This is a genomic window from Pseudomonas luteola NBRC 103146, from assembly GCF_002091675.1.
GTDB classification, from domain to species: domain Bacteria; phylum Pseudomonadota; class Gammaproteobacteria; order Pseudomonadales; family Pseudomonadaceae; genus Chryseomonas; species Chryseomonas luteola.
Map to the genome: position 1 here is coordinate 1 of NZ_BDAE01000028.1, position 53064 is coordinate 53064.

Annotated in this window: 47 protein-coding genes and 1 pseudogene; 16 read left to right on the forward strand and 32 right to left on the reverse strand. The window is 56.1% G+C overall.

Translation table 11 applies throughout. The features are described from left to right. From PLU01S_RS21445 to PLU01S_RS21465, 5 genes are all read left to right on the forward strand, one after another. On the forward strand, positions 1 to 443 hold a 443-nt coding region (locus PLU01S_RS21445), incomplete at its 5' end, for a dihydrodipicolinate synthase family protein (RefSeq protein ID WP_174588325.1). A gap of 130 nt (positions 444 to 573) precedes the next feature. Further along, the gene (locus PLU01S_RS21450; RefSeq protein ID WP_074826321.1) at positions 574 to 1917 is read left to right on the forward strand and encodes an MFS transporter; all 1344 of its coding nucleotides are present in this window, start codon (positions 574 to 576) and stop codon (positions 1915 to 1917) included. A 100-nt stretch (positions 1918 to 2017) separates the two neighbouring features. Beyond that, positions 2018 to 3373, forward strand: a complete 1356-nt coding sequence (gene gudD / locus PLU01S_RS21455; protein WP_074826318.1) for a glucarate dehydratase — start codon at positions 2018 to 2020, stop codon at positions 3371 to 3373. Positions 3374 to 3625: 252 nt separating this feature from the next. Then, on the forward strand, positions 3626 to 4579 hold the full coding sequence (locus tag PLU01S_RS21460; RefSeq protein WP_074826315.1) for a 2-hydroxyacid dehydrogenase: 954 nt from the start codon (positions 3626 to 3628) through the stop codon (positions 4577 to 4579). 202 nt (positions 4580 to 4781) lie between these two features. Next, on the forward strand, positions 4782 to 6080 hold the full coding sequence (locus tag PLU01S_RS21465; RefSeq protein WP_074826312.1) for an Nramp family divalent metal transporter: 1299 nt from the start codon (positions 4782 to 4784) through the stop codon (positions 6078 to 6080). Positions 6081 to 6210: 130 nt separating this feature from the next. Here the strand turns inward: PLU01S_RS21465 and PLU01S_RS21470 are convergent, their stop codons facing one another. Beyond that, positions 6211 to 6819: a DUF1826 domain-containing protein gene (locus PLU01S_RS21470; RefSeq protein WP_074826771.1), complete on the reverse strand. Its 609-nt coding sequence runs from the start codon at positions 6817 to 6819 to the stop codon at positions 6211 to 6213. A gap of 337 nt (positions 6820 to 7156) precedes the next feature. On the opposite strand from PLU01S_RS21470, the gene PLU01S_RS21475 reads away from it, so the two are divergent. Further along, positions 7157 to 7699, forward strand: coding sequence for a tetratricopeptide repeat protein (locus tag PLU01S_RS21475; protein WP_074826310.1), 543 nt, complete (start codon positions 7157 to 7159; stop codon positions 7697 to 7699). 38 nt (positions 7700 to 7737) lie between these two features. On the opposite strand, the gene PLU01S_RS21480 is transcribed toward PLU01S_RS21475, so the two are convergent. From PLU01S_RS21480 to PLU01S_RS21510, 7 genes are all read right to left on the reverse strand, one after another. Beyond that, on the reverse strand, positions 7738 to 8511 hold the full coding sequence (locus tag PLU01S_RS21480) for an enoyl-CoA hydratase (protein WP_074826307.1): 774 nt from the start codon (positions 8509 to 8511) through the stop codon (positions 7738 to 7740). 4 nt (positions 8512 to 8515) lie between these two features. After that, on the reverse strand, positions 8516 to 9649 hold the full coding sequence (locus PLU01S_RS21485; protein ID WP_074826304.1) for an acyl-CoA dehydrogenase family protein: 1134 nt from the start codon (positions 9647 to 9649) through the stop codon (positions 8516 to 8518). 15 nt (positions 9650 to 9664) lie between these two features. Next, a complete protein-coding gene (locus tag PLU01S_RS21490) occupies positions 9665 to 10852 on the reverse strand; it encodes an acetyl-CoA C-acyltransferase (protein ID WP_083397919.1) in 1188 nt (395 codons plus the stop codon). Positions 10853 to 10863: 11 nt separating this feature from the next. Next, positions 10864 to 11631, reverse strand: coding sequence for an SDR family NAD(P)-dependent oxidoreductase (locus PLU01S_RS21495; protein WP_074826298.1), 768 nt, complete (start codon positions 11629 to 11631; stop codon positions 10864 to 10866). A gap of 10 nt (positions 11632 to 11641) precedes the next feature. Further along, positions 11642 to 13300 carry an AMP-binding protein gene (locus tag PLU01S_RS21500; protein ID WP_074826295.1) on the reverse strand — a complete coding sequence of 553 codons (1659 nt, stop codon included), beginning with the start codon at positions 13298 to 13300 and terminating at the stop codon, positions 11642 to 11644. A 116-nt stretch (positions 13301 to 13416) separates the two neighbouring features. Beyond that, the gene (locus PLU01S_RS21505; RefSeq protein WP_083397927.1) at positions 13417 to 14370 is read right to left on the reverse strand and encodes an AraC family transcriptional regulator; all 954 of its coding nucleotides are present in this window, start codon (positions 14368 to 14370) and stop codon (positions 13417 to 13419) included. 84 nt (positions 14371 to 14454) lie between these two features. Continuing rightward, positions 14455 to 15573 (reverse strand): enoyl-CoA hydratase/isomerase family protein, encoded by a 1119-nt coding sequence (locus tag PLU01S_RS21510; RefSeq protein ID WP_074826289.1) that lies wholly within the window; start codon positions 15571 to 15573, stop codon positions 14455 to 14457. A gap of 213 nt (positions 15574 to 15786) precedes the next feature. On the opposite strand from PLU01S_RS21510, the gene PLU01S_RS21515 reads away from it, so the two are divergent. Further along, positions 15787 to 16011, forward strand: coding sequence for a hypothetical protein (locus PLU01S_RS21515; RefSeq protein ID WP_010798231.1), 225 nt, complete (start codon positions 15787 to 15789; stop codon positions 16009 to 16011). A 129-nt stretch (positions 16012 to 16140) separates the two neighbouring features. Here PLU01S_RS21515 and PLU01S_RS26710 read toward each other — a convergent pair whose 3' ends face one another. The 3 genes and pseudogenes from PLU01S_RS26710 to PLU01S_RS21525 all read right to left on the reverse strand — a co-directional run bounded on the left by PLU01S_RS26710 (position 16141) and on the right by PLU01S_RS21525 (position 19726). Then, positions 16141 to 16983, reverse strand: coding sequence for a methyl-accepting chemotaxis protein (locus PLU01S_RS26710; protein WP_372238917.1), 843 nt, complete (start codon positions 16981 to 16983; stop codon positions 16141 to 16143). A gap of 12 nt (positions 16984 to 16995) precedes the next feature. Then, positions 16996 to 18264, reverse strand: a pseudogene (locus PLU01S_RS26715) (methyl-accepting chemotaxis protein); the annotation flags it as partial. Positions 18265 to 18406: 142 nt separating this feature from the next. Further along, positions 18407 to 19726 (reverse strand): MFS transporter, encoded by a 1320-nt coding sequence (locus PLU01S_RS21525; RefSeq protein ID WP_074826282.1) that lies wholly within the window; start codon positions 19724 to 19726, stop codon positions 18407 to 18409. 198 nt (positions 19727 to 19924) lie between these two features. Between PLU01S_RS21525 and PLU01S_RS21530 the strand changes: the two genes are divergently transcribed. From PLU01S_RS21530 to PLU01S_RS21540, 3 genes are all read left to right on the forward strand, one after another. Beyond that, positions 19925 to 20737 (forward strand): hypothetical protein, encoded by an 813-nt coding sequence (locus PLU01S_RS21530; protein ID WP_074826279.1) that lies wholly within the window; start codon positions 19925 to 19927, stop codon positions 20735 to 20737. Between the two features lie 97 nt (positions 20738 to 20834). Further along, positions 20835 to 23501: an excinuclease ABC subunit UvrA gene (gene uvrA, locus PLU01S_RS21535; RefSeq protein ID WP_074826275.1), complete on the forward strand. Its 2667-nt coding sequence runs from the start codon at positions 20835 to 20837 to the stop codon at positions 23499 to 23501. A gap of 83 nt (positions 23502 to 23584) precedes the next feature. After that, positions 23585 to 24406: a shikimate 5-dehydrogenase gene (locus PLU01S_RS21540; RefSeq protein WP_074826271.1), complete on the forward strand. Its 822-nt coding sequence runs from the start codon at positions 23585 to 23587 to the stop codon at positions 24404 to 24406. Positions 24407 to 24499: 93 nt separating this feature from the next. On the opposite strand, the gene PLU01S_RS21545 is transcribed toward PLU01S_RS21540, so the two are convergent. Together PLU01S_RS21545 and PLU01S_RS21550 are read right to left on the reverse strand one after the other, a co-directional pair. After that, on the reverse strand, positions 24500 to 25114 hold the full coding sequence (locus PLU01S_RS21545) for an O-methyltransferase (protein ID WP_074826269.1): 615 nt from the start codon (positions 25112 to 25114) through the stop codon (positions 24500 to 24502). Positions 25115 to 25178: 64 nt separating this feature from the next. Then, positions 25179 to 26966, reverse strand: coding sequence for a tannase/feruloyl esterase family alpha/beta hydrolase (locus tag PLU01S_RS21550; protein WP_074826266.1), 1788 nt, complete (start codon positions 26964 to 26966; stop codon positions 25179 to 25181). A gap of 290 nt (positions 26967 to 27256) precedes the next feature. Here PLU01S_RS21550 and baeS point away from each other — a divergent pair, with 290 nt between their 5' ends. The 3 genes from baeS to PLU01S_RS21565 all read left to right on the forward strand — a co-directional run bounded on the left by baeS (position 27257) and on the right by PLU01S_RS21565 (position 30829). After that, complete coding sequence (gene baeS / locus PLU01S_RS21555; RefSeq protein WP_074826264.1) at positions 27257 to 28660, forward strand: sensor histidine kinase efflux regulator BaeS; 1404 nt, start codon at positions 27257 to 27259, stop codon at positions 28658 to 28660. Between the two features lie 2 nt (positions 28661 to 28662). Further along, positions 28663 to 29355 (forward strand): response regulator, encoded by a 693-nt coding sequence (locus PLU01S_RS21560; RefSeq protein ID WP_074826260.1) that lies wholly within the window; start codon positions 28663 to 28665, stop codon positions 29353 to 29355. A 403-nt stretch (positions 29356 to 29758) separates the two neighbouring features. Then, on the forward strand, positions 29759 to 30829 hold the full coding sequence (locus tag PLU01S_RS21565) for a glycoside hydrolase family 5 protein (protein ID WP_353681963.1): 1071 nt from the start codon (positions 29759 to 29761) through the stop codon (positions 30827 to 30829). Positions 30830 to 30957: 128 nt separating this feature from the next. Here the strand turns inward: PLU01S_RS21565 and PLU01S_RS21570 are convergent, their stop codons facing one another. The 7 genes from PLU01S_RS21570 to galB form a co-directional block, all read right to left on the reverse strand. Then, positions 30958 to 32184 carry an OprD family porin gene (locus PLU01S_RS21570; protein ID WP_074826257.1) on the reverse strand — a complete coding sequence of 409 codons (1227 nt, stop codon included), beginning with the start codon at positions 32182 to 32184 and terminating at the stop codon, positions 30958 to 30960. A 70-nt stretch (positions 32185 to 32254) separates the two neighbouring features. Then, positions 32255 to 33571 carry a dicarboxylate/amino acid:cation symporter gene (locus PLU01S_RS21575; RefSeq protein WP_074826254.1) on the reverse strand — a complete coding sequence of 439 codons (1317 nt, stop codon included), beginning with the start codon at positions 33569 to 33571 and terminating at the stop codon, positions 32255 to 32257. 55 nt (positions 33572 to 33626) lie between these two features. Continuing rightward, on the reverse strand, positions 33627 to 34490 hold the full coding sequence (locus PLU01S_RS21580; RefSeq protein ID WP_074826251.1) for an amidohydrolase family protein: 864 nt from the start codon (positions 34488 to 34490) through the stop codon (positions 33627 to 33629). 114 nt (positions 34491 to 34604) lie between these two features. Then, entirely contained in the window at positions 34605 to 35489 is an 885-nt protein-coding gene (locus PLU01S_RS21585) for a LysR family transcriptional regulator (RefSeq protein WP_010798217.1), read from the reverse strand. 68 nt (positions 35490 to 35557) lie between these two features. Continuing rightward, on the reverse strand, positions 35558 to 36640 hold the full coding sequence (locus PLU01S_RS21590; protein WP_074826248.1) for a 4-oxalomesaconate tautomerase: 1083 nt from the start codon (positions 36638 to 36640) through the stop codon (positions 35558 to 35560). Positions 36641 to 36643: 3 nt separating this feature from the next. After that, positions 36644 to 37360, reverse strand: a complete 717-nt coding sequence (locus tag PLU01S_RS21595) for a 4-carboxy-4-hydroxy-2-oxoadipate aldolase/oxaloacetate decarboxylase (RefSeq protein WP_074826245.1) — start codon at positions 37358 to 37360, stop codon at positions 36644 to 36646. Next, positions 37357 to 38094, reverse strand: a complete 738-nt coding sequence (gene galB / locus PLU01S_RS21600) for a 4-oxalmesaconate hydratase (RefSeq protein WP_074826241.1) — start codon at positions 38092 to 38094, stop codon at positions 37357 to 37359. Before galB ends, PLU01S_RS21595 begins: the two co-directional genes overlap by 4 nt. A 139-nt stretch (positions 38095 to 38233) precedes the next feature. On the opposite strand from galB, the gene PLU01S_RS21605 reads away from it, so the two are divergent. Further along, positions 38234 to 39439: a LysR family transcriptional regulator gene (locus tag PLU01S_RS21605; protein ID WP_074826238.1), complete on the forward strand. Its 1206-nt coding sequence runs from the start codon at positions 38234 to 38236 to the stop codon at positions 39437 to 39439. 33 nt (positions 39440 to 39472) lie between these two features. Here the strand turns inward: PLU01S_RS21605 and PLU01S_RS21610 are convergent, their stop codons facing one another. The 10 genes from PLU01S_RS21610 to PLU01S_RS21650 all read right to left on the reverse strand — a co-directional run bounded on the left by PLU01S_RS21610 (position 39473) and on the right by PLU01S_RS21650 (position 50105). Next, positions 39473 to 39694: a DUF7740 domain-containing protein gene (locus tag PLU01S_RS21610; protein ID WP_010798212.1), complete on the reverse strand. Its 222-nt coding sequence runs from the start codon at positions 39692 to 39694 to the stop codon at positions 39473 to 39475. A 74-nt stretch (positions 39695 to 39768) separates the two neighbouring features. After that, positions 39769 to 41025, reverse strand: a complete 1257-nt coding sequence (locus PLU01S_RS21615; protein WP_074826233.1) for a gallate dioxygenase — start codon at positions 41023 to 41025, stop codon at positions 39769 to 39771. Between the two features lie 22 nt (positions 41026 to 41047). Further along, positions 41048 to 42388 carry an MFS transporter gene (locus tag PLU01S_RS21620; RefSeq protein WP_010798210.1) on the reverse strand — a complete coding sequence of 447 codons (1341 nt, stop codon included), beginning with the start codon at positions 42386 to 42388 and terminating at the stop codon, positions 41048 to 41050. 246 nt (positions 42389 to 42634) lie between these two features. After that, on the reverse strand, positions 42635 to 44119 hold the full coding sequence (gene prpD, locus PLU01S_RS21625) for a 2-methylcitrate dehydratase (protein WP_074826231.1): 1485 nt from the start codon (positions 44117 to 44119) through the stop codon (positions 42635 to 42637). 61 nt (positions 44120 to 44180) lie between these two features. Then, positions 44181 to 45314: a bifunctional 2-methylcitrate synthase/citrate synthase gene (gene prpC / locus PLU01S_RS21630; RefSeq protein ID WP_074826228.1), complete on the reverse strand. Its 1134-nt coding sequence runs from the start codon at positions 45312 to 45314 to the stop codon at positions 44181 to 44183. 75 nt (positions 45315 to 45389) lie between these two features. Beyond that, positions 45390 to 46286, reverse strand: a complete 897-nt coding sequence (prpB, locus tag PLU01S_RS21635) for a methylisocitrate lyase (protein WP_074826226.1) — start codon at positions 46284 to 46286, stop codon at positions 45390 to 45392. Beyond that, positions 46283 to 47032 (reverse strand): GntR family transcriptional regulator, encoded by a 750-nt coding sequence (locus PLU01S_RS21640; protein ID WP_074826223.1) that lies wholly within the window; start codon positions 47030 to 47032, stop codon positions 46283 to 46285. The genes prpB and PLU01S_RS21640 overlap by 4 nt, the downstream gene beginning before the upstream one ends. Before the next feature lie 284 nt (positions 47033 to 47316). Continuing rightward, positions 47317 to 47508: a hypothetical protein gene (locus PLU01S_RS26720; protein WP_376748372.1), complete on the reverse strand. Its 192-nt coding sequence runs from the start codon at positions 47506 to 47508 to the stop codon at positions 47317 to 47319. 294 nt (positions 47509 to 47802) lie between these two features. Then, entirely contained in the window at positions 47803 to 49428 is a 1626-nt protein-coding gene (locus PLU01S_RS21645; RefSeq protein WP_074826221.1) for a hybrid sensor histidine kinase/response regulator, read from the reverse strand. Positions 49429 to 49469: 41 nt separating this feature from the next. Beyond that, positions 49470 to 50105, reverse strand: coding sequence for an MEDS domain-containing protein (locus PLU01S_RS21650; protein WP_074826218.1), 636 nt, complete (start codon positions 50103 to 50105; stop codon positions 49470 to 49472). 702 nt (positions 50106 to 50807) lie between these two features. Between PLU01S_RS21650 and PLU01S_RS26020 the strand changes: the two genes are divergently transcribed. Continuing rightward, positions 50808 to 50960: a macro domain-containing protein gene (locus PLU01S_RS26020; RefSeq protein WP_216822611.1), complete on the forward strand. Its 153-nt coding sequence runs from the start codon at positions 50808 to 50810 to the stop codon at positions 50958 to 50960. 68 nt (positions 50961 to 51028) lie between these two features. Here the strand turns inward: PLU01S_RS26020 and PLU01S_RS26355 are convergent, their stop codons facing one another. Then, on the reverse strand, positions 51029 to 51163 hold the full coding sequence (locus PLU01S_RS26355) for a hypothetical protein (RefSeq protein WP_010798202.1): 135 nt from the start codon (positions 51161 to 51163) through the stop codon (positions 51029 to 51031). Positions 51164 to 51403: 240 nt separating this feature from the next. Between PLU01S_RS26355 and rnk the strand changes: the two genes are divergently transcribed. Further along, entirely contained in the window at positions 51404 to 51817 is a 414-nt protein-coding gene (rnk, locus tag PLU01S_RS21660; protein WP_074826216.1) for a nucleoside diphosphate kinase regulator, read from the forward strand. 40 nt (positions 51818 to 51857) lie between these two features. On the opposite strand, the gene PLU01S_RS21665 is transcribed toward rnk, so the two are convergent. Beyond that, positions 51858 to 52913, reverse strand: a complete 1056-nt coding sequence (locus PLU01S_RS21665; protein ID WP_074826213.1) for an Ldh family oxidoreductase — start codon at positions 52911 to 52913, stop codon at positions 51858 to 51860. Positions 52914 to 53064: the final 151 nt, after the last annotated feature.

The following is a 53064-nucleotide window of genomic DNA, read 5'->3' on the forward strand; positions in this document are numbered from 1 at the left end:
CCGAGCGTTGCCCGAATCTGATCGGCTTCAAGGATGGCATGGGCGATATCGAGCTGATGGTCTCCATCCGTCGTCGTCTGGGTGATCGCTTCACCTACCTGGGTGGCCTACCGACCGCTGAAGTCTATGCCGCGGCCTACAAGGCCCTGGGCGTACCGGTGTACTCCTCGGCGGTGTTCAACTTTGTTCCCAAGACGGCCATGGACTTCTACAAAGCCATCGCTGCGGATGACCACGAGACCGTGGGCAAGCTGATCGATGATTTCTTCCTGCCGTACCTGGACATCCGTAACCGCTGCGCAGGTTATGCGGTAAGCATCGTCAAGGCGGGTGCGAAGATCGCAGGTTACGATGCCGGTCCGGTACGCGCACCGTTGACCGACCTCAAGCCTGACGAGTACGAGCGTCTGGCTGCGCTGATGGACAAGCTCGGTCCGCAGTAAGCATTTGGGCCGGTTGCGTGCCCCCTACGCAGCGTATTGCAACCGAGCCTGTTTTACAGCCAAGGGCGGTCCGCCCCGCCCTTTTTGACAATGCAGTACCCGCCACAACAATAAAAGTGGGAGAGCATTCATGAGCCACACCGCTCAATCGGCTGTATCAGCCGACGTTCTGGCGAGCGCAGTCGCCAAGGTCAAGCGACATGTCCTACCGCTGTTCATCATCATGTTCATTGTCAATTACATTGATCGCGTGAACATCGGGTTTGTCAAAAACCATCTTCAAACTGATTTGGGCATTGGTGTAGCTGCCTATGGTCTGGGCGCTGGTCTGTTCTTTGTCGGCTATGCGCTATTTGAGGTCCCCTCCAATATCCTGCTGCAACGGGTTGGCGCACGCGCCTGGCTGACGCGCATCATGGCGACCTGGGGCATCGTGGCTGCCATGATGGCCTTTATCCAGAACGAAACGCACTTTTACATCCTGCGCTTTCTGCTCGGTGTGGCCGAAGCGGGCTTCTTTCCAGGTGTCATCTACTACTTTACTCGCTGGCTACCCGGTGCCGAGCGCGGCAAGGCCATTGCGCTATTCCTTTCCGGATCGGCTATCGCCTCGATCATTTCCGGCCCGGTAACAGGCGCCCTGCTGCAAATCGAGGGGCTGGGCCTGCACGGTTGGCAATGGATGTTTTTGATCGAGGGGCTTTTCTCCGTTGCGCTGTGCGGCTTTGTCTGGTTTTGGCTGGACTCACTGCCCCATGATGCCAAATGGCTAAAGCGCGAAGAGCAGGATGCTCTGGTGGCTACCATTGAGAATGAGCAACGTCAGCGGGAACAGGCACAGACGGTTAAACCGACTCTGATGCAACTGCTTAAAGACTCCCAGATCATGCTGTTCTGCGTGATTTACTTTGCCATCCAGCTGACCATCTATGCCGCCACGTTCTGGTTGCCCAGCATCATCAAGAAAATGGGCAACATCAGCGACTTTGAGGTCGGGTTGTTCAACTCCGTACCCTGGCTGATCTCCATTGTGGCCATGTATGCCTTCGCCTCGCTTTCGGCACGCTGGAAATTCCAGCAGGCCTGGGTTGCCGTTGCCCTCCTGGCAGCGGCGGCAGGCATGTTCATGTCGACCACAGGCGGCCCCATCTTTGCCTACGTTGCCATCTGCTTCGCCGCCATCGGCTTCAAGTCCGCATCCTCATGCTTCTGGCCGATTCCGCAGGCGTACCTGGATGCTCGCATCGCAGCAGCCGTATTGGCCCTCATCAACTCGCTGGGCAACCTGGGTGGCTTCGTTGCACCGACTGTCTTCGGCATCCTTGAAGAGCGGACCGGTTCAATCCAAGGCGGCCTTTATGGCTTGGCGGCTACGTCCATCCTGGCGGCCATCGTGGTGTTCTTTGCCCGGACCAAGCCCAAAGGACAGAAACCAGACGCCGGCAGCACAGGCCTGGAACCCAAGCCCGTTTAACTCCCACTACGCCCGGCTTTATTGCTGGGCGTTACCTAAACAAGCGTACCGGCAGTACTCCACTGCCCGCCACAAGAATAAAGCGTGAAGAGGAATAGGTATGAACGTACAGGTCACTCATGAGGCTCTCACACAAGCGCCCGTCATCACCGACATGCAGGTCGTTCCGGTTGCAGGACACGATGGCATGCTGCTCAACCTCAGCGGCGCACACGGTCCGTTCTTTACTCGCAATATCGTTATCCTGAAAGACAATGCAGGTCATGTTGGCGTGGGTGAGGTACCCGGCGGCGAAAAGATCCGGCAGACCCTTGAAGATGCTCGTGCACTCATCGTTGGACAGACCATTGGTACCTTCAACAACATCCTTAATCAGATGCGCCGTACGTTCGCGGATCGTGATGCTGCCGGTCGAGGCCTACAGACATTTGACCTGCGCATCACCATTCATGCCGTAACAGCTGTAGAAGCCGCCCTATTGGACCTGCTCGGTCAGCACCTGGGCGTTCCGGTTGCCGCCCTGCTGGGCGAAGGTCAGCAGCGCGACGCTGTAGAAATGCTGGGTTATTTGTTCTACGTAGGTGACCGCAACAAGACTAATCTTCCCTACCGCAGCGAGCCAGAGGCCGATAATGACTGGTTCCGTGTGCGCCATGAGGAAGCCCTGACCCCGGAAGCTGTGGTGCGCCTGGCCGAAGCAGCCCATGCCCGCTACGGCTTCAACGACTTCAAACTCAAGGGCGGCGTGCTGCGCGGTGAAGAAGAAATGGAAGCGGTGACGGCTCTGGCTGAACGTTTCCCCGAAGCGCGGATCACGCTGGACCCAAATGGTGCCTGGTCACTCAAGGAGGCGATCGCCCTTTGCCGTGACAAGCATGACGTACTGGCCTATGCCGAAGACCCCTGTGGAGCTGAGGATGGCTACTCCGGCCGTGAGGTGATGGCTGAGTTCCGCCGCGCCACAGGCCTTCCGACTGCTACCAACATGATTGCAACCGACTGGCGCCAGATGGGTCATGCTATCCAGCTGCAGTCCGTGGATATCCCGCTGGCCGACCCGCATTTCTGGACGATGCAAGGTTCAGTTCGTGTTGCGCAAATGTGCAATGACTGGGGCCTGACCTGGGGTTCGCACTCCAACAATCACTTTGATATTTCCCTGGCCATGTTCACCCACGTCGCTGCGGCCGCGCCAGGAAAAATCACAGCCATCGATACACACTGGATCTGGCAGGACGGCCAGCGCCTGACCAAGGAGCCCTTCCAGATCAAGGGCGGTCTGGTCGCTGTTCCGCAAAAGCCGGGACTGGGCGTCGAGATCGACATGGATCAGGTTGCCAAGGCCCACGAGCTGTACAAAGGCATGGGACTGGGTGCGCGGGATGATGCTGTCGCCATGCAGTTCCTCGTGCCGAACTGGACATTCAATAACAAACGTCCCTGCATGGTGCGTTAATTAAATACGCTACGCTATACCTGGGCGTGAGAAGTCACGTCCAGGCCCGTTATAACAACAACTTTCGGGGCGCATTCATGAATTCGAACTTCTACTCTAGTGGCTCCGTTTCATTTGCCGGACCGGCATGCAATGCAGTGCATTGTCTTCACAATTGCTTAAACGGTTCTTACTTTCTCTGCTAACACGATAAGGCCGTACCCCCTGCGAGCGAACGCAGCGTATCGCACTGGCTTCTTCCTGGAGAAAATCATGAGCGAGACCACGACTCAAGCACCTAACCTGTTATTGATCGGCCCTCTGTTGCCGGCCTTACAACAAGAAATCGAATCCAGCTACACCATCCATAAGCTTTGGGAGGCAGAGGACCCGCAAGCCTTCTTGAATACCCATAGCGACGCCATTGACGGTATCGTCACCAGCGGAATTCATGGCTGCAAAGGCGAGGTAATACGGGCGCTTTCCAACCTGAAAGTTATCGTTAGTTTCGGCGTGGGTTATGACGCAATTGACATTGCTACTGCACGAGACCGAGGGGTAGCGGTCAGCAATACACCAGGCGTACTGGACGACTGCGTGGCCGACACTGCATTTGCCCTGCTGATCGACGTAGCTCGCGGCATCAGCGCGGCAGACCGCTTCGTTCGCAATGGCCGCTGGCTCAAGGAAAAGTTTCCCCTGGGACGCAAGCTCGGCGGCAAGACCTGCGGTATTGTGGGGTTGGGCAACATTGGCAAAGCCATAGCCAAGCGGGTTTCCGCCTTTGACATGAATGTTGCTTATTATGGTCGCCATCAACAAGCAGATGTGCCCTACCGCTACGAGCCGGACCTGAAGGCGCTGGCCAGCCAGTCCGACTTTCTGGTGCTGGCGGTCCCCGGTGGTAACGCGACCCATCACCTTATCGGTACAGACGTACTACAGGCATTGGGCAAGGATGGCTTCCTGATCAACATTGCCCGTGGTTCGGTGGTAGATGAAGCCGCGCTAGTGAGTGCACTGCAACAAGGCGTTATTGCAGGCGCCGGGCTTGATGTATTCGCCCATGAACCCGAAGTGCCTCAGCCATTACTGGAAATGGATAACGTTGTCCTGACACCCCATCTGGGCAGCGGGACGCATGAGACACGTCAGGCCATGGCCGATCTTGTGCTTGAAAATCTCAATCTGTATTTCACGAGCGGAAAACTCAAGACCCCCGTGTAATCCACCGAGCCTCCAACGGTTTCACCGGAGGCTTAACGTTCCCTTCTCAACAGGAGATACGACCACCTTCAGATCGCTTACATACCAACGAGGCGGGCTTGTCCGAACCCCGTTCCATGGCCTGCAGTAGGTCTGCCGACATTGGACTGCAAAACGCTCTTGATAGTGACAAGAACAATCAACCTATTCAGAGAGTTACGTCATGGCACATACCGAATCGGTTTCCAAAAAGGCAGTCAGTACTTCCCGTTATTCCCTTTCCAACCTCGCCAAGGTGCTCGGCCCTGGCATTATCGCAGTGCTCTCCTGGCTAGGCGCGGGCGACCTGATCACCTCATCGGTCGCCGGCTCGAATTATGGCTATGCCATGATGTGGGTATTGGCCGTATCCCTTTTGCTCCGCTTCTTGATCGTCAACATCATTGCCCGCTTCCAGCTGTGCAACAACCAGGGTATGAGCATCCTGCAAGGCTATGCCCAACTTCACCCGCTCTTCGCCTACTTCATGTTTGGCTATGCGCTGATCATGGCACACCTGACCAATGCCTACATGATCAAGGGGGCCGGCGAGGCGCTTTCGACATTACTGCACATTAACCAGCCCTTATTGTGCTCGGTGGCGGTCGTGCTGGCCGTGTGGATGCTGGTGGGGCGAAACTTCTATGCGATGATCGAAGGCGTCATGAAGTTGCTACTTGCCATCATGACACTGGCCTTCCTGACCCTGGCGATCATGGCTACGCCGGATATGGGCGGCATCTTGCGTGGAACCATCGGTTTCAGCATACCGCCCGATGAAGGCGTTCACGGCGCGCTGCTGGTAGCGGTATCTGTCATCGGTGCCGTGGCGGGTTCGTTTTCCAATTTCGTTCATCCCTATGTGATGAAGGAAAAAGGCTGGACAGGGCCTGAGCACAAACGCATCCAGCGTAACGACCTTCTGTTTGCGGTGATTGTCGGCATTATCATCAACCTGGCCATCTGGGTCGTAGGCGCCGAAATCCTGCGGCCCAACGGTATTCAGGTCAATACGCTGGATGATCTGGGCGCTGCGCTGGAGCTGTATTTTGGCCAAGGGGGATGGCTGATCTTCTTTGTGGGCGTGTTCGCAACGCTGTTTGCCAGCATTTCAGGCAAGACAACCGCCCTGCCCATGTTGATTACCGATGCTTTCCAGTACATCCGACCCGGTCGCCGTGAGCGCTACGGCAAGGTCCTGCACCATGATCCGATGCATAAGTGGTTCATGCTGTTCATCCTGGTTACGCCATTGGTATGGTCGCTTCCGGGAATGCCTAACTTCGTTACCCTGACGATCGCAGTCAATGCCTTGAACATCATTGGTCTGCCGGTGATCTCCCTTGGGCTGCTGATCATGTCCAACCAGAAATCACTATTGGGTAAATACCGGAACAACTGGTTCGAGAATATCGCGCTGGGGTTCGCAACGGCTTTGGCCGTATGGATTGCTTTCCAACTGGGTATCAATCTGTTCAGCTGATCCACATGGCCTGAGGGTTTCGTCCCTCAGGCCTTCCTCGAAGTCAACCGTTCCAACCAGACGCCGGCTCTTTCTTCCATATCTAATCAATACAACGTAGGTTTTAATGAGTGATAGGCTTTTGACCTCTCTAAGCCAGCCAGTCCAGTGACAGAAACAGGCGCTTCTCGCCCGCCGCCAAGGCAGGCGAACAATGCACGATGCCTGCCCCTTCGTTGCCCTCCCACTTCTCACCCTTGAGCAGCGCCACTGCACCTGGCGCGAGTTGATGGGCTTCGTCCAGAGAGATAGTGGTCAGCTGGCTTTTGCCTGACCAGAGACTGCCCGGCCCGGAATAGGTCGTCACTAGCCGAAGCGGCACGTGGTCAACGTGAAAGCGTGGGCACATTGCCTTGTCCAGCAAGCGCAAACGCACCCCGACTCGGCGGGCATTGAGCAAATAGGCGAAGGCTTTGACCAGCCAGGTGACGTCTGCAACAAACCCTTCGTGGCCCTCCAGATCCTTATGGGTGCCGGCCAGCTGACTCAGATTGGGTTCGGCCTCCGCATCCTCCAGTTGCACCACCAGAGACTGGGCAAATGGCTCGGCCACGCCGGTCAACATCCGGGCGAACTGTTCAATGTGCAAAGGAAGGCAGCGGTTCCAGATGGCGAGGTTGATACCCTCATGGAGTACGTCGGCCAAAACGGCAGGGGTATCGCCTGCTACCTGCCGGGGTGTAACGCTAGGTTCTGCCATGTTCATCAGACTCACTTTTTAAAGCGTCAGGCACAGGCTTGCTTCCCCACCTAACAAACAAGAGGTCAGTATGTTGAGTGTAAATGCGTATTGACACAGCACGGGCAGGGCCTGTCGGATATAGACTCAAACACAAGACACTCGATTAAGTTATAACATAACATAAGTTAGCTTTTGAGAATGCCTTCTCTATCCTGTGATCACCTTTGATATCTCTTGGATAGTAGTCATGTGCGCCAAGACAATGTTCTTGAAGCGATGCGTTGCGGCGTGTTGAATCTTTCGTTTATGTACAAGCCTAAGGGCCAGACCCGGACGTTATTATCAAGGAGAACGAATGCTCATTAGAAAACTGGCAGGTCCACTGCTTGGCCTTATGCTGTTGAGTGGCTGCGCCCATCAAGAAGCGGATACGCCAGAAACAACCGACCAACCCACCCAAGGCACTGCGGCCAGTCCGACCACTCAGGCGCCCATGGACTTCAATACCGCCAAAGCGATGGCTGAGCGTGGCGATATCGACGCGCAGATCCAACTGGGCAGCTTCTATTTCATGGGCAAGCCAACCAAGGATTTGAGACAGGCCGAGCGCTGGTGGAAGCTGGCCGCTGACCGCGGTCATCCCGAGGCAGCCGTGAACCTGGCATTTCTGTATTCAGGACAAGCTGATCCGGCCCTGGCCAACGAGGCCGATATGATCAGATACCTTAATCAGTCGGCAGCCGGTGGCAATCCCATGGCTCAGCACATGCTGGGTAACTTTTATATGGAAGGCATGCATGGCCTGCCCAAGGATACCTTTCTGGCCAAGCAGCTCTACAAGAGCGCCTGCGACAAGAAGTTCGAGAGCAGCTGCCAGCGGCTGTCTACGCTTCCCTGAAACAATGGCTGGGTCCTCCATCAGACCCAGCCTCGGTATTACTGGTGCTTAAAGTTTGCGTCCCGCTTTTCAACAAAGGCCTTCATGCCCTCTTTCTGATCCGCCGTGGCGAAGACGGCATGGAAAATACGTCGTTCGAACCGCACACCTTCACTCAGGCTCGTTTCAAAGACCCGGTTGATGCTCTCCTTGGCCATCAGCGTTGCCGTCAATGACTTGTTGGCGATCTCATGAGCAACCTTCAGGGTTTCGCTCACAAGGCTGTCCACAGGGAAAATGCGGGCTACCAGCCCTGCCCGCTCGGCTTCCGGGGCCTCCATCATGCGGCCGGTCAGGCACATTTCCATGGCCTTGGCCTTGCCCAGCGCCCGCGTCAGCCGCTGAGTACCTCCCATGCCCGGCAAGACGCCAAGCTTGATTTCCGGCAGGCCAAACTTGGCATTGTCCGCGGCGTAGATGAAGTCGCATAGCAACGCCAGTTCACACCCACCTCCCAGGGCATATCCGGCTACGGCTGCAATCATCGGCTTGCGCCGGCTGGCGACACGATCCACAGCAGAGAAAAAATCATCCAGATAAATGTCAGGAAAGGTCAGGTCGGCCATTTCCTTGATATCCGCACCTGCCGCAAAGGCCTTGGACGATCCGGTCAGCACGATGCAGCCAATGGTGCTGTCCCGCTCCAGCCCGTCCAACGCCTGATTGAGCTCGTCGATCAATTGCGTGTTCAGGGCATTCAGGGCCTGAGGACGGTTGAGCGTGATCAGCGCGACACGCTCCTGTATTTCGATCACCAGGGTTTCATAGGACATAAAGTTACTCTCCTAGATGGCGGGCAATGACAAGCCGCTGAATATCACTGGTGCCCTCGTAAATCTGGCAGATCCGGGCGTCGCGATAGATGCGCTCCAGCGGATAGTCGTTGAGGTAGCCATAGCCACCCAGGGTTTGCAAGGCAGCGGAGCAGACGCGCTCCGTCATCTCGGAGGCAAACAGCTTGGCCATGGAGGCCTCGACCAATGCAGGCCTGCCGGCATCCCTGAGCGCGGCGGCATGCAGCACCATCTGCCGAGCCACGGCGATTTCGGTTGCCATGTCCGCCAGGCGGAAAGACACAGCCTGATGCTCGACGATAGGCTTGCCAAAGGTCTGCCGGTCACGGGCGTAATCGCGTGCATATTCGAATGCCGCGCGAGCCATGCCCACTGCTTGCGCTGCAATACCGATGCGTCCGCCCTCAAGGTTGGCCAGGGCGATCTTGTAGCCTTGCCCTTCCTCGCCCAGCCGATAAGCCGCCGGGATACGCACGTTGTCCAGTTGGATTTGACAGGTGTCGGAGGCATGAATGCCCAATTTGTGCTCTACACGAACGACCGAATAGCCGGGTGTTGAGGTTGGCACCAGAAAGGCGGTGATGCCTCGTTTACCAGCGGATGGATCCGTCACGGCAAAGACAATCACAACGCCTGCATTACTGCCGGAGGTAATGAACTGCTTGGCCCCGTTGATTACGTACTCATCACCTTCCCGCCGTGCCTTGGTCCGTAGATCACTGGCGTCCGAGCCAGCCTGAGGTTCGGTGAGTGCAAAGGCACCAATCATTTCACCCGTAGCCAGCGGTATCAGAAACTGGGTTTTCTGCTCATCGGTGCCGAAGTGATGAATCGGGACGCAGCCTACCGAGTTATGCACGCTCATGATGGTGGAACAGGCTCCGTCACCGGCGGCAATTTCCTCAAGGGCCAGTGCATAGGCAACATAACCTGTCTCGCAGCCGCCCCAGGTATCAGGCACCAGCATGCCCATGAAACCCAGCTCAGCCATCTCCCGTAACGCTTCTCGAGGAAAGGTATGCTCGCGGTCCCATTCTGCCGAGAACGGACGCAGCCGCTCCTGAGCAAACTGACGGGCCATGTCGACAATGCTTTGTTGTTCTTCGGTAATCAGCATGATCTTGTCCTCACATCAATACAGGCATTCCACGGCCATCGCGGTTGCCTCGCCGCCGCCAATGCAAATGGCCGCTACGCCTCGGCGCAGCCCATAACGGCGCAAGGCCGAAATCAGGGTCACCAGAATCCGTGCACCTGAAGCGCCAATAGGATGGCCCAATGCACAGGCACCGCCATGAACGTTGACCTTTTCATGGGGAAGCCCAAGCTCGCGCATGGTGACCATGGCAACTACAGCAAATGCTTCGTTGATTTCGAACAGATCCACGTCGTTCAGCGACCAGCCTGTCCGCCTCATGAGCTTCTGGATAGCGCCAATGGGCGCCGTGGGAAACAGATGCGGTGCATCGGCGAAGGCTGCATGTCCGTGGATAGCGGCCAATGGCGTCAGCCCCTGCCGCTCGGCCTCGGAGCGGCGCATCAGTACCAGCGCCGCTGCACCATCGGAAATCGAACTGGCGTTGGCAGCCGTTACCGTACCGTCCTGACGGAACGCGGGCTTTAATTCGGGAATCTTGTCGAGCCGGGCCTTGGGCGGCTGCTCATCATCGCGGATAAGGCGTTCTTCCTTACGGGTCTTGACACTAACCGGTACGATCTCGGCCGCAAAGGCGCCCTCCTCGATGGCCTTGCGCGCCCGGGTCAGAGAAGCCATCGCATACTCATCCTGGGCAGCACGGCTGACATCATGCTGCTGGGCACAGTCTTCGGCAAAAGTCCCCATGAGGCGTCCCTTGTCATAGGCATCCTCCAGCCCATCCAGGAACATATGATCCAGTACGCGCCCATGGCCCATGCGATAGCCGGCGCGGGCATGATCCAACAGATACGGTGCGTTGGACATGCTTTCCATGCCCCCGGCAATAACAACGTTGGCACTGCCAGCCCGCAGCAGATCATGGCCGAGAATGGCAGCCTGCATGCCGGAGCCACACATCTTGTTGAGCGTAGTGCAGGGTGTGTGCTGGGTAAGGCCTGCACCCAGGGCAGCCTGCCGTGCCGGTGCCTGCCCCAGGCCGGCGGGAAGCACGCAGCCCATGAGCACTTCATCTACTGCCTCAACGCTGATGCCGCTACGCTCGATAACCGCGCCGATAGCCTGGGCGCCCAGCTCCGTTGCGCTCAGCCCTTGCAGATCGCCCTGGAAACCACCCATGGGGGTGCGGGCAAGACTGACGATAACAATGGGATCCTGATTCATGATGATCTCTCTTATTTGGCTGCCATGCGCAAGGCGCCGTCGAGACGAATCACCTCGCCGTTGAGCATGCTGTTTTCAATGATGTGCCTGACCAGGGCTGCATATTCCTCGGGCCTACCAAGACGCGGCGGGAACGGCACGCCTGCAGCAAGGGATTCGCGCACAGCCTCTGTCATGCCTGCCATCATGGGCGTCTCGAAGATACCTGGGGCGATGGTCATGATCCGTATCCCGTAACGTGCCAACTCCCGGGCAGCCGGTAGCGTCATGCTGGCGACGCCGCCTTTCGAGGCTGCATAGGCTACTTGCCCGATTTGCCCGTCAAAGGCCGCAATGGAAGCGGTGTTGATGATGACGCCACGTTCGCCACTGGCCTCAGCCTCGCCCTGCGTCATAGCTTCGGCGGCCAGACGCAGCATGTTGAAACTGCCAATGAGATTGATGCCGACGATTCGGCTGAAGCTGTCCAAACCATGAACACCGCTTTTTCCCAGTACCTTTTCACCCCCTACTACACCTGCGCAATTGACCAGCCCATGAACGGCGCCAAAGGCTTCCATCGTGGCCGCTACGGCTGAACGCGCCTGAGTTTCGTCGGTGACATTGGTCACGGCGCAGCGTGCCCGTGGGCCAAGTACCTCGACCTTCGCCTCGACACTGGGCGCATGCATATCCACCAGCATAACGTTGGCTCCAGCCTCCACCAGCATGGTCGCGGTAGCAGCTCCCAGGCCCGAGCCCGCACCGGTCACAAGGAACGTTTTGTTTTCAATCTGCATACAGCAATCCTTAGGCGGCAGATGCCGGGGTAGCCTGGGCCTTCGCAATCTCCTGGTTACGCAGGATGAATCGCTGAACTTTGCCACTGGGGGTTTTGGGAAGCTCCGCCACAAATTCGATTTCCCGCGGATAGGCATGGGCGGCCAGGCGTTTGCGTACGTACTGGCGCAGCTCTTCGGCAAGCTCTGGGGTATCACAGTACCGGCTATGAATGACGACGAATGCCTTGATGATTTCGGTACGCTCTGGATCAGGCTTACCCACTACGGCCGCCTCGATCACGGCCGGATGCTCGATCAAGGCACTTTCCACATCGAACGGTCCTACGCGATAGCCCGACGTTGTGATCACATCATCGGATCGCCCCACAAAACTGATACTGCCGTCATCGTTCAGCTCGACCGTATCGCCGCTGAGGTAGTAAGGGCCGACGAAGGACTTGGTAGGCAGCCCCAGATAACCACCAAACCAGCACATGGGCGACTGTGAGAGATCTACCGCCAGAATACCGGGCTGGCCAGCGGGCAACTCCTGCGCCTGATCATCCACTACCACGACCCGGTGTCCAGGGCTGGCAAAGCCTGCCGAGCCGGGCCGCACCGGATGCTCCAGTGCGTGGTGATTACACAACACCATGCCCAGCTCGGTCTGCCCGTAATGGTCATGGATGGTTGCGCCCAGGTTCTGCGCGAACCAGCGGATTACCTCCGGGTTGAGCGGCTCTCCTGCACTGCTGACCGCTCGCAGCCGCCCTTTGAGGCAGTCGATTACGCTGTCACCACCGGCAATCAGCATCCGGTAAGCAGTAGGCGAACCGGCCAGGTTGGTAATGCCATATTTGCGGATGATGCGACAGGTGCTCTCCACCGAGAACGGACCATCATAAAACGTGGTGGGATGTCCCAGCGCCAGTGGGCCTGTCACGGCGTAGTACAGTCCATAGGCCCAGCCGGGATCAGCCACATTCCAGAAGGCATCTTCCGGACGCAGATCGATGGCATCGCTCATGTAACCCATGAACGCAGCGATGGCCTTGAGCGGAACGGCCAGTGGCTTGGCAGGGCCTGTGGTGCCCGAAGTAAACATGAGCAGGAAAGGATCATCCCCTGCACGCATGACCGGCTCGAAATGGGTAGGATGCTTTTCCAGTTCGCTCCAAAAACTGAAGTCGCCCCGCTCAATGCCCAGACCGCGTCGGCCACCCAGCGTAACAATGGTGGGGCAATGATCAACGTCGCTCAGCTTGCCTCGGTTGGCCCCATCGGTCACGACCAGTTTCGCCTCTGATGTCGTAAGTCGATGCTCGATGGCCTTGGGGCCAAACGCTGTGAACACGGGCTGGTAGACCGCACCAGCCCGCCACGTGCCAAGGATCGTCACAAGAAGCTCTGGCGTACGCGGCAGCAGGCCCGCCACACGATCACCCGGACCTATCCCCTGGGCCACCAGAAAATGGGCGAACTGGGCCGCGCGCTGCATGAGGTCGATAAACGTCCAGGTTTCGCTGCTGCCGTCGCGGCCCTCCCAGAACAGGGCGATACGGCCCGGCAGGGCGTGGCGGTCGCAGCATTCGATACAGGCGTTGAGCGACTCGAGCGTCCCGCTCAGTCGGCTGGCAACAACAGAAGGGAAATCAAAGCTGGAATAGGCAGCCTGATAGTCCTGCATGATCAGTTCCTCGGCTTGTTGTTATTGGAACGTCAGGAGCGTCTTTTTTGACTGTATCGCGCCAGCGCTGGCTTGCAATGGTCAAACCCTTCAATCTGGCTGAGCGGTTTGGACAATCAGGCAGAGTCGACCTGGGCGAGAATCAGGTTGCGGTAGTGACCAGGGTTGGTTCCGGTCCATTTACGAAAGGCCTTGTAGAAGGCGCTGATATCAGCGAAGCCAAGCTGAGTAGCAATGTCCGAATAGGTCATCGAGGGATCGGCCAGCCAGTCGATCGCCTGTTCCTTGCGTACGGTGTCCTTGATCGCCTGGTAGGACTGCGCCTGCTCTGCCAGACGCCGCCGCAGGGTTGCAGGCGACATGCACAGGGTGTACGCCAGGGCTTCACTGGTAGGCCACTGCTCGCCCGGCAGTTGCCGCAACTGCAATTTGATCCGACTCGCCAAACTGTCCGAATCGCGGTATTTCTCCAGGATGTTGCAGGGTGCCTCAGCCAGAAAGCGCTGCAGGTCCGCCTCGCTGCGTCTCACTGGTACATCCAGTACCTCGGCAGCAAAGATGATCCGTGTCCGGCTCTGGTTGAAACGCAGGTTATCCGAAAACATGACCTTGTAATCGGCCGTAAAGGCGGGCTCGGGGCAGCGCAGCTCGATTGCCAGGATCGGGATCCGGCGGCCAGCCAGCCAGCAGGCTACGCCGTGAACGATCATCCAGTAGGTGAAATACGCGAAGGCTCGATTGGGCGCCCCGGCGGGCTCTCGCAATATAATTTCCGCCAGGCTCTGGCTGCGGACCAGCTCACCACGAAGGCGCTCGAAGGTAAGCCCGAGAAAAGCCAGCCCATGGATCAACGCTGCACCTACCGTAGGTTGGGACAGGCAGGCCCGGCAGAGAAACTCGAAACTACCGGACCGCATGCCACGCGGATCCATGCCAAAAAACTCATCATCAAAGCGCCGGGCCAGACGCCGCCAGATGCGCCCGTAAAAGGGGACGGGCACCCGGCCGCCCGGCTCCGCCAGACAGTCTGGTGCCAGCCCGATGTCGCACAATAATTCCGCATGGCTCATTCCCCGCGCAGCAAAGGCCTGTAGCGCCTCCTCCACCAGATAGGTCGAGATGGTGCCCTTGGGAACGGCACGGCTGACCACTGATCAGTCCTTCAGGGCGCGCAGCGGATGCTCGTGGGCCGGAAAGGCAGGTTTGAAAAAGGCATCCAGCCAAGCCGGGTCGTCCGTTGCGAGTGGATCTGCATGCCATTTCGGCTGGCGGTCCTTGTCGATCAGCAGGGCGCGTATCCCCTCCTGCAGCTCACCGAGCTGAGTGCAGCGCACCGACAGGTCCAACTCACTGCGCAGCGCCTCGGCCAGCGACCAGCGTTTGCTGCGCCTGAGCTGACGCAGCGTGATGGCCGCCGAAGTCGGTGAGCCCTGGGCCAATGTCTTGGCCGCCTTGGTTAGCCAGGGATTATCGCCGCTGTAGGCCTTGATTTCAGCAAGTACGGTTTTGTCATCATCGAAATCCGTCAGGGCCTGAAGGGTATCGAAGAGCGGTTGCACATTTGGCTCAGGCATCACGGCCATGCTTGCTTGCTCATGCTGGCGCAGCACCTGTGCAACCGAGGCATGGCCGAGCATCCTATCGGGCATGGCCTGCAAATCGGCAATGACCTGTTCACGCCGCTCCGCTGCAATGCAGCGATCCGCCAGCCCGACGAAAACCGCATCGCGCGCCGTAAGCTGTGCGCCGGTAACGCCCAGGAACAGCCCGCAACGGCCCGGCATGCGGTTGAGAAACCAGCTCGCCCCTACATCGGGATATAACCCGATGCTGACCTCAGGCATGGCAACACGGGTGCTCTCGCATACTACGCGATGAGAGGCACCGGCGAGCAACCCAAGCCCTCCTCCCATGACGTAACCCGCCCCCCAGGCAATAAGCGGCTTGGGGTAATGATGGATGAAGTGATCGAGCCGGTATTCCAGCGCAAAGTACTCACCGGTGGCCTTGCCCGGCCCAGCTTCTCCTTCCCGCATGGCCTTGTAGAGCGCGACGATATCGCCTCCCGCGCAAAAGGCCTTTTCACCAGCTCCCTCCAGCCAGACCGCGTCAATGTCGTCCTGCTCCGCCCAGTGCCTGAGCTGTTCTTCCAGCTGGACGGCCATGTTGAAGGATAGGGCGTTCAGGCTGCTTGGTGCGTCTAGCGTCACGCGTCCGAGCCGCTTGCCGGAGGCCAGTGGCAGTTCCGTTACCTGGATGCAGCGCTCACTCATGTAGGTGCTCTCGTCTTGTTCTTATCGGTCGCCCTGTCTGCCAGGAGCGACGGGGCCATGAGAAATGCCCTATCAGATAAGCACATTCCACCCAAGGGAGACAATTAATCCTAACGGTGATAAGAAGTTAGCCGCTTACCGATTAGCGGGGCTTTGTAAATGCCTAAAAGTCACCTATAACTAATCAGGTCAGCAACCTACAGGACAAACCTCATGCATTTTCTCATCATGCAGGGCCAGTATGGTCACAAGCTGGTTAGCTATAGCGATGCTGTATTTGATTTGAAAGAAGCACTGACGGAGTTGAAAGGGAAAGACGCTGCCAACTCACCGATGATTCTTGACGACAAGGTGGTGCAAAGTACCTACCTTTGCACCGAAACTGGCATGCCTGTGCAAGAAATCGACGGCTATCTCATCCGGCTGGCTGAGCTGTAACCCGGCCCCACGCTGCTGACCTGAGAGGGTCGTGTTCTTATCGCCGTATTGCAGTGTAAGAACCGCCCTCCCCTACTCCGATTGCTTCCCTGCGTTGCCCGCCCTTGTTGCGGGCGCGCAGTTCTGCCGTCAGACCTTGAACTGATTGACCAGGCGACGCTGCTGCTCGGCCAGCTGTGTCAGCTCGGCACTGGCGTGCGACGACTGCTCTGCACCCTGGGCCACTTCAGACGCAACCGTTCCGATCACGGTAACATTACGGTTGATGTCCTCCGCCACGGCACTTTGCTCTTCGGCCGCTCCCGCGATCTGGATGTTCATTTCCGTGATGACGGAAACCGCCTCGGTGATCGCCGCCAGCGCAGCTGCGGCCTCGGAAGATTGCTGCACGCTGGTCTCGGTCTTCGCCTGACTGGCCTGCATGATCTGCACCACGTCCTGCGTACCGCTTTGCAGCTGCTGGATCATGGTCTGGATTTCCTGAGTCGCCTGCTGAGTCTTGCCCGCCAGATTACGAACCTCATCCGCCACTACGGCAAAGCCGCGGCCCTGCTCACCAGCCCGTGCCGCCTCAATGGCTGCGTTGAGGGCCAGTAGGTTGGTCTGTTCGGCAATGCCGCGAATGCTGACCAGGATCGTGGTAATGTTTTCGCTGTCCTTGGCCAGCCCTTCCACGCTGACAACCGCACGGTCGATCTCGGCAGCCAGTGCGGAAATCGCATCGCTGGAGTTCTGCACAATGGTCCGCCCGTGATTGGCTGACTGATCCGCATTACCTGCCGCCTCGGCCGCCTGGTTGGCACTGCGGGCAACTTCCTGGGCTGTAGCGGACATCTCTTGAATGGCCGTCGCCACTTGATCGATTTCAGATTGTTGCTTCTGTACCCCTTGCTGGGTGTGAATGGCGATCTCTGCTGTATGCTCGGATGCATCGCTCACTTTTTGTACCGAGGATACTACCTGGGTAATCATGGCTTGCAGCTTGGCCAGGAAGCGGTTGAAACCCTTTGCCATGGCACCCAGCTCATCGGGCCGGTTTTCATCCAGCCGACGGGTCAGATCGCCCTCGCCTTGAGCGATATCATCCAGCATCAGCACCATTTGCTTCAGTGGTCGCGTGATACTGCGGCTTACCAGCCACAGCGCGCCAAGCCCGATAATGGCAAGGGCCAGGCCGACCAATCCCATTCCAAAGGTATTTCGATCGCTCTGCGCCTTGATATCGTCGTGAAGCTTCAGAGACTCGCCCAGTGCGGCCTGGATGGGCAGCTGGATCATCAGTGTCCATTGAGCGGACGTGTTACCGACCTTGAACGGTAGAAACAGCTCGATATGCCCATGCGCTTCGTCATAGTCGTATAGCGGCTCGGTCGACTTCAGCTGCTTCAGATTATTCAGCTCGTTTTCATCTAGCAGAGTGCTGACAGACTTGCCTAGCTGGCCGGCGTCCTTGGTATAGGCAATCAAGGCACCATTACTGGCAATCAGTGCCATTTGACCTGCGCCCTGGTAGAGCGACTGGTTGGCCTTGACCAGAGCATCCTGAATAAAGCCGACGGACAGGTCCGCACCGGCAATACCCTGGAACTTGCCTTTGACCATGATAGGCGCGGTAAACGATGCCATCAGGACAGGCTTGCCAGCGACGTCATAGGTATAGGGGTCAACGGCGCAAAGCTGTTGCGTTTCCTTGGCACACAGATAGTACTCGCCCTCGCGCACGCCCAGGTCGGAGCGTTTCTGGCTTTCCATGAACTGAATGATGTCATGGCCGAGCGTACCATCGGCATTGCGGAACCAGTACGGCAGAAAGCGGCCAGTACTGTCATGCCCAGGCTGCCCCATGAACTGGTAGTCGTCACCTGCAAAGGCATTGGGCTCCCAGCCCAGATAGGCACCTAGAAGTTCAGGGTGCTTTTCCATCGCATTTCGAATGATTCGGTCCTGCTCATCTCGCGACAGATGGACGCTGGTGCTCGGATCGCTGGCAGCCAAGGCGCTCAGCTGCGCCAGTGATGCTGCGATGTTCAATGGCTTTTCAAGGTCATGCTGGATATGCATGACGTTGGCATCGGCCAGAGAAATCAGCCGCTCCTGGATGACCTTTTCAAACAACGCCTCTGTACCTTTGGCCGCCTGATCCTGTGTACGCGCGCCGGTAACCAACGCATACCCCACCAGGGCGATGACGATCGCCAGGATACAGGCACCGGCATACGCCATGATGGTGTACTGAATGGACTTGAATTTCATGGTGCCTTTCCCATGTCTGCTTAGCTAAAAGGCTCTATCGGCGCAGACCAGAAAAGCTGAATTGCAGCCTGTCGGTTAAGACAACATCTCGTCACGCCTGCCCGCCGGGTGCTCAACCGACAGGACAGGTGCAGAAGCAAAATCAGTCTGACGAGGAGGAGAAATCGGTCAGGGGACGCGACAGTCGAGGGTCATGCCGGTAAGCCAGCATAAGGGCAAGTCCGACCAGGCCCATGACCGCGCAGTAGCCCACGCACAACCAGGGACTGACCGGCATTAGGGCAATCAGAATCAACGGCGTGATGCTGCCCCAGATCGAGTACGCAATATTGTAGGTAAAGGAAATACCCGTGACTCGAATATTGGAGGGAAACAGCCCGATCATCACCGATGGCACGACGCCCACAATGCCGCAGGCAAGACCTGCGATCGCGTAGCCCAGCCAGAGCGCTATCGCCTCGCTGACCAGACTCGTATACAGGACGGCAATACCGGGGGCGAGAACGGCGCTGTACAATCCCATCGCTTGCCAGGGACCTATCCGATCAGCGATGCGCCCGGCGATGACGCAGCCAATATTCAGAAACACGATACCGATGCAGCTCATGCGGAACGCGGTACTGGTCGGAATATGAAAGTACTTCTGCATCACGGTAGGCGTCACAACCACCAGGACGACCACTGCCGAAGTCAGAACGCACGTCAGCAGTGCCGCCGGCAGCAAGGCGGTGCGGTGTTCTCGCAGGACCGTCGATAACGGCAGGCGCGCCGATAATACCTTACGAGCCTGCATCTCCATGAAGACAGGCGTCTCGTTCAGCCACCGCCGTAGCCATACCGCCAGGACGCCAAAAAAGCCGCCCAGGATAAAGGGGATACGCCAGGCATAGGCATGGAGTTCTTTCTCGGCATAGATTGATGACAGCAACGTGGCCGTCAGTGCACCCAACAGGTAGCCAAATGTCAGGCCTGCCTGAAGAATACCCAGCGCATAACCTCGGTGATTGGCCGGGGCATGCTCTGCTACAAACACCCAGGCACTGGGCACCTCGCCGCCGACGGCAGCCCCCTGCAATACCCGTAGTGCCAGCAGGATCAGCGGTGCAAAGTAGCCGATCTGCGCATAAGTAGGCATCACGCCAATGAGCAGGCTTGGCAACGCCATAAGCAGGATGCTCAGGTTGAACATGCGCTTGCGCCCCAGGCGGTCGGCATAATGTGCCATCAGAATCCCGCCCAGCGGACGCGCCAGATACCCGGTAGCAAAAATGCCAAAGCTTTGCAGCAGCCGCAGCCATTCAGGCATTTCCGGCGGGAAAAACAACTGGCTGAGCACCAGCGCGAAAAAGACGAAAATAATGAAATCGTAGATTTCCAGGGCACCGCCCAGCGCCGCCAGACCCAGGGTCTTATGGTCCTGCCAGGATAATCGCCGGGCAGGCGTATGAATGTCGCTATGCATGTAAACGTGCCCGCTCTCTTCTTGCCTAAACATGAGGCGGCGCAGAATACAGGGAAGTCACTGTCTTGTTACAGTGTAAACGTATCTCGAAGTCCTTCATGTCAATCGTCTAAGTGTTCGCCTCAACCCATGGCACGGCAGCGGGTCTAATCCGATACGCCTATCCCTGATATAACTCAACTCCCTGAAGCGTCAGTCATGTTTATGAAATACCTGTTCATCCTTGGTGCGCGAGATCCTGAAATGATGCTCATCGAGACCCTGGTTCTTAGGGCACGGCATCGACTGGCCTATGCGCTGGCGGATGAGCGTCGGGTATACGCAGGCAATGCCTATAAAGCCGATCGCACATCTGCCCGCCAAGGCGAGCCCCATGGCCCTATCGTCTGGGTGGAATGCGGCCTCGCCGATACCTCCCAACCTCGTGATATTGTGGTAGACCATCATCATGAAGGCGATCCGGGGTATGACATGCCTCCGGCGCGCTACTGGGAAGGCTCCTCGCTGGGGCAGGTCTGCCAGCTGCTGGAGATCGAGCCGACGCCGGAGCTGCAACTGGCTGCCGCCGCCGACCATTGCCTGAGCGCAGCTTACAAGGGTCTCTGCCCCGGGGTCGATCCGGCTGATCTACGCGCGTGGCGTATTGCCTCCCGGTCGAACTGGCAAAAGATCAATCCTGATCAATTACGAGCTACGATCGAGGCGGCAATCGAACAGGTCAAGGCGCTCAAACCAATCTCCATCGCCGGCCATGAATTCTTCGATGCCATGGATCACGATATCCCCGAACTCTCCGAGGCGTCCGCCATCTTGGGGCGCCCCGTCATGTACAGCATGCCGGAGCCACGGAGCGGACGTATCAAGGTCGGTGCCCTGAATGGCTCTCCAGACATGCTTTGGGCCTGGATGAACTGCGCCCGAGAGGTCTTGGGCCTTGAGGACGTGTACGGTAACCCGATTCGTGGATACGCCGGTGGGTATTTACGTGGAGATATCTTGCAACGTGCATGAGGCCTGGATCGCAACGTAGCGGTTTTCCTGGCTGTTGTGCAGTCGTCCCGGCAGGTAAAAGGTCCTATGAACACGTTCCTACGCCAAGACCTGACGCATGCCCAACAAACGAAGCACGCCTGATCCCACCCACGCCTCTCCCTCTACAGCCCCCGGCTTTGTCCGCGTCCGGGGCGCGCGTGAGCACAATCTCAAGAATGTAGATGTCGACATCCCCCGCGACAGCCTGGTTGTTTTTACCGGCGTTTCGGGCTCTGGCAAGTCCTCCCTTGCCTTTGGAACCCTGTACGCCGAGGCTCAGCGTCGTTACTTTGAATCGGTGGCGCCCTATGCCCGTCGCCTGATCGATCAGGTAGGCGTACCGGATGTGGACACCATAGAAGGATTGCCTCCGGCTGTCGCTCTCCAGCAGCAACGCGGCACGCCCAGCGCTCGCTCTTCGGTGGGTAGCGTCACTACCCTGTCCAGCCTGATCCGCATGCTGTACTCACGCGTCGGCACCTATCCGCCTGATCAGCCCATGCTCTACGCAGAGGACTTTTCGCCCAACACACCCCAAGGCGCCTGTCCTCAATGTCATGGGCTCGGACGAGTCTATGAAGTAACCGAGCAGTCTATGGTACCGGACGACTCGCTGACTATTCGCGAGCGGGCCATTGCCGCCTGGCCTACTGCCTGGCAGGGGCAGAATCTGCGGGACATTCTGGTAACCCTGGGCTACGACGTAGACACACCTTGGCGCGATATCCCCCAAAAGGATCGCGACTGGATTCTCTTTACCGAAGAACAGCCGACCGTTCCGGTCTATGCCGGCCTGACACCAGAGCAGACCCGCGAAGCTCTCAAGCACAAGCGCGAGCCCAGTTACATGGGCACCTTCACCGGTGCGCGCCGCTATGTGCTGCATACCTTTGCCCATTCGCAGAGCGCGTTAATGAAAAAACGCGTATCCCAATTCATGGTGGGTAGTCTGTGTCCGCTGTGTGAAGGTAAGCGCCTGAAGCGTGAGGCGCTGTCCGTCACCTTTGCCGGGCATGACATTGGCGAGCTGGCCCGCATGCCTCTGCTGACCCTGATTGATGTCCTCACACCTGTTGCAGCCGGTGCGCTGGCTTCAGGGTCATCCCCCGTGGAGAAAACCTTCACAAGGGAAGAATCACGCCGCGCACGTGAAGCACGTACCCGGGAAGGTGGCACTTCCCATGAGGCCGCCCCAGACGTGCGCCGCACGCCGACTCTGTCAGACGAAAAGCGCCTGGCGGCCCAACGTATCGCCCAGGATCTGCTGGAACGCCTGACAACCCTGACCGAGCTAGGCCTGGGGTACCTCTCCCTGGAACGCAGTACCCCAACATTGTCTTCGGGAGAGCTGCAACGTCTACGCCTTGCCACTCAGTTGAATTCGCAACTTTTCGGAGTGATCTATGTGCTCGATGAACCGTCCGCCGGTCTGCATCCTGCTGACGGCGAAGCGTTGTTCACGGCTCTGGATCAACTCAAGGCGGCCGGCAATTCCTTGTTCGTAGTGGAACACGATCTAGAGACGATGCGTCGTGCAGACTGGCTGGTAGATGTGGGCCCTGCAGCAGGCGAACACGGTGGTACGGTTCTCTACAGCGGACCGCCCGCCGGATTGGCCCATGTCGAAGCGTCTCAAACGCGGGATTACCTGTTTGCGTCTCGGCGCACAGCAGCCCCCTTGAGACGCCCGCACCGCAAGCCGCTTCATTGGCTAAGACTAACCGGCGTAACGCGCAACAACCTCAAGGCCCTTGATGTTGCGTTTCCACTTGGCTGCTTTACCTCCGTTACCGGTATCTCTGGCTCCGGCAAATCGACTCTTGTCAGCCAGGCACTATTGGAGTTGGTCGGTGAGCACCTAGGCCGGCCACTGGCCGAGCGCGATGAAGACGAATCACCGCTGGACGAGGAGGCTCCTCAGCCGCTCTCAGGACAAATCATTGAAGGCATGGAGCATATTCGCCGACTGGTCCAGGTGGATCAGAAGCCGATCGGTCGCACCCCGCGCTCCAACCTTGCCACTTATACAGGCCTTTTTGACGGCATCCGCAAACTGTTTGCCGCGACCCCGGAAGCCCGGAAACGGCGATATGACGCCGGTCGCTTTTCATTCAACGTAGCCAAGGGGCGTTGCCCGACCTGTGAGGGCGAAGGCTTCGTCAGTGTCGAACTGCTGTTCATGCCCAGCGTGTATGCGCCCTGCCCGACCTGCCATGGCGCCCGTTACAACGCCGAAACGCTGGAAGTCACCTGGCAAGGAAAAACCATTGCGGAAGTCCTGAACCTGACGGTAGAGGATGCCTGTACCTTTTTCGCGGAGGAAGCTGGCGTACTCCGTCCCTTGCACGTCCTGCGTGATATTGGTCTGGGCTATCTGCGCCTGGGGCAACCAGCCACGGAGCTTTCCGGCGGTGAAGCACAGCGCATCAAGCTGGCAACCGAGCTGCAACGTACCCAGCGCGGCGCTACGCTCTATGTACTTGATGAGCCTACAACGGGTCTACACCCTACTGATACAGACCGCCTGGTGCGCCAGCTCAACGGTCTGGTAGAGGCTGGCAATACAGTCGTTGTGGTTGAACATGACATGCGCGTCGTGGCGCAAAGCGATTGGGTCATCGATATCGGCCCAGGGGCTGGTGATAGAGGCGGACACATTGTCGCGAGCGGTACACCCGAGAGCGTTGCAAAAGAGACCAGCAGCAAGACCGCGCCTTACCTGCGGGCGGTACTGGAGAGCTGATCGGGTTCACATGCCAAGCGGTTCCTGGGAACCACCGGCCCGCTTGGCTGACAAACAGGGGCCGCTTTTTTGAAGGAATCAAAATGCCTCACGCCATCAATAAAGACACCCAGGTTTGCATGTCCCTGGCGGGACGCCCTGGCAACACCGGTACACGGTTTCACAATCATCTGTACGAAGCCCTGAACCTGAATTATCTCTACAAGGCGTTCACAACCACCGACCTGCCTGCTGCCATTGGCGGCATTCGAGCGCTTGGCATACGCGGATGCGCTATTTCCATGCCGTTCAAGGAAGCCTGCATTCCTCTTCTGGATGGCCTCGACCCTTCTGCCGCCGTGATCGATTCGGTCAATACTATTGTGAACGATGACGGTAAGCTGACAGGCTATAACACGGACTTTCTGGCTGTCGCCTCACTGCTTGATAGCCATCAGGTATCTCGTGATCTGACGCTTGCGCTGCGGGGTAGCGGCGGTATGGCCAAAGCCGTGGCGTTTGCCTTGCGGGAGGCCGGCTTCAAAAAGGGACACATCGTGGCTCGCAATCCCACTACCGGCCGAGCCCTGGCTGAATCCTGCGGGTATGAGTGGACCGAATCCCTGGGCGACTTGCGCCCTGAACTCATCATCAATGTGACACCCGTAGGCATGACCGGCGGACCGGAAGCGGACGATCTGTCTTTTGATGACGAAGTGATTCAAAAGGCCAAAGTGGTATTTGATGTCGTGGCAATGCCATCCGAAACCCCACTCATCAAACGCGCCCGCGAACTGGGCAAGCCTGTCATTACCGGCGCAGAGGTTGTTGCCCTCCAGGCACTGGAGCAGTTTGTCCTGTACACCGGCATCCGCCCAAGTCCTGAGCAGGTTGAAGCCGCCGCGGCATACTCGCGCAATCAATAAAGGTAAATAGGGGCAACCGCACATGACGATTGCCCCGCTCTTGACCGTCAACGTTCGAAGGCACAGTGCTGTCTAACAGATTGTGCCTGAATATCACGCCTCGAACCGGCTTACCTCAAGTCCTGTTCCTACCGGCAGCAATACACTGGTAATGCCCGCCTTGGCTCGAATAGCGCGCCCATAGCGCTTCACATCGTCATTGCCGGGCCGGATCATATTATCCGCAACAATGATCGCACCCGGGTTGAGCTTGGGATAAAACGCCTCAAGACACGGTACATAGAGGTCTTTCCACAGATCAAGCAGGACAAAGTCCACTCTACCGGGTAGCGCCTCGATCAGCTGTACGGCATCACCGACCTGAAAGTCTATGTAGTCTGCAAGCCCTGCCTTTTCGGCTATCTCCCGTGCATAGAGTGACTTGTACTCATGTAGCTCTAGAGTAATCAGGCGTCCACCCGTTGCGCGTGCAGCCTCGCCAAGCCAGATGCCGGAATAGCCAAAGGAGGTACCAATTTCCAGAATCGTAGGGGTCTCCAGGCTTTTCGCCAAGATATTGATCAGCTGTCCGGTTTGCGGTCCGACAGCGCGCATGCGTTGATCCTGCCCGCCGTCACGTCCGCCAGGAGGAAGCTCGCGGGGCGCGCTTTGCTCTTTGTGTATCCGCGCGTGATAAGTCTCAAGCACCGTATTGATTTTCTCGTCCATATCCTTTCCCTGCCTGTTCGTTCGATAGCCACACAGGTGCCGCCTTCTCGTGCCACCTTAATGGTTATTGCATGCGGAACGTGTAGGGGCTATAGAAATCCGAGCCGGCCCACGGACGAGTCTCCTCGTTGAAAAGAGGCTTACCCGGCTTATAGCTTTCAGCGTTGGCTGGGTCGCCCTTGCCGTCGTAAGCTGCCACATACGGATAGGGATAGACCGGCCGCGAACGGATCACCTTTTCATCTTTTGCTACCAGCTTTTTCATGAGGTTTGGAGCATCCTTCATCTTCTTGAAGTCAGGAGCGCCCTTCATGGGTCTATCCGTCGGTGCGCCAAAGTGGCCCATGACGTTTTGCCCATCGGTCTGGTTTGTAAGGATGGTTTCAGGTGCTTGTCCGCCCTCAACCCAGGAGAGCATGGGTGTCAACAGGTCAAGCTTCGCCGGGCCTTCACCTTGGCCACAATGGTAGACGCCTGGCAACAGGTAAAGCCGTTCGAAGGTTGAAGCCTGCTCCTTGCCCATGACGCGCTGAACAGCCTCGTGATACGCAATGGAGTTAATGGGCGAGATATGCGGATCAGCCCAGCCATGCCAGATGATGAGCTTGCCGCCAGCCTTGGCAAAGGCTAATAGGTCCGGGTTGGTTGCATCATAAAACGCATGCAGCGGCCTTAGGCGGTCAAAGGTCTTCAAGTCGAATTGCATATCCGAAAGTTTGAAGTCCTTGCCCGGATTCTGCTCAAATGACAGCCATTGCAGTGCGCCCATGGCAATCATTTTGCTGAAGATAGGATCGTCATGGCTTTGCGGAACAAAGACATTCGCCCACGCCAATTCAGATCCCGGCTGCGGTCCACCAGCAATCAGCCGCTGGCTAGTCGCAGGATCTTTGGGGCCTTCGTACAAGCGACGCACCACGTCAACCTCAGCAGGAGACAAGCAGTTGGGATTATCAGCTTTCTGCTCGCTCTTGCATTGCAACGTGCCCGGATCAAAATGGCAGGCACGCGGGTCGGAAATCAAACCATCGACCTGCCCATCCAACGCGTCACACTGATTGAGTACAGCCCTGTGAATCAACGGAAGACGAGAGGCTATCAAAACAGCCTTACCGTCTGGGCCGGTGTTCGTACGTGCCTGCCAAGCGTGATACATCGCATTCTGGGTCTGGAAGTTCATCGCCGCGGCACCGGCGATGATGCCATTGAAATCGTTTGGATAGCGTTGCGCCTCCATCAACGCTTCGCGTCCGCCATCAGAGCAACCGTTAAAGTAGGAGTAGGCCTCACTACGACCATAAAAGGCATGGATCAGCTTTTTGGCGGCCAGGGCCGTAAGATGCACACCGCGAAAGGCAAAGTCTTGACGCTTTTGCGAATCTTCTCCGAACGACTCCTCGCCTTGGTGTCCCATATCCGTGCTTGCCGTGACAAAGCCGCCTGTATTGAGCGGCGTACACCCTTCGGCCGCACCGACCTCAAGCGAGATACGGCCACATAATCCGCCGCATCCTACCTGCAGATAGCGCTGAGTCCAGCTGTGCAAGGGAAGAACTACCTTGAAGCCAATCGAGGGGGCCAGCGTCCCCTCAACCGCACACACTGCTACGCCATTATCAGAGGTTTCAGTGGCTGAAGTGATCGAACTACCCTTACCGCCAATGTCGCTCATGTCGAGACTTTTAAGCGACGAACAAGCCTGAACAGGTTGGACGATAGGCAGTGATTGAGACAACGCCAGCGAAGCAGCTGAATTATTTTCCTGGGTAGCAGCGCCCGCCACACTGGCAGCTGATGAACACACCCATAACGTAACGGCCATACAGGCGCGTCTGAAACGTTCGTTGTACATGGGACGATCTCTATAAATACTTAAAAACAGGCTAGCCTCCAGGCATACCGCTTGTGCAGTGACTACTGCTGCTGCAATCGACTGCCAGTGCCGGTAGTACAGGGCTATCCTGGGTTATCCCATCAGGTATTTGCCGCATGGCTGAATCAGTCAGGCTGTCGCTCATGCTTTTTTCAGCCTCAAGTGTGAGTAACAACTGTGCAGGCAATGTGAAGATTGGGTTATGTCCTTGAAAACGTCAGACACACCCGCCTAAATATAACTAGCAGTACCCTTCAGGCCCGCTCTTTATGAAGCTCAGCATTTCCACAAAAGCCTTTATTGCTATACAAACCCTGTCGGTCCTGGCAGTGCTCAGCATGGGGTTTGCCGCCTACTGGAGCTTTACCCGCAGCTTTGTAGGCTTTCTGAACGAGCAGGCTATTATTCGTATGACCAATGCTATTCCAACATTGGAAGACGCCTATACCCAACATGGCAGCTGGCAGTTTCTGGTAGGAACGCATGTTCAATGGTTCGAACTCTTGAGTACCAGTCTCAGACAGCATGAAGGTGAGCCCCGTACCCGACGCGAGCCTCCCATAGCCGATCTGACGGGAGCGCATATGCGCTTCACCCTTCTGGATGCCCAGCACCGTTATATCAATGGTTATCCCAACTACAAGGACATCGCCACCTTCAAACCGGTACAGGCAAACGGTATGGTTGTAGGCTGGGTGGGCATGACGCCCTTCGAGAGCGTTACGGCCATTGGTGATGAGCGCTTTCAACAAGACCAGGTTCGCTCAATCTGGTTGATCGTGGGTGCCAGTTTGATCATCTCCTCCTTCATTGCCTGGCGTATTGCCCGCACGCTGTCGCGTCCGATCAGGCAGGTGGCATTGGCTACCCATCGGCTGGCCCGAGGAGAGTACAGCACACGGGTTGGCGTCCACTCACAGGATGAAGTGGGCCAGCTTGCTCAGGACTTCAATCAGATGGCCAAAGCCCTGGAAAACAACGAGAACATGCGACGCCACTTCATGGCGGATATCTCCCATGAGCTAAGAACGCCACTTGCTGTCCTGAAAGGGGAAATGGAGGCGCTTGAAGATGGCATTCGCCCGCTGACCAAGGAAGCAATTGCCTCCCTTCAGGCCGAAGTAGAATCCTTGAGCAAGCTGGTTGACGATATTTTTGCCCTATCCCTTTCTGAGCTGGGTGCTCAGGCCTACCAAAAGCGTCCGGTGCAGTTGGAGTCTGTTCTTTATGGCATTGCCGCTACGTTTGAAAGGCGCTGCTTGGTAAACACGCTATCGTTAACCCTGGAAATATCCGGCGAACCGCTGTGGATCAGCGGTGATGAAAGTCGGCTTCAACAACTCTTTACTAACTTGCTGGAAAACAGCCTGCGTTATACCGATGCGGGCGGTCATATCCTGATACGCGCTCGACGAGAGCGAGATGGCATCTTCATCAGCTGTGAAGACTCCGCGCCAGGCGTATCCGAAGAGCAACTGGGCCGCCTGTTCGAGCGATTCTACCGAGTCGAGCAATCACGCAACCGGGCCACCGGCGGCGCTGGGCTTGGGCTGGCGATTTGCCGCGGTATTGTCGAAGCCCATGGTGGGCGAATTGACGCCACATCCTCGCCCTTGGGCGGGCTCTGCGTGACATTGCAGTTTGATCCCCTGCCTGACTTGGCGAGTAACTAAAGATGCCGCACCGCTCCTCTCTCTCAACACCTACCATCCTGATTGTGGAAGACGAACCCAAGCTGGCCGCGCTCCTGGCAGATTACGTCAGAGCGGCTGGCTGGAATGCCCAGCTGGTCATGAACGGTCTTGAGGTGCTGCCTGCTTTTACGCAATACAGCCCAAGCCTGGTCCTGCTTGACCTCATGCTGCCCGGCAAGGACGGAATTGAGGTGTGTCACGAGATTCGCGCCATCAGCCAGACGCCTGTGGTCATGGTAACAGCCAGGGTGGAAGAAGTGGATCGCTTGCTGGGCCTGGAGATTGGCGCGGATGATTACATCTGCAAACCTTTCAGTCCGCGCGAAGTCATTGCCCGGATCAAGGCCGTGCTGCGTCGAACGCAAACACCTGCGCCAGCCCTGCTAGGCGGTTTGAGTATTGATACCGCCCGCTACCAGGCCTTTCTTAACGGAGCCCTGCTTGATCTGACGCCTGTAGAGTTTCGCCTGCTGATGACCTTTGCCGAACACCCTGAGCAAGTCTTCTCACGCGATCAGCTCATGAACAACCTGTATCAGGATCACCGCATCGTATCGGACAGAACGGTAGACAGCCACGTCAGCAATTTGCGTCGCAAACTACAGCAACACCTGCCCAATCAGGAGTTCATTCGTTCGGTATATGGCGTAGGTTACAGCTTCAAGTTGGACTAGTCAGAGTCGTCACTGGCCTCTACTTACTTTCTTTCATGTGTCATAGCCTTCAGGCGCTTCCGACAAATAGCCTGACTACTGGCTTTCATACATATGCATTCAGTGCGGGTAAAGAGCCGCCACAAAAGAACATTTTATGAAATAAACATAACGTCACTTACTTTAATAAACCCAAAAAGATAGCAATTCGACATCAAACAGACATCTAACCCGATAAGGACAATCGGTCTTGCAATATAAAAAATCCCCTCTTTAATAAGACTATCCTTAATCATAAAGAGGAGAATACCGGACTGATGATATCTTTTACCTAAAGCATCCTGGAAGCATGCTTTCCTCGCAAGTCGTTCAGACTGGATTGTTAAAACTATTCATGTATGTAAGCTTTTGCGGGAAAACGCATATGAAGTACCTTGGCGAACTTTATTTTATTAAGCGCATATCAAAATTTCAGTTAGCAATAATACTTGCTGGAGCCTTGGGATTTTTAAGTGATAACGTAAAAGCCCAGAGCACTGGCTTTGAACTTCTAGGCTTGAATATGTCGGGCGCCGGCTTTGCTCCGCAGGTTCTTCCAGGCATTAATGAAAAGAACTATGTATTTCCTACAGAAAATTACTTTAAGTATTGGAGCAGCCAGGGCATCAGACTGATTCGTTTCCCCATTATTTGGGAGAGACTTCAATCAAACCTCGGGGGGCCTCTTGATCAAAACTATATCGCTTTGGTGGATAGAACCTTTGCTTACGCTCAGAAGTATAATATGAAAGTTATTCTGGACCTTCATAATTATGCGCGATACAAGGGGCAGATCATAGGAACCTCCGCTGTACCCTACTCCCGTTACAAGGAAATAATGACCCATATCGCTACCACGTGGAGTAGCCAACCGGCACTGTTTGCTTATGACATTATGAACGAGCCCAATGGAGCTCTCGCCTATTGGCCAACCGCCGCTCAATATGGGATAGATGGCGTACGTGTCATTGATAAAACAAAGCCAATCATTATCGAGGGCAACGGCTGGGCCAGCGCAACCCGATGGCCGGAATGGAACGACTCTTTACTCAACCTGAAGGACCCGGCAAATAATATCGTCTATTCGGCTCACTCTTATTTCGACGAAAATGCAGGTGGGAACTACCAGGCGGTAGATGTTGGAAAACTGGACCCCATGTATGGCGTAACGCGAGTAAAACCGTTTGTAGAATGGCTCAAGAAAAATGGCAAGCGAGGCTACATCGGAGAGTTCGGGGTTCCAGATAATGACCCCCGCTGGCTAACCATGATGGACAATATGCTGGCGTATCTGAAGCAGAATTGCATTCCAGCTACCTATTGGGCAGCAGGGCCAGGCTGGGGAAATTACTTTATGTCTGTGGAGCCTGTTGGCGGTCGCGAGAGACCGCAATGGGCAACGCTAAAGAAATACATCAACAACACCAGCTGTTCAACGTTTGGTCCACCTAAATAGCGCTGCGCAGCGGAGGCTCCTAGCGTATGCCTGCATGCGTCTTGCCAAGATAGAAGAGGCTTTTGCAAACGTTGTAAAAGCCTCCATGAGCAGTAGCGCTCACCGACCACGCAGCAGACACCCAATACTTATAGGAACGAAAACGGATAATTAATGATCAGCCTGTTCTCATCGATATCTCTGCCATAACTGCTCCGGTAGGTTGCGTTTCGCCAGCGTATCGAAAGCCCTTTCAGGCCCTGCTGAACGACATACGTCACGTCTATATCACGTTCCCACTCATGGCCTCCTCCGACTTTATCCAGATGCGAGCCGTGGATATAACTCGTAAAGAAACTGAGTCCCGGCAGCCCCATCGGGGCAAAATCATAGCCATAGCGCACCTGCCAGCTCCGCTCACCTGCGGTGCCAAAGTCATGGTATTGCACATAATTCGGCAGGTACGGATTGTTGATATAAGGAAAGCCGCTTGAGCCTTCCAGATGTTGATAAACTGCCGTAAAGCTATGGCCTTTCACACTGTACGTCAGGGATCCGCTGTATACATCGTTCTCTATTTCTCCTACCCGCGCCGCACCTGTGTCACGGCTAAAAAAGGTCCTTAGATCGCCCTCTACCGTTCCTTCCCCCCATTTCTGGCGGTGAGTAAGCCCCAAAAAATGCTGCCGGTAGACATCCTGTAATTCGCCGTAGTAATAGCTGGCCGTCAGTGCTGGCGTGACAGTGTAACTGCCACCCCCATAACGGAAATGATCGCCCTCACCTGTCGCGCGGAAGCGACCCTCTTTGGTGGCTATCATGATTTTTTGCAGATCGGTCGAGTCAGGGGTGGTGGTACGGTCGAACTGAGCAACGTTGAGCGAAAGCCCTGTGATTTCATTCGAGCTGATCTGCGTTCCCTGGTAAAACTGAGGAAACATCCGGCTACCGTTGAACTGAAGGACCGGAACCTTTGGCAAGGCAATTCCCTGACGCAGCACCGTCTTGGAATACTTGATTTTGGCCGCTATACCGCCCTTTGAATATTCCTCTGCCGCTTCTCCCGAGTTGGTCTTGGGCAGCAGGCCACTCCCTGTACGATCAGGACTGGAATCAAGCTTGAGTCCCCAAAAGCCCATCGCATCAAGGCCCAGCCCTACCGTCCCCTCGGTAAATCCGGACTCGTACTGCAGCAAAAGCCCTTGAGCCCACTCATCCCGCTTCGAAACACCGGCATCTTCCCGAAAGTCACCGTTGTAATAAAAGTTACGGATATCGAGTCGGGCCTTGCTGTCATCCATGAAGCCAGCAGCCCATAACGGTAGAGAGCAAAGCATGCCTAAGGTGAATACGGTATGGCGCAGGATATGAATCATTGTTGTTTTCTCCAGGCGCAAGAGAGCACTGCCCGGCATAACCGGACAGGACCAAGATAAACGGCGGAATTTAGTGCTTGTGGTGGAGCTCTTGGGCCAGCTTGTCGCGGTCCAGTTCTTTCTCCCATGAGGACACTACGAGCGTAGCTACGCCGTTGCCGACCAGGTTTGTCATTGCAAGGCCCGTCCCCATGAAGCGGTGAATACCCAGGATCAACACCATGCCGGCCACTGGCACCACTGGAATCACCATCAAGGTACTGGTCAACATTACAAAAGCCGCGCCCGACACACCACTGGCACCTTTGGAGGTCAGCATCGCCACGATGACCAGAGTCAGTTGCTGACTTAAGCTCAAATCAATGTTCAGAGCCTGGGCAATGAAGAGCACCGCCATGGTCAGGTAGATATTGGTGCCGTCCAGGTTGAACGAGTACCCCGTAGGTACAACTAACCCCACAACCGACTTGGAACAACCCAGGCGCTCCATTTTTTCCATGATCTGCGGTAGCACCACTTCGGAGGAGCTCGTGCCCAACACGACCAGCAGCTCATCCTTGATATACGCTATAAAGCGTAGAATGCTGAAACCAGAGAGCCGTGCAACGCCTCCCAGCACCACGACAATGAACAGAACGCAGAGCAGATAGAAGCTGCCGATCAGTTTAAACAGGGGTAGCAGTGAGGCGGCGCCATAAGTACCAACCGTAAATGCAATAGCGCCGAACGCCCCGATGGCTGACAGCTTGGCAATGATATGCACAATGCGAAAGAACACACCCGACAGGCCTTCTATCATGTCGTAGACCGGCTTGCCTTTCTCACCCATGGCCGACAGCGTACATCCAAAGAACACCGAAACCAGAAGAATGCACAGTACATTTCCTTCTGCAAATGCCTGGAAAAAGGTGGTAGGAATAATGCTCATCAAAAAGTCGACCATGTGCAGGTGCTTGGCCTTTTCTGCAAAGCCCGTAACCGCCGAGACATCCAGGGTGCTGGGGTCGATATTGAATCCACCACCGGGATTGAACAGGTGTCCGCCAATCAAGCCAATAATCAGGGAGAGGGTTGAAATGATTTCAAAGTAAAGCAAGGCCTTACCGCCTACTCGCCCTACTTTCTTCAGGTCCTGCATGCCGGCAATACCGATGACCACGGTACAGAATACGACCGGCCCGATAATCATCTTGATGAGCTTGATAAACGCATCACCGAGCGGCTTGAGATCCGCTGCAAAGTCAGGCCAAAAATGCCCGACGACCACGCCGAGCAGAATGCCTATCAGTACCTGAACATACATGGCGCGGTAAAACGGTTGCTTGGTCTTGACGGTGTTTTGGGTTGACGCACCTACGGGGGTGGTCGCCTGCGAGAGGGGATTCATATAGGACTCCACTACCAGTCATTGTTGTTGGATTTGGTGTGGCGAAGGCGCTCTATCAGCGCCCATAAAGCGTCATGGGGTTATCTACCAGAAGTTTCTGGCGAAGCGCCGGATCAGCGCAGAAGCGAAACATCAGGTCTACCAAACCGCCATCGTTGGGCATGTCACGGGTGATATTTGGATGCGGCCAGTCAGTCCCCCAGAGCACGCGATCAGGCGCATGTTCAATGAGCCGTTCGGCAAATGGAATGGCATCCTCGAAGGGTTTGCGTCCTGCTGAAACGCGCTCTGCACCACAGACCTTGACCCAGGCCAGCGGGTTTTCCATAAGTTCCAGCAGGGCTTTGAATGGTGCCTGATCAAGTCCCTCCTGAGCCTTGACACGCCCCATATGGTCAATGATGAAAGGAACCCCGATACGCTCCAACCGATCGGCATAAGTAACGATATCCTGAGCATCCAAATGCAGTACCACATGCCAGCCCAGCGGTTCCAGGCGTTCCAATACCTGATCAAATAGCTCCAGGTCGGGTGCACCACCCAAGTGGGCTACAAAGTTGAAGCGTACGCCGCGAACGCCACTAGCATCCATTTCAGCCAATTGCGCATCGCTTTCACGGCCGTTGACAATGGCCACACCTCGATAGCGTCCTTCACTACGTGCGATAGCGTCGAGCATGGCCCGGTTATCGCTGCCATGGCAGCTCGCCTGTACGATCACAGCCCGACTAAAGCCTAGAAAATCATGAAGATTACGTAAGGTTTCAAAGGGTGCATCCGGTGGCGTGTAGCTACGATCCGGAGCGTATGGGAATCGGCTACTTGGGCCGAACACATGGCAATGGGCATCCCATGCACCTTCCGGCAGGGTATGGTGTGGCCTGGTAGGTTGGGGATCAGGTGCCAGACAGCTTTTCATCACGTCTCCTCATTCATTGTGATTATTCGAAGGGATACGTCGATGGTGACGGCTATTTCTTGGAGCAACAATAAAGCCTGGGTTCTAGCAGCTATGCAGGATTTGCATAACGGGTCAGCGGCTATGCACGTGTTCGCGGACCATCGCCAGCGTTTGGTCAGCCAATCGCGTCAGGGGCCGCTGCGCGGCGGTTGTAACAAACAGATGCGTATGAACAACCGGGTCGATAATAGCTGCCGAGCGCAGGCCTTCTGGTACATAAGGCCCGGACAACGCCGTACGGAACAGAATGCCGTAGCCCAACCCCAGGGCCACCAGCTCAAGCAGAGAAGGAATGCCATCCACCTCAAGCGCGACATCCAGCTCGACGGTATGGCGAGCTGCCTCGGACTCAACCAGGCGACGCAAAGAATGGGGTTGGCTCGGAATGATCAAGGGATAGCGGCCCAGTTCTTTGAGCGGGATTTCATCGGGTAGATTCGAGGATTTTGCACCCACCAGCACTAGCGGCTCCGAGTGCAAATGCTCATAACAGAGTTGGGCATTCTGGGCCGGGTTGAACAGTAGCGCAAAATCCAGCCGTCCTAGCAGCAGCCACTCCCGTATCGAGTGCGTCAGCCCTTCCTTAATGCCCAGCGCGCAGTGTGGAAAGCGCTCGCGAAAGGCCGTTACCAGCCCGACGGTGTGGCAGCGTGCAATGCTCGGCGGCAAGCCGATAACCACTTTGCCCGACAAGGTGTCCCGCTGCTCACGCAATTCCTCCCGAGCCACCTGAACCTGCCGTAAGATGCCTTGCCCATGCTCGAACAACCGCATCCCGGAGGCCGTCAGCGTGACACCACGGCCATTGCGCAGCAGCAGATGCTCCTGCAACTCGACCTCTAACTGACGCACCTGCCGGCTGACCACCGATTGGGACAGACCAAGTACCGCCGCAGCCTTGGTAAAGCTACCGAACTCGGCGACCCGTACAAAGCACTCCAATTGCTTGAGGTCCATGAACACATGATCTCATACGGCAAAAGGGCAGCTTATCGCCTTTCCGCAGATGAGAGTACCCGACGTCTTCAGACCTTACCGGACCAGACCGATGCCGGTATACACACTACACCGTTAAACAACAACCGCGCGGTACGCAGCAGTCCACATCCGGCCAGCTCACCCTGCCGACGATGGAGCTCGACGGTAAATTCTCCCGTGGGATGTTCAACAGAGAGCCGCAACGAGTCGCCCTGCTCTACCCGGGCCAGCCCATCAGCCACCGAGCCTTCGATCAGACAGGCCGAGGCCACGCTTACCGCACCGAAAACGCCAATAGAGGCGTGGCAGCGATGGGGAATAAAAGTTCGACTACTGATAGCACCACCCGCTTGGGGTTCGGCAATCAAGCACATTTTGGGGACTGTACGCTGAGTAACATCCCCCAGGTTCATACGCGGCCCGGCCTGAAGACGAATCGACTCGATTCTGGTCTTAAGTTCGGTATCGCCATCCAGCTGCTCACGCGTCTCATAACCGGTGCGACCCAGATCGGCCGCTCGAAGCAGCACTACCGGCATGCCATTATCGATACAGGTCACCTCAATCCCATCAAACGTGTCGCACACGTTTCCGGTCGGTAACAGCGCACCACAACTAGAGCCAGCAATATCCTCGAATTCAACAATCAGCGGAGCGGCCGTACCCGGTACGCCATCAATGCGGGCATCGCCTTCATACTGCACCTCACCGTTTGGCGTAAGTACATTCGCAACGGCAATCTGACCGGTGTTTTCCATGAAGATACGAACCTGAGTTGTATCTTCCAGCACAGGAACCAGTCCTTGTTCTATGGCAAACGGGCCAACACCCGCCAGAATATTGCCGCAGTTCTGCCCATAGTCGACTCGCGCTTCCTCTACCAGTACCTGAGCGAACAGGTAGTCCACATCGACATCCGGTCGCTCGGAGCGCTTGATGATCGCAACCTTACTGGTCAGCGAATCTGCGCCGCCGATACCGTCAATCTGGCGCTTGTCAGGCGAGCCCATAACGGCCAGCAGGACTTTTTCCCGCAGTGCTTCATCGGTAGGAAGATCAGTGGCGAGAAAGTACGCTCCCTTGGAAGTACCGCCGCGCATCATCAGGCAAGGAATACGAGTCTGTCCCATGGTTCAGCCCTCCAGCTCGTCCAGGCTATCAACGTACCGAAGGCCCTTTTCGGCCAGGCGAGGACGCATGTTGTAGATGTCGAGCCCTAATTCGCCATTAGCCAGCCGAATCCGCTTCTGCTCTTCGGCATCGGCCCGCTTGCGACTGGCCTCGACCACGGTTTGCACCTCGGCACGCCGAACCACCACAACGCCATCGTCATCAGCCACAATAACGTCGCCGGGGTTGATCAGCTGGCCGGCACAAATCACTGGAATGTTGACCGAGCCGAGCGTTTCCTTGACCGTGCCCTGGGCATAGACCGCTTTCGACCACACGGCAAAGCCCATCTCCCGCAGCGTGCGGCTATCGCGCACACCTGCATCGACCACCAGCCCACGTACACCGCGTGCTTTGAGCGAGGTCGCCAATAGGTCACCAAAGTAACCATCGTGGCATGGCGAACTGGGTGCTACGACCAGGATATCGCCCGGCTGACACTGCTCTACCGCAACATGGAACATCCAGTTGTCCCCAGGTGCTACCAGTACAGTTACAGCCGAACCGCTGATGCCATAATCCTGCTGGATCGGGCGAATATCTGGAGCCAGCAGCCCTTTGCGACCCTGAGCTTCGTGAACGGTTGCCACACCATACTGACCCAGCTCATCAATCAGCCCCACTTCGGCCCGTGCGATAGTGCGGACTACAACGCCGGTCTTGCCGATCAAGCTGCTCATCCCAGATTCTCCGTCACGCGTGGAAAGATGCTCTGGTAGCCCTCACCGTAGATGATGTTCTTACTGGAGGTAATGCCTACGTTGCGCTTGGCCTGTACGCCGCGTTGTAGCGCTACACGGGTGTAGTACTCCCACAAGTGTTCCTGGCCAGCCATGCACTGAATAGCGGCATACTTCTTGTCCCACACTTCGGTGATGTCCAGCAGTACGTCCGGGCGCCATTCGCACTGCTCAGGCTGGTGCGGCTCGAAGCAATAGACGGGCGGCGCACCGACAATTTTCTCGCCCGGCTTGTAACCTTCTGCCTGAGCGATGATGCGCGCTTCCTGTGACAGGTGCGTAGCCAGTGGATGGTCGTAGTTGTAGGGGTCCTTCAGCGAGTGACTAAGCACAAATTCCGGCTGTACGCGGCGGAACACATCGGCCAGACGAAACAGCGTTTCCTTGTCGGCACGCATAGGGTAATCACCGATGTCGAAGAACTCGACAGTGGCACCCAGTATCTCAGCTGCCGCCTGCGCCTCTTCACGGCGCGCCGCCTTGACCTTCTCTTCGGTCATTTCGCCCTTGCGCCAGAGCTTGGCTGACTCGCCCCGCTCACCAAAGGACAGGCAGACGACATGCACGTCATAACCCTGCCTGGCATGCAGAGCGATAGCGCCACCTGCACGCCAGACGAAATCAGCGGAATGGGCGCTGACAACCAGAGCAGTTTTTTTGTTGGAATCGATCATGTCCAGGCTCCTCATGTTTTCAAGGAGAGTCGCACGGCTGATCCTGAGCGAATATTGCGTTCAGCTAGAGCAGGTATACCTTTTACTTATCAACACGCCGCGCGCATGATGCAGGCATGTGCCCTGCCAAGAGAACACCATGACTGCCGAACTTCCCAATCTGATGCAGATACGCGCGTTTGTCCGGGTGGCGGACCAAGGCAGTGTTTCCAAGGCGTCTGAAGTACTGTACCGCGCGCAATCGGTTGTCACCCGTTCCATTCGCGACCTGGAAGAGCGGCTTACCATTGCATTGTTCGAACGGCATGCCAATGGAATGCGGCTGACCGATTACGGCGCCCGCATCTTGCCTCGTGCACGACAGGCATTGGCTGAGCTGGAGACAGTGCCCCGCTTGCTGAGCAACCATCCAGGCGCGATCACCGAACCCCTTTATCTGATGCATACCCGGCGTCTGGAAGTGTTCGTCAAGCTGTGCGAAACCCACCATATGCAAACGGTAGCTACCCTTTTCGGTCTGACCCAACCCGCTGTGAGTGCAGCCCTCAAGGTGTTGGAAGGTGGTTGCGGCCATACACTGTTCGAGCGCACTCCCAAAGGCCTTCAGCCTACACGAGCGAGCCTGGATATTGTCCTGCCGATTCGTCGGGCATTGAATGAGCTGCGCCATATCGATGCCGACATTGCTGCCCTACGCGGCTCGCTCCAGGGAACCGTCATGGTGGGTGCCTTGCCCTTGGGGCGAACCCGGCTGTTGCCTGAAGCTATTGTGCGCCTCGTCTCTGCGTACCCTCAAATTCGTGTGGCGACCAATGAAAGTGCGTTTGACCTGTTGGCTACCGACCTGCGGGCCGGTGACATCGACTTTGTACTGGGCGCCCTGCGCCCCTCCGACTATGCCAGCGATCTGTTGGGTGAAACGTTGCTGACTGAAGAGCTGGTGGTACTGGTACGCCGGGGCCATCCATTACTGGATCAGGGGGTAAATACCAATGACCTTATCCATGCTCGCTGGGTGCTGCCCCGTGCAGGCTCGCCGGCCCGCAACCAGCTCGATGCCTTCTTTAGCGAGCTGGGTACGGAAACGCCACTACCGGTAGTTGAAACGGGGGATCTGGCGATTATCCGTGGGCTGCTCGTACGCTCCGATATGTTGGCTGTCGTTTCAGCCCATCAACTTGAATACGAGATCGCCTCAGGCGAGTTGCAACGTCTCCCCTTGCGGCTTCGCCATACCACCCGCGCCATAGGTCTGATCTACCGCACCTGTGGCCTGCACTCACCTGCAGCCAAAGCGTTAATGGAAAAGATCCGTGAAGTAGCCCTGGAGCGCTTGGACGCCTGATTTTTCTGGGATGCAGGCGCTTTATAAGCCAGCCTAGACCGCACCCACTTTGCCAATAACGCTGTCAGGGATGGTTTTGATCAGCACCTTGACGCAAAACAGTGGTGAAGGACTGTCTGCGATGGACGCCACTACTGCCTTGTATTTGGCAGGAATCTGGTCAAGGCATCGCTTGGCCGTTCGTGTTACGGCCTCGTTAGAGTCGTGTATTTCGGCAGCAAGTGCCAGGGCGAGAAGTGCTTCCAGAAACGTCATGACACCAGACTGCCAATGGACTATCGCCATTTAGTGAATGGACGCAGCGACAGGCACTGCGCCCTGGGTTGGAGTTATTTCTTTCCAGCAACCGAGTACAGCACCTGCTGATTACGCGTTTTCTGGAACTCTTCCAGTGATTGGCCACGCATGGCTGAATAGATGTGCAGGTTGGATACCCCTACCACCGCGCCGAGCTTCTCTAGCAGGAAGAAAATAACACCGTAGTGAATCAACCCACGCCAATCGCGGCGTCGAATCAGGTCGCGCTCTTCGTCAGTCAGGCCGGCTTCCTCGAACATGGCCTCCGGTTCCTCCAGAAAACGCTCACGCCAGGCCGGAGTGATCATGCCATGCAGGAACTTGTTCAGCCGATACCCTTTGGCACTGCGCTCCAGCGTAAACGGGTACGTGCCCTCCAGCTTTTCGACACCAGCCAACTGATGGTTCATGTGTTCACGGTGGCGGGCTTGTACGTCAATGGGTAATGGCCGCGCCTGGTTTTCCAGGAGCAGCGTCGCGATCCCGGTCATCGAAGGAAGGTAATAATCCTGGTGAATCAGCTTTACATTGGATGAGAGCGCACCACGCATGATCAGCCAAGTGATGACCTCCGACCCCTCAAGTCCACCCAGCGTTGCGTATTCGGCAATGGTCATCTCGGTAAGACGCGCGGGATCGTTGACAAAGAGATCAACAAACTGGGCGTCCCATTCAGGATTATTGAAGCCACACCGCTCACCATGGACCTGATGGGACACACCACCCGTGGCAGCAATGACCACCTTCAGATCCTCGGGATAGCTCTCGATGGCACGCCGCAAGGCCTGTCCCAGGTTGTAGCAGCGCTTGGCACTCGGGATCGGAAACTGCAACACACCGACCTGCAGAGGCACTACGTCTACCGGCCATTCCGGCTCGAACGGCAGCAGCGCAGACATCGGCGAGAACAGACCATGGTCGATCGGCTTGTCACGAAAGAACGACATGTCGAACTCATCAGCCATGAGACTGGCCCCGATATGCCGGGCCAGCGCCGCATGCCCACCAATGGCAGGCAGTCCACGTACGCCACCGCCCTCGTCTGCCACACCATAGTGATCGTCTACGCCCAGGGCGAAGGCCGAATAGTGATCGAAGAAGAACGAGGTGATGTGATCGTTGAAGATATAAAACAGCACATCAGGCTGCTTGTCCTTAAGCCACTCCTTCATCGGCTCGAAGCTCTTGAAGATGGGCGCCCAGGCGGCCTCCTCCTGCTTGTTGTGGTCGACTGCAAAGCCGATCGTAGGCGTGTGCGAGACGGCCAGGCCTCCGATAATACGTGCCATATGAATAATCCTTAATGAATGATCAAGACGCCAAGGCAGGCTGGGCTGCACGCCGTGCAGCATAGCCATTGCCCAGTATGGCCAGCGCTGCCACGAAAGCCGGTATCGCCAGCACTGCAAAAATCAACCCGAAGCTCAGTCCAAGGCTCAGCACCGCACCACCGATTACCGAGCCGAAGATCGCACCAAAGCGGCCTATCCCCAACATCCAGCTCACACCTGTGGCGCGGGACTCGGTAGGGTAATAGCCGGGGGCATAGGCATTAAGACCTGTCTGCGCGCCGCTCATGCAAAAGCCCGCCGCGATAACGCCAAGTGTCAGCAGGCTGGATTCCAGGCCAAAGGCACCCAAGAGCAGGATAAACGCACCGCCCAAAGCATAGGAGCCTGCAATAACACGATTGGGATTGCGCCTGTCCATGATCCAGCCAACCACGATTGCTCCTACCGTCCCGCCAATCTGAAACAGTCCTGTGATAGTCGCTGCACGCTCGATCGGGATACCGGACTCACGAATCAGCGTAGGCAACCAGCCCATCATCAGGTAGATCACGAGCAGCCCCATGAAATAGGTAACCCAGAGGGAAAACGTTCCTAAACGATAACGCTCTGCAAACAAGGCGCGAACCGGCGCCTTGTGGTGAACCGTAGGCTCAAGCGTGATAAAACGTGTTTGCGCCGTAAACTGGCCACCCAGCCGATTCAGCACTTTGGCGATACGGGCGGCAGGTGCGTCTTTTACTACAAGAAACCGGGCAGACTCAGGCAAAAACAGCCAGAGGAACGGCAGCAAGAGGATAGGTAGAAGGCCACCCACCAGCAGCACAGACTGCCAACCATAATGGGGAATCAGCCAGGCAGCTACAAAGCCGCCGGCACCCGAGCCCAGGTTGAACCCGGTAAACATCACGGTAATCAGCACGGAGCGATAGCGCTCGGGTAAATACTCCGAAAGCAGTGTCGTCGTATTGGGCATCGCCGCTCCGAGCCCTACCCCGGTGAGAAAACGCAGGATGGCCAGCTCATAAGGGTTACGTGCGAAGGCGCATGCCAGGCTCAGCGCACCAAATACAGTCACGGCACCGAGCAGTACCGTCTTGCGACCGAAGCGGTCGGCATAAGGGCCCGCAACCAATGCACCCACCGCAAGGCCAACCATAGCCGCACTCATGACCGGTCCGAAGGCGGTTTTGGATAGATTCCAGTCCTGCATCAGTGACGGCGCAATGAAGCCCATGACGGCGACATCCACACCATCGAACAGGACGATGAAAAAACACAGGACAAGGATCAACCACTGATAGCCCGAGACAGGCCGGTTATCAATCCATTGTTTAACGTCGACAGGCGAGTCGGTGTGCATGACGGCCACCCTTGTTGTTTTTATGGTGATTCGAATGCCCATAGGGCTTATCACGTGATGGCAGAACGAAACTGCCTCACGGTCAGCCCAGACGTTAAAGCCACTCGCCTGGCCCGTCGTCTGGGAAATGCTTAAGGGGGTATCTGATTTTTTTATGAGGGCCTTAGGCACCTGAGCGAAACGATACTCGGGTGCCTGAGGCTTAAAGGAAGGCAAGCCCGTGTCATACGAGCCTGAAGGGATACGTCAGATGACAAAGAGATCAACGAACCGATTGACCGGAGTACGCTCGAGGGTCGCCTGATCCTTACACAAAGCAAAAATCTGCTCACAGCGCTGTGCCGGGAAACGAGTAGCCAGGTTGTTCTTGAACTTGGCCTCGAGCAGCGGGATGCCTTCGTCGCGGCGACGGCGATGGCCAATCGGATACTCTACCGTGACCTTGTCGGTACAGGTGCCATCCTTAAAGAATACCTGGATGGCATTGGCTATAGAGCGCTTGTCAGACTCCAGGTACTCCTGGCTGTAGCGCAGGTCTTCGATGATTTCCATTTTCTCGCGCAACTGATCGATCAGCGGATGCGCTGCATGGAAGGCATCTTCGTAGTGCTCGGCCACCAGGTCTCCGTACAACAGCGGCACGGCAATCATGTACTGTAGGCAGTGGTCGCGGTCAGCCGCGTTGGCCAGCGGGCCGACCTTGGAAATGATGCGGATGGCAGACTCGTGGGTAGTCACCATGATTTTCTCGACCTGATCGAGCTTCTCACGAACCTGGGGATGCAGAATGACCGCTGCCTCGGCCGCCGTCTGGGCGTGAAACTCTGCAGGGAAACTGATCTTGAACAGGACGTTTTCCATTACGTAACTGCCAAACCCCTGCGGGAAGCTGAATTGGCGCTTGTCCTGCGGCTTGGTCTCCAGGTCTTTGTTGGTATGGCTGAACAGCACATCATAAAAGCCCCATTGAGGTGCGCTCAGCACGCCCGGAATACCCATTTCGCCGCGCATGGCAATGTCTGCCAGACGTACACCGCGGCTGGTGGCGTCCCCTGCTGCCCAGGACTTGCGCGAACCTGCATTCGGCGCGTGCCGATAGGTACGCAATGCCTGTCCGTCTACAAAGGCGTGAGAGATAGCGGCAAGCATCTGCTCGCGATTGGCGCCCATCAACTTGGCCGCAACCGCCGTCGACGCCACCTTGACGAGGATGACATGGTCAAGCCCGACCCGGTTGAAGGAGTTCTCCAGCGCAAACACGCCCTGAATCTCGTGCGCCATGATCATGGCTTCAAGCACGGCGCGCATGGTCAGAGGCGCCTCGCCCTGCGCAACGCGCTTTTGCGACAAATGATCGGCTACTGCCAGAATGCCGCCCAGGTTATCCGAAGGATGTCCCCACTCCGCTGCGAGCCAGGTATCGTTGTAATCCAGCCAACGCACGATACAGCCGATATCCCAGGCAGCCTTTACCGGGTCCAGGCGAAAACTCGTTCCGGGTACGCGCGCGCCATACGGCACCACGGTCCCTTCCACAAACGGACCCAGATGCTTGGTGCATTCTGGGAAACGCAGGGCCAGAAGGCCACACCCTAGCGTATCCATCAGACAATTACGCGCCGTGTTTAGCGCCTCGGTAGAGTCAATCGTATAGTTCAGGACGTAGTCGGCGATGTCCTGCAGAACGTTGTCATAGTCAGGACGATTATTCAGATCGACGTTGGCGCTCATGCTCTCGCTCTCATGGTTCATTGTTATGTGAGGCAGCGGCAGTCGCTGCCTTTGGATGTATCTACGCGCTGCGCTCTTCGAGCCGCACATACGGGCGCTGCTCGACGCCGGTGTACTCCGCACTCGGGCGAATGATGCGGTTGTTGGCACGCTGCTCGAACACATGGGACGCCCAGCCTGTAACCCGCGAGCAGACAAAGATCGGGGTAAACAACTTGGTGGGAATTCCCATGAAGTGGTACGCGGACGCGTGGTAGAAATCGGCGTTGGGGAACAGCTTCTTCTGCTCCCACATGGTGTGGTCGATCGCTTCGGATACAGGGAATAGCACCGTATCGCCTACTTCCTCGGAGAGCTTTTTCGACCAGACCTTGATGACTTCATTGCGCGGGTCCGAGTCCTTGTAGACGGCATGGCCAAAGCCCATGATCTTGTCCTTGCGCTCCAGCATGCCAAGCGTGCCCTCGATGGCCTCCTGGGGTGACTTGAAACGTTGGATCATTTCCATGGCGGCCTCGTTGGCCCCACCATGCAGAGGTCCACGCAATGAACCAATCGCACCGGTAATGCAGGAATACATGTCCGAAAGCGTGGATGCACATACGCGCGCGGTAAACGTCGAGGCGTTGAACTCATGCTCGGCGTAAAGGATCAGCGACACGTTCATCACCTTGCGGTGCAGCTCGTTGGGTGCCTTGCCATGCAGAAGCTTGAGGAAGTGCCCGGCAATAGAAGGTTCTTCCGTTACGCAATTGATGCGCACACCCTGATGGCTGAAGCGATACCAGTAACACATGATGGCCGGTAATGCCGCCAGCAGCCGATCCGATACAGCCTGTTGTTGCTCAAAGCTACGCTCAGGCTCCAGGTTGCCCAGCATCGAGACGCCGGTCCGCATCACATCCATCGGATGCGCCTGCGCTGGGATGCGCTCAAGCACCTCTTTCAACGCCTGTGGCAGATCACGTAACGTCATGAGTCGATCACGGTAGTCATTCAACTGCTCCGTAGTCGGCAGTTCACCCCGGAACAGCAGATAGGCCACTTCTTCGAACTGGGCATGCTCGGCCAGCTCGCGCACGTCATAACCTCGATAGGTCAGACCGGCGCCTTCTTTACCTACCGTAGACAAGGCTGTCTGGCCGGCGACCTGACCCCGTAGGCCAGCGCCGCTCAATACTTTTGCTTCAGCCATTGCTCTCTCCTTTCTTGGACTTGTTATGGATGGTGCAACTGCATCTGTCAGGTTAGCTGACGGACCTTCGCCGGATCAGCGCTTGTTCTGGGCGAACAGCGCATCCAGCTTTTGCTCGAACTCGTGATAGCCAATGCTTTCGTATAGCTCCATACGCGTTTGCATGGTGTCGACTACATTCTTCTGTGTACCGTCGCGCCGAATCGCGGTGTAAACGTTTTCAGCCGCCTTGTTCATGGCGCGGAAAGCCGACAAGGGATAGAGCACCAACGAGACATCTGCGGAGGCCAGCTCCTCGGTTGTGAACAGTGGCGTCGAGCCAAACTCGGTAATATTTGCCAGCAACGGTACTTTCACCGCGCCAGCGAACTCCCTGTACATCCCAAGCTCGGTCATGGCTTCAGGAAAGATCATGTCTGCACCCGCCTCTACACAGGCGCAGGCCCGATCGATAGCCGATTGCAACCCTTCAACCGCCAATGCATCGGTTCGCGCCATGATCACAAAGCTGTCATCAGTCCGGGCATCCACGGCCGCTTTGATGCGATCCACCATTTCCTGCTGCGAGACGATCTCCTTGTTGGGTCGATGACCGCAGCGCTTGGCCCCCACTTGATCCTCGATATGCAGGGCCGCCGCGCCAAACTTGATCATTGACTTGACGGTGCGGGCCACATTGAACGCTGACGAGCCAAACCCGGTGTCTACGTCAACCAGCAATGGCAAGTCGCACACATCGGTAATCCGGCGCACATCAGTCAAGACATCATCCAGGTTTGAAATACCCAAATCCGGTAGCCCCAATGAACCGGCTGCAACGCCACCACCGGACAGGTAAATGGCCTTAAAGCCGGCGCGCTGGGCTAGCAAGGCATGATTGGCATTAATAGTGCCAACTACCTGGAGCGGATGTTCGACCGCAACAGCCTCTCGAAAACGCTGGCCGGGACGCATGGAAAGACCCTGACTCATGATTCACCTCTATTCTTGTTGGCAGACGCCGCGCTTACCACGGCATGCTCGGGTTGGTGCTGAGTGTCAAGTTGGCGCTCGATATTGCGCCGTGACGCAGCAATGTGGCGCTTCATCAAGAGTTCGGCCAGCTCACCGTCACGGTCAGCGATGGCGTCGAGAATACGATGGTGCTCGGCAAAGGCCTGGCGCGGCCGGTAGGGTGTGGCGGAAAACTGGATCCGGTACATGCGTACCAACTGATACAGCTCATCGCACAGCATGCGGGTCAGCGTGCGGTTTCGGCTGCCTTGAATGATGCGATAGTGGAAATCATGGTCGCCTTCCTGTTGGTAGTACCCCACCCCTGCTTGAAATGAGGCGTCCTGCTCATGGGTTTCTAGCACCTGCCGTAGTTCGAGAATCTCTGCGTCGGTCATACGCTCGGCTGCCAGTCTGCACGCCATTCCTTCAAGCGATTCACGGATTTGATAGAGCTCAACCAGCTCCTCAAGGCCCAGCGAGACAACACGAGCACCCACGTGGGGCACGCGTACGACCAGCTTTTGCCCTTCTAGACGATGAATAGCCTCACGCAATGGACCTCGACTGATCCCATAGGTACGTGCCAGCTCAGGCTCGGAAATTTTGCTGCCCGGTTTGATTTCACCCTTAATGATGGCCGCCTGGATATGGCGAAAGACATGCTCCGAAAGCGTCTCGCTTTCAGGCGTGTTGGCAGAGGGTATTTCGCTTAGCTGATTCATAGTGTCGACACATTTATTTTTTAAGCGACCTTTGTGTCAAACATTAGGCCCAAAAACAAAAAAGTGTCAACAATCTTAATCTTCTTTGGTTTCAACGCTGGTAATCACTGTAACCCTGGAGACCCGGCATAGCACTACGTGCTATCCGTCTGGGCCCTAATAGGTCAGATTGTTTATTCGCCAATATGAACATTCTGGTGCAACGGGCTTGTGCTCCAGCTTTTTAGCTGCCTTTGGGTAGCGCGGAATGCTCCTCATCAACACACAACACCAGCAAATTATTCCTAGCGGGTGCTGGGCATGGGCTGCCCTACTTCTGCTGGTAAACTCCCGTTTCTGTTCCGTCCCGGCAAATCGAACATGACTTCGTCATAACCGGCATGTGCCCTCGAGATGCGCAAACTAGGTAAACCTAGCCCTTGATTATAAAGTGTGACAACGGCATCCAATTGCCGCATAGGCCGGGCAAAGTGAATCGGCCGGACTTCATTAGAAGCCCATACTGATAACTGTGGTTCCTATAAGGATAGGACGGTACGGCTACAGCAGGTTCATGCTTGAGAGTATCCAGGAGAGTCCCGACTGAACGTGACTCGCAGGTGTTCGGATAGGTTGGATATGGAAAGTACTAGGCCTTGGCTTAAAGCCAGACATGAAATAAGTCGTTATTTACCCGCTTCATGGCTCACGGCTTATTCTTCAATAACCCGGCTTTTCATCCTGTTTAAACCTGCGCTCGCATAGGCAGGCTATAAACCAGGAAAGAATATCTATTTTGATGAAAGACGTGTAATAGCGGCTGTCAGGTCATGGAGTGAAGCCGGCTTAACCAGATGCACATCAAAACCTGCCGCTTTGGAACGCTCCCGGTCTTTAACTTGCCCATAACCGGTCAAAGCTATCAATCCTAGCGCTGATGGAGGAAAATGCTCACGGAGCATAGAGGCCAACTGAAAACCATCCAGGTCGGGCAGCCCTATGTCGAGCACCGCAACCTCGGGCTTGAACTCACGGACTATATTCAGTACATCGAATGGATTACTGCTTGCCTGGACGGTATGTCCCTGTTGACGCAAGACAGCCTGGGTACTTTCAAGCGCATCAAGGTTGTCATCAACAATCAGGATCCGAGCCGGTATTACTACCGTATTGCTATTTTCCTCAAGGACCTGCGTTGGTTCGCTGATCGCCAACAAAAGCCGTGGCAACGTAACCGTAAAAGTAGAACCGCAACCAACACCGCCACTGCTAGCCGCTACCGTTCCTCCATGCAGGCTTATGAAACTCTTGACCAAGGCCAGACCAATACCCAATCCGCCTTTCGCCCGATCTATGGTAACCGCACCCTGCTCGAAAATATTGAAAATACGGGGTAATAACTGAGGGCTGATACCAGAGCCATTATCTTTGACCAGAATAGAAACCTGTTCGCCGTCGGCCTTTACCTCGACCTCTATTTGGCCCCCAACATGAGTGTACTTGGCTGCATTGGTCAGTAGGTTGGTAAAGACCTGGGTCAGGCGGACGGAGTCCCCTGACACCCAGACCTCTTCATCGGGAAATATATGAGTGATCTGCTGACGCCGGTCACCAACAAGCGCACTTGTATTCTCAAGGGCTTGGAGCACTACTCCTGTTATGCTTGTAGGCTCTTTATTGATTTCGATTTTTCCACGAGTGATACGCGTAATATCGAGCAGGTCATCCACCAGACGCGACAAATGATCAGCCTGCCGCTCGATGATCTGCAGCTCTCGCGGAAACAGGCCCTGATGCCTTCTTTTGATCAATCCAAGCGCCATGACAATGGGTGCCAGGGGATTACGCAACTCATGCCCCAGCATCGCTAGAAATTCATCTTTGGCTCGACTGGCCTGCTCACGCTCAAAATCTGCCCTTGCGGCTTGTAATCCTGTAGCAGCCAATGAAGCAGCAGCTCGCAAAAGAGCTAATTGGTTGATGCTTGGAAAACCGGGTGCAGAAGAACCAAACCAGATTTTTCCACCATACGTTCCATAGCCCATGCTCAAGTGAACAATGTACATGGACCCCAATGGAGTATCTGATTCATAGGCTCGCCCGTCAGGAACACGCGTGTTTTTCCAGGCTTCGGCTGTAACTTCCCAGCGAGATAACTCTTCGCCCTGGCAATAACGCCCCTCGACTCGCAAAAGGCCTTTGAAAGATGGATTATCAGCCAACAGCGCCTGGGCATAGCTAAAGCGAAGGGGAACGATACGTTCGGCGGCCTCGATCATGAGGCGAAGAACCGTCTCACCCTCTCGCCCTGCCCACAAGGCGGGTAAGGCGAGAAGACCCATCAGGTCTCGAATACCACGTTCTGAGGAATCGCCTTCCTGGGAGTGAACCGGTAATAATTCAGGGTAACGGTTCATTGTCTTCCAAAAAGGCGAAATAAAAGGAGGAAAATAACATATCAGGTGGTCGAGGCGTCTTCCTTGACCTGACGCTTGGCAAGCTCAGCCAGCATTTCTGATGCTGGGGTATAGAAGGGATTTTCCTGTACTACACCATTGATAAGCGTCAACGGATGGGTACGTAAGAGATCCATCATCATGGAGCCGGACATTTTTGCAATGTCATATACACATACGGCTGGTTGACGGTTCTGGGAAAGCACTTCATTTACTTCGGCCTCGTACGCCAGAATGTCTTTAGCACCAGGCACATCATTAAAGACCCAGTCCATATTGCCCATGATACGCACGCGTGGAAATCCAGCTTCCCGCGCGGCTTTGCAGGCACTTTCCAGCGTATTGAGCATGCGGTCCTTATTAAAGGTGCCGGCTTCATCAAGATAGGCAACCTGCCACGATTGAACCTCAAGTTGCCCACAGGCCTCACAGGCATGAGTATCAATTCCCGCCTTGTTAAGGCGTACCCGATGGTCATCCATCTTGGCAGGATTTACGATATGTATATTCTTCTCGCCCTGATCAATCCCCTCCTTAAAGAAAGGGGCCAGGACATCGTACTCCTGTTCACGACTATCGAAAAAAGCGCAGACATGAAAGTGTTCAATCTGTGTGCCTGCCAATGACAATTCGTTCATGTGTAGATGTCCTCTAGAACAACCAACAGCTGACGTGACGAGCTTGAATTTGAAATCCCATCCAAGATGGCTAATTGCCTCTACCGCTTGGCGGTTTAGCTAGCGAAGAAGCTTAGTGCTAAATATCATTTAGCAGAAGATTTTATTTGCTTGATAAACAGATTCTGACCAGCCAGTCATTTTGGCTGAGTCTAGATAACAGTTTTCTGTCGTCACCTTATAAGAGGCAAGAACCTTGCCACTGCCTAAATGTGCAGGGGTCACAAATTGCTTTCGTGTGCTCGCTTGTCAAAAACAAGGCCTTTGAATAGGTAATAGTGTACAGGCTCCCTCAGCTTGCTGGCGGTTTTATGCGTTTACATACCATCAGTTACATTAGTCTTATTTGGGAGGCCTATGAATCATGCCGGTAATAAAAGGAGATTTGGTCAAACTTGCTCTAATGGGCCAGTTCGACGTTATCGTCCATGGATGTAATTGCCAGCGCAAAATAGGTCAGAAATCGCTAAGACTATAAAGAGGGTCTCCTGAATCCTATGAAGCTGATTGCCTCACTTCGAAAGGAGTACGGGAAAAATGAGCACTTACTCATGCACCCGAATTAAGCGGGGCAATCTCGAGCTTACAGTAGTGAATACCTACACTTAGCTTCACTGGCGCGGAAAAGGCGTCAAGGCAGGTTATGAGGCTATCCGCGCAGTCGTGAGGACGATTCGGCAAGGGTTCTCGGGATGCCGTATCGGCTATCCTCGCATTGGCGCCGGGCTTGCAGAGGGTGACTGGGCAATCATCAGTGCCCTCATTAATGAAGAGCTGGCAGGCCTTGACCCTACCCTGGTGGAGTATCTGCCTTAGCTTTCGTGCGTTTTTGCCTCACTGATGCAACCGCCCCTGACGGCTGTTCAGGTCTTGCTGGCCCAGTATCACCCTAACGGACTGTCGTCCACGTCTGGTCTTTCATCCATGTTAGGCGTGTCTTGGGTATCAGGAACATCACCGTATTCATCGTATTCGTCAGGCGTCTGGCCTTGATCAGGCATATTTTCTGGGTTGCTCATAAATCACCTCTGCGTGTTTGTCATCTGATACCTGATCAGGCCATGCGTTCAACAAGCGCCTGTAAACCGCAAAAGCCTGTTCAGCACGCCTCCTCCCTGCAAGGGATCGCACTGCCTACAGAAACAGGCGTTAATGGTTTCAGGTAGTTGAAAGCGGATAAGCGGTCCATACTCGACTTCGTGCAAGACGTTATTTCCCCAGCATTCACAACAGGATGCACACTTTCAACAAGAGCCTTTATGACCATGAAACCGGATATTGTCGTGTCCTCATTGGACCTTGAGCGGATAGAAAATTTGCTCGAGTCCCTGCCGGCCAGCGAACACTCCATGCAAACCGCCTTACAGGAGGAGCTTGGTCGAGCGGATATTGTCGATCCGCATGAGATACCGCCTACGGTCGTCACCATGAATTCAACCGTGCGCTTTCGCATGGACGCAACTGGTGAGGAATTCTGCAAGACACTGGTGTATCCCAAGGATCTTGCAGGCGATTCGGGGCAGGTTTCTATCCTCGCCCCGGTAGGCAGTGCACTGCTGGGGCTGTCCATCGGGGACTACATTGAGTGGCCCACCCCAGGCAAAGGAATGCTCAAGGTCAGGATCATGGATATCCCCTTTCAGCCTGAACAGGCCGGGCAATATCACCGGTAGGCAGGTCAGGAGGAGCATCAGGTGTGCTCCTCCTGCCGGATCAAGCGCTTAGCAGCGCCTGGATATCGTTGTAGAGTGCCTTGGGTATCCAGACCCCTTCACGCAGGCTTTTTTCACGAGCCTGATAACGCCTCTGCGAAGGTAGACGCGCGCCCTGGGCTACCATGGACTCGAACAGCTTTTCGGCACGGGCAAGCTCGGTCTCAGCCTGCTCACCCAGGAAGCGTTGCGGATCGATAGCAATAATCAGCTCGCCTCCCATGGAAGTAACCCGTGCGCCGTTATCAAATGCCAGCGACTCGGCGCTGGTCATGTCGGCGATCAGGGGACCAGCTATCAGCTCCACCATCGCCGCCAGGGCTGAGCCTTTATGCCCTCCGAACGTCAGCATGGCGCCCTTGTCGAGCACGGTGGCCGGATCGGTACAAGGTCTGCCTTCGGCGTCTACGCCCCAACCCTCAGGAATAGGCTTGCCAGCGCGGCGATGCAGCTCAATTTCACCCCGCGCCACCATGCTGGTCGCAAAATCAAAGATGAATGCCGGCTTGCCTGGACGAGGCCAGCCAAACGCAAAGGGGTTGGTTCCGAAAAGTGGTTTGCTCCCACCGGCAGGCATCACCCAGGCATGGCTGGGCGTGCACGCCAAGGCAACCAGACTGGCATCCGTAAGCGGTTCGATGTCTGCCCATAGGGCTGAGAAATGAGCGCAATGGTTGATGCCCAATGCAGCAATACCCAGTGTTTCGGCTTTCTGGATCAGATGTGGCAGTGCCATCTGGTAAGCGACTTGCGAAAAGCCACCCTTGGCATCGATGCGTACCAGAGCGGGCGCCATGTCATGCAGTTCTGGCTCGGCATCCGGAGAGACCTTGCCTGCCTTGAAGGTATTGATGCAGGACAACAGCCGATACAGACCATGGGATGAACATCCATCGCGCTCGCCAGCCACTAACGTTTCGGTAACGTAGCGGACATGAGGTGCGGTAAAGCCATAGTGTTGGAGCACACGCGTCGCCAGTGCCCGTACGTCATCAAGCGTAAGGTGAACCGTGTCTTGCCCAGAAGCATGGGTCTGGGAAGCGCTTGAGGCAGTCATGGATTCTCCTTTTTAGAATTGTCGTGTCAGAGAAGCATTTGAAATGGGTTATAGGAATGGCCAGGCAGGCGGCCAGTCTTGCAGGTTTATTAGCTGGTGGGCCAGCCTGATAGGCCAGCCTACTCATATAACCTTACTGCGGACCTAGCTT

What these genes read in the sequence shown, in the direction of transcription:
- PLU01S_RS21515 (WP_010798231.1), top strand. Translation starts at nt 15,787, where the DNA reads ATGCATTTTCTCATCATGCAGGGCCAGTATGGTCACAAGCTGGTTAGC.
- PLU01S_RS21650 (WP_074826218.1), bottom strand. Translation starts at nt 50,105, where the DNA reads ATGAACGAATTGTCATTGGCAGGCACACAGATTGAACACTTTCATGTC.
- PLU01S_RS21565 (WP_353681963.1), top strand. Translation starts at nt 29,759, where the DNA reads ATGAAGTACCTTGGCGAACTTTATTTTATTAAGCGCATATCAAAATTT.
- rnk (WP_074826216.1), top strand. Translation starts at nt 51,404, where the DNA reads ATGACCATGAAACCGGATATTGTCGTGTCCTCATTGGACCTTGAGCGG.
- gudD (WP_074826318.1), top strand. Translation starts at nt 2,018, where the DNA reads ATGAACGTACAGGTCACTCATGAGGCTCTCACACAAGCGCCCGTCATC.
- baeS (WP_074826264.1), top strand. Translation starts at nt 27,257, where the DNA reads ATGAAGCTCAGCATTTCCACAAAAGCCTTTATTGCTATACAAACCCTG.
- PLU01S_RS21585 (WP_010798217.1), bottom strand. Translation starts at nt 35,489, where the DNA reads ATGGACCTCAAGCAATTGGAGTGCTTTGTACGGGTCGCCGAGTTCGGT.
- PLU01S_RS21580 (WP_074826251.1), bottom strand. Translation starts at nt 34,490, where the DNA reads ATGAAAAGCTGTCTGGCACCTGATCCCCAACCTACCAGGCCACACCAT.
- PLU01S_RS21465 (WP_074826312.1), top strand. Translation starts at nt 4,782, where the DNA reads ATGGCACATACCGAATCGGTTTCCAAAAAGGCAGTCAGTACTTCCCGT.
- PLU01S_RS21475 (WP_074826310.1), top strand. Translation starts at nt 7,157, where the DNA reads ATGCTCATTAGAAAACTGGCAGGTCCACTGCTTGGCCTTATGCTGTTG.
- PLU01S_RS21545 (WP_074826269.1), bottom strand. Translation starts at nt 25,114, where the DNA reads ATGGACGAGAAAATCAATACGGTGCTTGAGACTTATCACGCGCGGATA.
- PLU01S_RS21550 (WP_074826266.1), bottom strand. Translation starts at nt 26,966, where the DNA reads ATGTACAACGAACGTTTCAGACGCGCCTGTATGGCCGTTACGTTATGG.
- PLU01S_RS21590 (WP_074826248.1), bottom strand. Translation starts at nt 36,640, where the DNA reads ATGGGACAGACTCGTATTCCTTGCCTGATGATGCGCGGCGGTACTTCC.
- PLU01S_RS21500 (WP_074826295.1), bottom strand. Translation starts at nt 13,300, where the DNA reads ATGCAGGACTATCAGGCTGCCTATTCCAGCTTTGATTTCCCTTCTGTT.
- PLU01S_RS26355 (WP_010798202.1), bottom strand. Translation starts at nt 51,163, where the DNA reads ATGAGCAACCCAGAAAATATGCCTGATCAAGGCCAGACGCCTGACGAA.
- PLU01S_RS21560 (WP_074826260.1), top strand. Translation starts at nt 28,663, where the DNA reads ATGCCGCACCGCTCCTCTCTCTCAACACCTACCATCCTGATTGTGGAA.
- PLU01S_RS21640 (WP_074826223.1), bottom strand. Translation starts at nt 47,032, where the DNA reads ATGAATCAGCTAAGCGAAATACCCTCTGCCAACACGCCTGAAAGCGAG.
- PLU01S_RS21595 (WP_074826245.1), bottom strand. Translation starts at nt 37,360, where the DNA reads ATGAGCAGCTTGATCGGCAAGACCGGCGTTGTAGTCCGCACTATCGCA.
- PLU01S_RS26710 (WP_372238917.1), bottom strand. Translation starts at nt 16,983, where the DNA reads ATGATTACCCAGGTAGTATCCTCGGTACAAAAAGTGAGCGATGCATCC.
- PLU01S_RS21480 (WP_074826307.1), bottom strand. Translation starts at nt 8,511, where the DNA reads ATGTCCTATGAAACCCTGGTGATCGAAATACAGGAGCGTGTCGCGCTG.
- PLU01S_RS21470 (WP_074826771.1), bottom strand. Translation starts at nt 6,819, where the DNA reads ATGGCAGAACCTAGCGTTACACCCCGGCAGGTAGCAGGCGATACCCCT.
- PLU01S_RS21570 (WP_074826257.1), bottom strand. Translation starts at nt 32,184, where the DNA reads ATGATTCATATCCTGCGCCATACCGTATTCACCTTAGGCATGCTTTGC.
- PLU01S_RS21510 (WP_074826289.1), bottom strand. Translation starts at nt 15,573, where the DNA reads ATGAGTGAGCGCTGCATCCAGGTAACGGAACTGCCACTGGCCTCCGGC.
- PLU01S_RS21610 (WP_010798212.1), bottom strand. Translation starts at nt 39,694, where the DNA reads ATGACGTTTCTGGAAGCACTTCTCGCCCTGGCACTTGCTGCCGAAATA.
- PLU01S_RS21645 (WP_074826221.1), bottom strand. Translation starts at nt 49,428, where the DNA reads ATGAACCGTTACCCTGAATTATTACCGGTTCACTCCCAGGAAGGCGAT.
- uvrA (WP_074826275.1), top strand. Translation starts at nt 20,835, where the DNA reads ATGCCCAACAAACGAAGCACGCCTGATCCCACCCACGCCTCTCCCTCT.
- PLU01S_RS21495 (WP_074826298.1), bottom strand. Translation starts at nt 11,631, where the DNA reads ATGCAGATTGAAAACAAAACGTTCCTTGTGACCGGTGCGGGCTCGGGC.
- PLU01S_RS21460 (WP_074826315.1), top strand. Translation starts at nt 3,626, where the DNA reads ATGAGCGAGACCACGACTCAAGCACCTAACCTGTTATTGATCGGCCCT.
- PLU01S_RS21490 (WP_083397919.1), bottom strand. Translation starts at nt 10,852, where the DNA reads ATGAATCAGGATCCCATTGTTATCGTCAGTCTTGCCCGCACCCCCATG.
- PLU01S_RS21615 (WP_074826233.1), bottom strand. Translation starts at nt 41,025, where the DNA reads ATGGCACGTATTATCGGAGGCCTGGCCGTCTCGCACACGCCTACGATC.
- PLU01S_RS21485 (WP_074826304.1), bottom strand. Translation starts at nt 9,649, where the DNA reads ATGCTGATTACCGAAGAACAACAAAGCATTGTCGACATGGCCCGTCAG.
- PLU01S_RS21505 (WP_083397927.1), bottom strand. Translation starts at nt 14,370, where the DNA reads ATGAGCCATGCGGAATTATTGTGCGACATCGGGCTGGCACCAGACTGT.
- PLU01S_RS21530 (WP_074826279.1), top strand. Translation starts at nt 19,925, where the DNA reads ATGTTTATGAAATACCTGTTCATCCTTGGTGCGCGAGATCCTGAAATG.
- PLU01S_RS21575 (WP_074826254.1), bottom strand. Translation starts at nt 33,571, where the DNA reads ATGAATCCCCTCTCGCAGGCGACCACCCCCGTAGGTGCGTCAACCCAA.
- PLU01S_RS21665 (WP_074826213.1), bottom strand. Translation starts at nt 52,913, where the DNA reads ATGACTGCCTCAAGCGCTTCCCAGACCCATGCTTCTGGGCAAGACACG.
- prpD (WP_074826231.1), bottom strand. Translation starts at nt 44,119, where the DNA reads ATGAGCGCCAACGTCGATCTGAATAATCGTCCTGACTATGACAACGTT.
- PLU01S_RS21450 (WP_074826321.1), top strand. Translation starts at nt 574, where the DNA reads ATGAGCCACACCGCTCAATCGGCTGTATCAGCCGACGTTCTGGCGAGC.
- prpC (WP_074826228.1), bottom strand. Translation starts at nt 45,314, where the DNA reads ATGGCTGAAGCAAAAGTATTGAGCGGCGCTGGCCTACGGGGTCAGGTC.
- PLU01S_RS21525 (WP_074826282.1), bottom strand. Translation starts at nt 19,726, where the DNA reads ATGCATAGCGACATTCATACGCCTGCCCGGCGATTATCCTGGCAGGAC.
- prpB (WP_074826226.1), bottom strand. Translation starts at nt 46,286, where the DNA reads ATGAGTCAGGGTCTTTCCATGCGTCCCGGCCAGCGTTTTCGAGAGGCT.
- galB (WP_074826241.1), bottom strand. Translation starts at nt 38,094, where the DNA reads ATGATCGATTCCAACAAAAAAACTGCTCTGGTTGTCAGCGCCCATTCC.
- PLU01S_RS21605 (WP_074826238.1), top strand. Translation starts at nt 38,234, where the DNA reads ATGACTGCCGAACTTCCCAATCTGATGCAGATACGCGCGTTTGTCCGG.
- PLU01S_RS21540 (WP_074826271.1), top strand. Translation starts at nt 23,585, where the DNA reads ATGCCTCACGCCATCAATAAAGACACCCAGGTTTGCATGTCCCTGGCG.
- PLU01S_RS21620 (WP_010798210.1), bottom strand. Translation starts at nt 42,388, where the DNA reads ATGCACACCGACTCGCCTGTCGACGTTAAACAATGGATTGATAACCGG.